The organism is Arsenicicoccus sp. UBA7492 (genome assembly GCF_002479615.1).
Taxonomy (GTDB): Bacteria; Actinomycetota; Actinomycetes; order Actinomycetales; family Dermatophilaceae; genus Arsenicicoccus; species Arsenicicoccus bolidensis.
In genome coordinates this window covers 1-51,577 of sequence record NZ_DLOE01000027.1, presented here as the reverse complement: position 1 = coordinate 51,577, position 51,577 = coordinate 1, and the positions used below count along the sequence as shown (strand labels likewise).

The window sequence follows — 51,577 nt, the reverse complement described above, 5'->3', positions numbered from 1 at the left end:
ACTCAACGGGGCTCTATCCACGCTTGCTCGGGTGGCCGCCACTACAGTCGGTGGCGATGAGGAGGCGACGTGCGTCTAGATGAGTTACGCCCCGGGATGCGGCTGAGAGGGGTGGTGTCGGGGGCGCCGGTGACGGTGCTGTCGGTGCTGCTGCATGGCTCGTCTGCGGCGACGATTGTCTACCGGACCGTGACTGGGTCGTTGGAGGAGTCGGTCGTGTACGCGGCCGATCAGGACCGGATCGTCGAGGAGCCCGCGGCCGGGCGGGCGTTCGACGCGGACACGAACGACTTCAAGCTCGCCGCGGAGGCTCAGCGGATCCAGATGGCGGGGCTGTTCGATCCGATGCTCGCAGTCGCGACCAGCGACGTGCAGCCGCTGCCGCACCAGATCCAGGCCGTGTACGGGGAGCTGTTGCCGCGTACGCCGTTGCGGTTCCTTCTGGCGGACGACCCTGGTGCGGGCAAGACGATCATGGCTGGGCTGTTCATCAAGGAGCTGATGCTGCGCGATGACATCAAGCACGCGCTGATCGTCGCGCCGGGCGGGCTGGTGGAGCAGTGGCAGGACGAGCTGGAGACAAAGTTCGGGGTCCGGTTCGAGCTGCTGACGAACCAGATGATCGACGCGAACTACTCGCGCAACGTGTTCGAGGCGAACCCGCTGCTGATCGCGCGCATGGACCAGCTGGCCCGCAACGAGGACCTGCAGGACAAGCTCGCCGAGACCGAGTGGGACCTGATCGTGGTCGACGAGGCCCACCGCATGGGCGCTGCCTACTTCGGCAACAACCTGAACAAGACGAAGAGGTTCCTGCTCGGCGAGCTCCTCGGGTCCCTCACCCGGCACCTGCTGCTGATGACCGCGACCCCCCACTCGGGAAAGGAGGAGAATTTCCAGCTGTTCCTGACCCTGCTGGACAAGGACCGGTTCGAGGGCAAGAGCACTGCCTCGGTGAACACGGCCGGGGTGATGCGCCGCATGGTCAAGGAGGACCTGCTCACCTTCGAGGGCCGGCCCTTGTTCCCCGAACGGATCGCGGTCACCGTCCCGTACGAGCTGAGCAGCGCCGAGCTCGCCCTGTACGACGAGGTCACCCGCTACGTGCGCGAGGGCATGAACCGCGCCGACCGGCTCGACGGCAAGCGCCGCAACACCGTCGGGTTCGCCCTGACGGTCCTGCAACGACGCCTCGCGTCCAGCCCGGAAGCCATCTTGCGTTCCCTCGAGCGGCGCGCTGACCGGCTCGAACGCAAGCGGGCCGCGATCGCCGCCGGCACCTGGCGTGACGACCTGCCCGACGTCGACCTGACTGACCCGGACGACGAGGACCTCAGCGCTGAGGAGACCGAGAAGCTCGAGGACACCCTGCTGGACGCGGCCACCGCCTCCCAGAGCGTTGAGGAGCTCCAGGTCGAGCTCGCGGACCTCGCCCGCTTGCTCGGGAAGGCACGCCAGGTCGCGGTCAGCGGCAGCGACCGCAAGTGGACCGAGCTGTCCACGATCCTGCAGGACCACGCGATTCCCCCAGACGCCCATGGCCGGCGCCGCAAGCTGATCGTGTTCACCGAGCATCGCGACACCCTCGAGTATCTGCAGCGCCGCACTGCCGGCCTGCTCGGGCGGCCCGAGTCGGTCGTCGCGATCCACGGTGGTGTGCGCCGCGCGGACCGGCGCCGCATCACCGAGGAGTTCACGCACAACCCCGAGGTGCAGGTACTGGTCGCCACGGATGCCGCCGGGGAGGGCCTGAACCTGCAGTCCGCGCATCTGATGGTCAACTACGACCTGCCGTGGAACCCGAACCGGATCGAGCAGCGGTTCGGGCGCGTGCACCGCATCGGGCAGGAAGAGGTCTGCCGGCTGTGGAACCTGGTCGCGGACAACACCCGCGAGGGAGAGGTGTTCACGACCCTGCTCGGCAAGCTCGAGCAGATGCGCACCACCTACGGGGGGAAGGTCTTCGACGTCCTCGGCCAGGCTTTCGACGAGGTCCCGCTGCGCCAGCTGCTGCTGGAAGCCATCCAGTACGGCGACGACCCCGCCACGAAGGCACGCATGCGCGCCGTCATCGACCGGTCCGTCGGCGACGGCCTCGTGGAGCTCATGAACGAGCAGGCCCTGGCCGCCGACCACCTCGCCGACGCCGACCTGCACCGGCTGCGCGCGGCGATGGACGAGGCCCGTGCCCGCCGCTTGCAGCCGCACTACATCGAGCTCGCCTTCCGGGAAGGCTTCGCGCGACTCGGGGGCCGCATGATCCTCCGCGAGGTGGGCCGGTTCGAGATCCGAAACGTCCCCGCGAACCTACGCACCCGCGCGAACGGCGCCGTAGCCACGCGCTACGAGCGCGTCACCTTCGACCTCGCGCACGTCCACCCCGACGGCAAGACCCGCGCCGAACTCCTCGCCCCCGGCCACCCCCTGCACGACGCCGTCATGGCCGACGCCGTCGCCCGTCACCGCGACGCGCTGCAGGCCGGGACCGTGCTGGTGTCCCGCGCTGTCACCGAACCCACCCTGATGGTCGGGGTCGCCGAAGAGATCACCGACGGAACCGGCGCCTACGTCGGCCGCCGCTTCGGCTACGCGTACGTCGACCAGCACGGCACCGTTACCGACGCCGGCCCAGCCCCTTACCTCGACTGCGTTGCGGCGCCCGCCAGCCCCGTCGTGGACGAGGCCAAGGCCTTGCCGTGGCTCGCCGACGCCGAGCAGTCCGCGGTCTCCTGGATGATCACGCACCGCCTGCCCGACTACCTCGCCGAGGTCCAGCCCCGCCGCACCGCCGAGCTGGAACGCACCCGCGACCTGGTCACCAAGCGCCTGCAGGCCGAGAACGAACGGCTCCTGCTCGAGGCAGCCGTCGCCCACGAGAAAGAAGACGCCGGCGACAAGCCCCGCGAGTCCAGCGAATCCCTCACCCGCAAGGCCGCCGAGCTAGACGCGCGCCAGCAGGCCCGCCTGGCCCGCATCACCCAGCAGCTCGCCATGACCGGCAAACCCCCCAGGCTCCTGACCGCCGCGCTCGTCCTGCCCATCGACTGGTTCGAGGATCCCGGCTACGACGACATGCCCACCCACGCCCGCGAGACCGAGACGGTCGAACGCCGCGCCGTCGACCTCGTCCTCACCCACGAACGCCGGCTCGGACGCACCCCCCGCGAGATGCCCCACAACAACCCCGGCTACGACCTCCTGTCCACCGCACCCGACGGGCACGTCTACACCATCGAGGTCAAGGGCCGCACCACCGGCGCCAAAGATTTCTGGATCACCCACCGCGAGATCCAGACCGGCAAGAACGCCCCACCCCTGTACCGGCTCGCGCTCGTCGCCGTCGACCCACGCGGCCCCGCCCACGACCAGATCCGCTACATCCCCGACCCCTTCGCCACCACCGACCTCGGCAGCTTCGCCACCGCAGGGATCCTCGGCAAGTGGGACCCCACCTGGGCCACCGGCCACGACCCCTTCTAGGACACGATCACGATGCCAACCAGCACCAGCCACGCACAGCCGATCCGGCGCAAGCTCATCGAGGTCGCGCTCCCCCTCGAGGCCATCAACCGCGAGTCCGCCAAGGAGAAGTCGGTCCGTCACGGCCACCCCTCCACCTTGCACCTGTGGTGGGCACGCCGCCCCGCCGCAGCGGCGCGTGCGTTCCTGTTCGCCCAGATCGTCGACGACCCAAGCAGCGACCCCACCCTCACCGAGGAAGAGCAGCGGGAGGAACGCGAGCGCCTGCACCGCATCGTCGAGCAGCTCGCGTCCTGGGACAACACCAAGGACGAGGCACTGCTGGCCCGGGCCCGCGCCGAGATCCAGCGGTCCGCGGGTGGGAACCTGCCCAAGGTCCTCGATCCTTTTGCTGGTGGCGGGACGATCCCGCTGGAAACTCAACGTCTCGGCCTGGAGGCCCACTCCTCAGACCTCAACCCCGTCGCCGTCTTGATCAACAAGGCCTTGATCGACATCCCACCGCGCTTTCGCGACAACCCGCCCGTGCATCCTGACCTAGCCGAGAGGCTGCTGACCGAGCATGGCGCCGAGGCACTGGTCGCAGACGTCCGCGCTTACGGGCAGTGGATGAGCGACCAGGCTCAGGCGAGGATCGGGCACCTCTACCCGAAGGCCACTCTCCCGGACGGCTCGACAGGTGACGTGATCGCCTACCTGTGGGCTCGGACCGTGGTCTGCCCCAACCCGGCCTGCGCGGTGGACATGCCCCTGCTGAGGTCACGCTGGCTGAGCAAGAAGCGGGGCCGCGAGACCTACCTCGTCTCCAAGGTCGTCAGCGACCCGCAGCACCCCAGCGGGAGACGGGTCACCTTCGACATCAGCCAGGACCTCACCAACGCCCCCACCACTGAGCACGACGGCACGGTGGGACGACGTGGGGCGACCTGCATCGCCTGCGGGACCGCAGTCTCCTTGGCCACGATCCGCGCCGAGGGCCGCGCAGGGCGGATCTCCAGCACGCTCATGGCCGTCGCCGCCAACCAGGGACGCACACGGCACTACCTGCCTGCGGACGACCACCACCTGCGCGCTGCACGCGATGTCCCTGCCGTGGACGCCCCGCACGAGGAGCTGGGCTACTACCCGCGCGACTTGAAGGCCCCCACCTACGGGCTGACCCGCTTCGCAGACCTGTTCACCCCGCGCCAGCTCGTTGCCCTAGACACCTTCACGAGCCTCGTCTCCGAGGCCCGTGAACACGTCCTGGCCGACGCGCTCGCGGCCGGCATGCCAGCCGGGGACCCCCTCGAGGCCGGTGGGTCCGAGGCTGTCGCGTACGCCGATGCTGTCGCGACCTACCTCGGCCTCGGTGTCAGTCGCATGACTGACATCTCCAACGCCTTGTGCCATTGGGAGAACACGAAGCAACAGGCCCGGCACCTGTTCGCCCGACAGGCGATCCCGATGCTGTGGGACTTCGCCGAGACCATCCCCTTCGGCAAGGCCGCCGGGTCGTTCATGGTCAGCCTCACCAGTCTGACCAAGGCCATCACCGACACCGGAGGCCCCCGGGCCGTAGTCACCCAGGCCGATGCCAGCACCCGCTCCTACAGCGGTCTCGTGCTGGCCTGCGACCCGCCCTACTACGACAACATCGGCTACTCGGACCTGTCGGACTTCTTCTACGTCTGGCTGCGCCGCGCGCTGCGCACCGTCCACCCACACCTGCTATCCACGCTGCTGGTGCCCAAAACCGAGGAGCTCGTGGCCAACGCCTACCGCCACGGCGGCGCCGAGCAGGCCCGCGATTTCTTCGAGCACGGCTTCCAGCGGGTCTTCGCACGTGCACGCGAGTCAGCGAACGCGGACTACCCCATCGCGGTCTACTACGCGTTCAAGCAGTCCAGCGAGGACGAGACCGGAACGACATCGACGGGCTGGGAGACGCTCCTGCAGGGAATGATCCGGGCCGGCTGGACGATCACAGCCACCTGGCCCGCGCGAAGCGAGCTGAGCAACCGGATGCTCGCCAGCGGCAAGAACGCACTCGCCTCCTCCATCGTCTTGTCTCTACGCCCCCGGGATGCGTCCGCACCCACCACTGACCGTCGGGGCTTCATCCGGGACCTGCAGGCCGAGCTCCCGGGAGCGCTGCGCAAGCTACAGCAGGGGGCCATCTCCCCGGTCGATCTACCGCAAGCCGCGATCGGTCCGGGCATGGCAGTCTTCTCCCGATACGCGGGCGTGCTCGAGCCTGACGGCACGCAGATGTCAGTGAAGTCCGCGCTGGCGCGGATCAACGAGATCCTGGACGAGGTGCTGAACGAGCAGGAGGGTGACTTCGACCCGACGAGCCGGTTCGCGCTCGCGTGGTATCGACAGCACGGTTACGAGGCTGGGTTGTTCGGGGATGCGGACAACCTGGCCCGTGCCCGGAACACGAGCGTGGCCACGATGGATCGCGATGAGATCCTGACGAGCCGGGCGGGCCGGGTGCAGCTCCTCGCGCCGGCGGCGTTGCCGGTTGGGTACGACGTGCTCGCGGACGACCACACCAGCAACTGGGAGGCCTTGCACTACGCGATCAAGGCCCTCGACGCCGGTGGCGTGGAGGGCGCCGGCCAGTTCATGGGGCGCGCGCTGTCGCGGGAGGACGAGGCCGTAGACGCTGACCGGGTCAAGGAGCTCGCGCACCTGCTGTTCCGGATCGCGGAGGACAACGGGTGGACGAAGGACGCGTTGAGCTTCAACGCGCTGGTCACGTCCTGGCCGGAAATCACGAGGGCCGCTCATGCCGCACCAGCGGCGTCCGCGGCGCAGGGTTCGTTCGCGTTCGACGAGGAAGAGGCCTGACATGGCACTGACCAACAGGGACCGCATCGAGCGGATGTTCACGGCCATGGCCCCTCCCTTGGACGACTTCATCGCCCGCGTCGTCGGGGCCGAGGACCCCGAGCTCGGCGCCCGGTGGACGGACCTGGTGCGCGCGAAAGACGAGGCCAGGGGCATCGAGGGCAAGCTGTACGACCCGCTCGACCCGCAGACCCAGTTCCGGATGCTCACCGAGGCAACCATCACCCGACACCACCGCGAGGGGTGGTTCCCGTTCAGCGACGCGCTCGGGCGAGCCGGGGAGACGTACGCCAGCGAGCTGCGCCGGGTCCGCAACGACTGGGCGCACAACGGGTCGTTCACCGACGACGACGCCTACCGCGCGCTCGACACCGGCGAGCGCCTGCTCAAGCTGGTGGGGGCGCCGGAGGAGATGGAGCGGGTGCGCCGGTTGCGGCTGGACCTGCGGCGCCTATCGTCGGAGCGGGATGACCGTCGTGTGCGTAAGGCTGTCGCGGACAACCCGCATTCCACGGGGCTGCGGCCGTGGCGGGAGGTGCTGCCCCCGCACGAGGACGTTGCGACCGGGAACTTCGCGGCGTCGGAGTTCGCGGCTGACCTGTACAAGGTCGCGTCCGGGGAGCAGACGGCCGGGGAGTACGCGGACCCGGGAGAGTTCTTCGGGCGCACCTACCTGACCGAGGGGTTGCGGGACTTGATCACGCGTGCGGTGCGGCGTCTGGGTGGGGACATGAACGCCTCCCCGGTCATCAACCTGCAGACCAACTTCGGTGGCGGCAAAACCCACTCAATGCTCGCGCTGTGGCACATCGCCGCGGGTCTGCCGATCAACGCGTTCCCGCAAGACACCCAAGAGGTCCTCGCTGGCGCCGGCTACACCCCGGCGCGGGTGCGCCGGGTCGCGCTCGTCGGGAACCACTTCTCCCCCGCCGGCGAGCTCAAGGCGGAAGGGACGCACGTCAACACGCTGTGGGGTGAGCTCGCGTGGCAGCTCGGCGGCCAGGAGGCGTACGCGATCGTCGCCGACGCTGACCGCAACCGCACCCACCCGGGCAAGACGCTGCACGACCTGCTCGCCCGCTACGCGCCCGCAGTCATCCTCATCGACGAGTGGGTCGCATACGCGCGCTCTCTGCTGGGGCGCAACGACCTGGCCGGCGGCACCTTCGACGACCAGTTCACGTTCGCGCAGTCCCTGACCGAGTCCGTCAAGGCCACGCCCGGGGTGCTCCTGGCGATCTCGATCCCCGCCTCGGAGTCCGGCACCGACGACGGGATCGTGACCGGCAGCGCCGAAGAGGTCGGCGGCGCGGACGGGCTCGAGGCGCTCAATCGCCTGCAGAACGTGGTGCGCCGCGTCGCCGACCAGTGGCGTCCGGCGTCCTCCACGGAGGCGTACCACATCGTGCGGCAGCGCCTGTTCACCCAACCCGACCCGGCCGCGCTGGCCGCGATCGCCGCGACCGCGCGCGCGTTCGTGGACATGTACCGCCAGCACACCGACGAGTTCCCCCGCGAGACCCGCGACCCCGCCTACGAAGACCGGATCAAGGCGACCTACCCGATCCACCCGCAACTGTTCGACACCCTCTACGAGGAATGGTCCACCCTCGAGCGGTTCCAGCGCACCCGAGGCGTGCTGCGCCTGATGTCGACGGTGATCCACGAGCTGTGGACCGGGCAGGACGCGTCCGCGCTGATCATGCCCGGGTCGATCCCGCTGGCGAGCGGGAACGTCAACGCCGAGCTGACCCAGTACCTTCAGGACTCCTGGAAGGCGATCATCGACGCCGACGTGGACGGCCCCGAGTCCGAGCCGGCGAAGATCGACACCGCCCGACCCTTGTTCGGCCAGAAAGCCCTCACCAAGCGCCTGGCCCGGACGGTGTTCTTCGGCGCCGCGCCGACGGTGACCGCCACCACCAAGGGCATCTTGACCCAGCGCGTGTTCCTCGGCACCGCAGTCCCCGGTGACCAGCCCGGCAACTTCCACTCCGCGCTCAACGCACTGGTGGACCGGGCCACGTACTTCTACGCTGGCGACGGCCGCTACTGGTACGACACGCTGCCGAACATCACCCGCACCGCCAAGGACCAGGCCGAACGGCTGCACCGCGAAGACGTGTGGCACGAGATCACCCGACGCCTGATGGGCCAGGCCCGCACCCGCGGCGACTTCACCGGCGTCCAAATTTGCCCGGACACCTCCAGCGACATCCCCGACGTGCCCGACACGCGCCTGGTGGTGCTGCACCCCCGCGCCACCCACAAGAAGAACCGCGACGACTCCGAGGCCATGGCCTTAGCCCGCGACACCGTCCAGCGCCGCGGCGCCAGCCCCCGCACCCACCGCAACTCCCTGGTCTTCCTCGCCGGCGACGAGACCCGCATGAGCGAACTCGACCACGCGGTCCGCGTCTACCTGGGCTGGAGCCACGTCATCACCCACTCCGCCGACCTCAACCTCACCCAGACCCAGCAAACCCAGGCCGACCAGCAACGCTCCCAAGCCGACCAGACCGTCGCCGCGCGATTGCTGCAAACGTTCACGTGGGCGCTCGTCCCAGCCCAGCCAGACCCGGCCGAACCATTCGTGATCGACGAGATCAAGGTCGAAGGCAAGTCCGCGTCCCTGGCCGAGCGCGTCGCCACCAAGCTGATCAGCGACGACTCCCTGCGCACCCGCCAAGCCGCCGCCGTCATCCGCATGGCCATCACCAAGGTCCCCGCCATCTGGGCCACCGGGCACGTCAGCCTCGGCACCCTGTGGAACTACTACAGTCAGTACCTCTACATGCCCCGCCTACGCGACCGCACCGTCCTCGAGCAAGGCATCCTCGAACAACCCCTGCTGTGGACCCAAGACGGGTTCGCGCTCGCGGCTGCCTATGACGAGCAGGCGGGCCGCTATATCGACCTGTGGGTCGGGGACAACCCCACCTATGACGCGCCCACACCCACCGACTCCCTGCTGATCGTGCAGCCCGAGATCGCCACCGCACAGATCAACCGCGAGCGCCTGCAGTCCGTCCCAGAGGGTGCGGGCCCGACCCCTAGTGTGGGGGGTGTCGCTGTCGGTGGGATCTCCCCGGAGGCGGTGGAGCCGGTGGAGCGGGTGCTGACGCGGTACTTCGGCGCGAAGGAGCTGGGGTCTGCTCGGGTCGCGGCGGACTTCCAGCAGATCGTGCAGGAGGTGTTGACGCACCTGCGTGGCTGTGACGGGGCGCGGGTGACAGTTCGACTGGAGGTGGAGGCCAAGCGCGCTCAGGGGTTCCCCGAGGACGTGGTCCGGGTGGTGGCGGAGAATGCGCGCACCTTGCGGTTTGACGAGTCCGGGTTCGAGGAGGCGTGAGGTCGTGAGCGTTGTTGCGCAGCACCCTCGCCGACGTGGAGCCCGCATGCGGCGCCGCTACCACGGCGGCCAAGCAATGGATCGCTGAAGTCATCGAGTACGCCTGGACCTGGAAGCACGACGAGGCCCGGAACGAAGCGCGCGGCCTTGCTGATCGCCGAGCACGCCGAACTGGGCATCGAACCGTGAGGGTCGGCTAGTGACTAGCGATCTACTGCCCACCAAGCGGCGCTCGCGCACAATCGGCTCATGACTGAGTCCCGTCTCCTGCTCCAATGCTGGCGGGCTTGTGACGGCTCTGCAGGTGGGCCGTGAGGGAGGCGCGATCGACCATCCAGCCGTAGCCGGCCCGCGGGGGGCGGCCCTTGATGTGTCCCTGGTCGAGCCAGGAGTAGATGCTCTGCCGCCGCACGCCGGCGAGTGCGGCGGCTTCGGAGACGGGCAGCATGTCGGGCAGCGCCTCGGCGGTGGGGTCCATCCTCTGGTCGCGCAGCTGCTCGGGGGTGACGGTGAAGCCGATGACGGGGGCGAAGGGGGTGACCTTGTCGACGGCGGTTTCGGCCGCCTGCAGGGGGGTGTCGATATCCAGGGTGAGGGTGATGACCAGGTGCGTGGGCTCCTGGGCGGTCGCCGCGACGGCGACATGGTCGGCGGCGAGCGTGTCCATGATGTCGTCGATGAGGTTCTCGTCGACGTCGTGGTCGGTCTCGAGCTCGACCACGTATCCGTTGCTCATAGGTGTCTCCTTGGGTGATAGCGGTGCGAGAGGCTGGGGTGGGGCAGGATTGGGGCGTGGTCCCGGGGCAGTTCGGATGCCCCGGGACCACTTGTCTAGCGGCCCTTGTGGATGAACCCGCTCCTCCTGGCTGCTGCGAGGAAGTTCTTCTCGGATCGGTGGTCCGAGGGGGTTCCGGCCAGGGTTCCTACGTATCTGCCGTCCTTGTGGACCATCCAGTGGCCCTTGGTGGTGCGGCGGGTGGTGAACCCTTGTGCCTCTAGGGCTTGGAGCAGTTCGCGTACGCTCTTCCGCATCCCTTCGCCTCTCTGTGTTGTTGTACCTCCATCCTAGTTTTGCAGATTGTCAATTGTAAAGCTGTTGGCCTGTCGATTGCCTTCCTGATTATCGGGAGCATCCCGTCATTGTTCTGCGACTATGCGCCCGAGCGGGTCTGGGTGCTGGGCGGCTCGTCGGGTGCCGCTGGTTGAACGAACGCCAGGTCGAGCCATTGGGTGACCACGACCGTGTCCTGGCCCTCGTCGACGACGTAGGTGACGCGTGGCTGCCACTGGCCTGCTGGGCCTCGCCGCCAGTCGATGACCAGTCCAGGGTGCGGCTCAGCAGATTCGTTGGTGGGCGCCACCCAGCAGTGACGCCGAGCTCTCAGGCGTGGGGGCGGCGGTGGCGCGGCGGTGCTGTCGTTCACGGGACGATCGCGCAGGGGTGTCCCTGGGCGGCCCGGAGGCGGGGAGGCGGTAGGCATGACGTGGGCATCATGCCGGGAGGGTGTGACAGTCCGCCCTCGTCCTCGACCGCGGGACGCTTCGGGCCCGCGGTCGGTGGCTGTCGGTCCGCCACCGCCCTCGGCCGCGGGGCGCCCGTCGGTGAGATCTCGTTGGGGTGGGCTGCCGGGACGGGGCGGTAGCACTGCCCACCCCGGCGGAGGTCAGGCGACTCGGCCGGGGGTGGCGGCGCGGTAGGCCTGGAGGATGGAGACCGGGACGCGGCCGGCGGCCGGGACCGCGATCCCCTGTCGCCGCGCCCAGGTGCGAGCGGCGGCGTCCTCGGTGGCAGGGCGGGCGCTGGCGCGGCGTCTGGAAGGGCCCCCCTGCAGCCTGCGCAGCTCAGACTCGAGCTCGGCGATCCGTCTGGTGCGGGCCTTGGCTTCCTTGCGGGCCTCCAGGTCGCGGGCCAGGTCCTGCAGCTGGTCGTGCAGCTGGGTGGCCTTGCGCATCAGCTTGGGGGCGCCGCTGGCCAGCGCCTCGGCCAGGATGGCAGATGCGTCCTGGCATACGTTGCGGGGGGTGGAGGTCACGGCTGGCTCCTTCTGGAGGGGGCGGGTGGGGGTGATCCGACGGGCATGGGTGCGGCGGGCCTGGTCACGGAGTGGTGCTCGAGCGCAGTTGCTGCAGGGTGCGGGTCGCTACCTGGAGCTGGCCGTGGGTCAGGCCTCCCGCCCCCAGTGCCTTGTGCGCTGCGGTGTTGAGCGTCTCGATGGCCTCGGCCAGGCGCTCTGGGTCGGCGTCGCGGTGCCCGCAGAGGTGGTTCAGGACGGTGGCGATGGCCGAGGCGTCGCGGATGGGGATGGGCATGAGTGCTCCTGTGTTGGTGGGCGGTTAGTGGTCGTAGGCGTGAGGGGTGGGGTCGTGGGAGCCGACATCGCCGTAGTCGCTGTCGTCCAGGTCCCAGACCTGCATCCCCTGTCGGGCGAGCTCGACGACGGTGTCATGACCGCACCCTCGGCATCGGTAGGCGAGCAGTCGGCGCGCAGGGTGAGCGCCTTCGGCTGCGGTCGTCCCCGTGCAGGTCAGCCGGGGCTGGTTGGTGCGGCACGTCGCGCACCGGATCTGGTCGTGGGTTCCGCGGCCGCAGATGAACGTCTGCGGCTCCTCTCGCCATGGCTCCCAGGCGACCTTGCGGCCGTCCCACCGTGGTGGGAGGTCGTGTGCCGTGCCGCGGCCGGGCAGAGGTACCAGCAGGGGCAGCATCGCGTCGCCGGGGCCGGCTCCCTGCGGGCCGGTCGGAGCGCTCGTGCGACGACCGGTCACGGCGCGACCTGCGGCTCGCGCAGGAGGGGTGCCTGCGCCGGCTCTTGGGCCGTGAAGCCATGCTGAGAGCAGGGCGGGAGGTGTGGACTCGTGGGCGTGCGGTCGGTGGCTGCGGCGCTGCTGGGGGTCGAGCGGAGGTCGGCGTGGGTGTTGGGGTGGTGGGCCATGGGGTCCTCGTGCGTCAGGTGGGGGTGGAGCCTGGTGGGTGGCGGTCAGGGGCCACGCCACCCACCAGGGGTCTTGGCAGACACGGGCGAAGGGTCCTGTCGCGTGCCGCCGGGGGCCGTCAGGCCGCGGTGAAGCAGGAGTGCTCGCGCAGGTGGTCGAGGTCGTGCACGTCGCCCAGGACGTCCAGGCCGCACGGCGTGACCTGGAAGAGGGGCTCGCCGCCGGTGGTGGCAGTGATCAGGTCGTGCTCGAGCAGTCGGTCCAGGGGGGCTGGGCGGTGCCAGGGTCAAGCAGGATGTGGCGCTCGAGCTGGAGGATGGGGGCGGGACCGGTCTGGGCCACCACGAGCAGGACGGTCCAGTCGTAGGGGGCGATGGTGCGGCGTCTGAGGGCACTGCTCCTGCCGGGTCGGGTGCTGGTGGTGTGGACGCTCATGAGCGCACTTGCTCCTCAAGGACGTCGCCGAGGCCGAGGTCAACGGTGAACAGCCCGCAGTGGCGGGCCACGGCCTCGGAGGCTGCGACGTCGCCGGCGGCGAACAGGTCGCCGACGAGCTCGGCGTGAGCGACCCGGCGGGATTGGTCCTGACGGTCCTCGTAGGCGGCCAGGACGGCGGGAGCAGGTGCGCTCGGATCGGTCACGGCGCCGCCCGTGATGCGGGAGTACACCTGCGCGACCGTGGCAGCCGCGCTCCTCTCGCCGCGCACCCACCCCAAACGCGCCCGAGGCCACCCGGGCGCTCGTGCTGCAGCTGCGCCGCACGCTGACGGCCGCCGGCCACGACGCCCGGGTCGACAACCATGCGGGCGGTGCACGATGACCTGGCTGGCGGCCCTGGTCCTGGGCATGGTGCAGGGGCTGACCGAGTTCTTGCCCATCTCCTCCACGGCGCACCTGCGGGTCGTGGCAGCCCCCGCCGGGTGGCCCAACCCCGGCGCCGCGTTCACCGTGGTCACCCAGCGCGGCACCGAGTCTGCGGTGCTGCTGTACTTCCGCCGCGACACCGCGAGCATACTGCGCACCTGGACGCGGTCCCGTGGACCCCGGGCCTGCGGGCGGACCCCCAAGGCCCGGCCCGGCTGGCCGTCTCCCCTCGCGGGCGCAGCCCGTTCCCCCGGGGGATGCGGACTGCCGCGGCCCGCGCGACCACCCGGACGACGATCCGGGGTATAGGTGAGCCATGAGCGACTCGCAGCCCTCCACACGGGACGAGACCGAGGCCGAACGGCTCGACCGCAACTTCGCCGATCAGCTCCAGGAGCTACGCATCGCCCAGGCGGGCGTCCAGATCCTCTTCGCGTTCCTGCTCACGATCCCCTTCCAGCAGCGGTTTACGACGCTGACCGACCTCCAGCGGTCGATCTACGTCGTCACCCTGCTCGCCGTCGCCGTCAGCACCCTCGTGTTCATGGCACCCGTCGCGATGCACCGGATGCTCTTCCGGGAGGGGCTCAAGGACTTCGTCGTGCGGCACACCGACACGCTCATCAGGACCGGCCTCTTCTTCCTCGGCGTCGGCATCATCGGAGGCGTCGTCCTGGTCCTCGACGTGCTGCTCTCGCAATCGACCGCGTTCTGGCTCGGTGGCGGCCTGACGGTCCTCGCCTTCACCCTGTGGGTGCTGCTCCCCGCGTCACAACGGCGTCGGCGGCGGCGTGAGGACGCCGAGGCCTGAGGAATGCCGAACGCCCCCGAGCTGGCTCGGGGGCGTTCGGCGCCCTTCGTCGCGACGGACGGCACGGCCTACCTCTACTGGAAGAACGACGGCAACGCCGTCGGCAAGGACACGTGGATCTCGGTGCAGCGCCTCTCGGCCGACGGCCTTCGCCTCGAAGGAGAGCCGAAACGCCTGCTGCGACAGGACCTCCTGTGGGAGGGGCGGCTCGTCGAGGCGGCCTTCGCCCGCGGGCGCGACGCAGCTTCCACCTCTTCTACTCGGCCAACGACTACGGCAGCGACGCGTACGCGGTGGGACACGCCACCGCGTCGTCGCCGACCGGACCGTTCACGAAGGACCCCGAACCGGTCCTGACGAGCACCGACGTCGCGGCCGGTCAGGGGCACTGCGCGATGCTCGAGACCCAAGGACGGCCGGGTGCTCATGGTCTACCACGCGCGGGCGCCCGACTCGGTCGGCTCGGAGGTCCTCGGCCGCACGATGTGGCTCAGCGAGGTCACCTTCGACGGACGCAAGGTCAGCGTCACGCCGCCACGGACGCAACTGCCCACCGGCCTCGGACCGGCCTCTGACCATGCGGCCGGACCGTCACGTCTTGGCCGAGGCGAGCACCTTCCCCGTGTCGGTGCGGACCTCCAGCGCCTGGATTTCGTTGGGCCGCAACGCCGTCGCGCCGGTCACCTTGGAGTAGCCCGTCGCCGTCGCGCGCCACGACGCGGCGGCCGTCGCGTGACCCTTGCCGTCGATGACCCAGAGGACCAGGGCGCCGGTCTTGGGCATGTCCTCGCAGTCGATGTCGAGCTGGGTGCCCCAGCCGCGGGTCACGAGCGCGATGTCGACGCGCACCGAGCTGCCCGGCACCGCGGCCGCGGCCACGTGCGTCGTCGGCGGGGTCGGGGTGGTCGCCTCGGTCAGCTTCGGCCCGAGCCACGCGCCGCCGGCGAAGAACACGGCGGCCGCCGCGGCCGCGAGGCCCGAGAGCCACGTCCGCCGGCGGCGTCGACGGCGGGCGACCTCGCCGAGCAGGCTCGTGACGCGCTCGTCGTCGGGCTCGGTCATGAGCGGGGTCGGCGCGGCGGCGGGGCCGTCGGACAGGTGGGGACCGCCCTCGGGTCCGGCCAGGTCGAGCAGTCGGGGCAGCCCGGACACCTGGCCGAGCTCCGTCTGGCACGGTCCGCACGTGCGCAGGTGCTCGCTGTAGGCGCGGTGGTCCTCGTCGGACAGGCCACCGAGCACGTACGCGCCGAGCAGCACGTGCAGGTCGTCCGATGCGGGGTTCATCGGGTCACTCCCATCTCGTCGAGGATGACGCGCAGGTTGCGCACGGCGTAGTAGGCGCGAGACTTCACGGTGCCCTCCGGCACCCCGACCCGCACGGAGGTCTCGGCGGCGTGAGCCGCTCGTAGTAGAGGCAGCGCTCGATCTCACGATGGTTGGCCTGCAGCCGGCCGAGGGCCTCTTCGACGAGCACCTGGTCCAGCGCCCGGTCGAGGGCGAAGTCCTGCTCGGCGACCTCGACGAGCTGCGCCTGCTGCGGACGGCGGCCGGCGGCGCGGTACTGGTCGACGATGAGGTGGCGGGCGGTGGTGATGAGGTAGGCGCGCAGGTTCTCGGCCTCCGGCGCCTGCTTCCAGACGCGCAGGATGACCTCCTGGACGATGTGTCGTCGACGCGGTTGGCGTCGCTCGTGGCACGCCAAGACGACCCGCCGCAGCATCGGCCCGTGCTCGCGGTAGATCTCCGCGGCCGCGTCGTCGTCGAGCGGCATGCCGCCGCCACCTCCTCACTGGTGCTCCCAGGGTCGGAGACGCCCGCGAGCCGACTCCGGTTCACCGGTCAGCTCCCTGCACCGTCTCACGAGATCACCGAGGACGTATGCCGTCCGCCGCGGTCCCGGCCTAGCGTGGGGCCAGGTGCCCTGCCACCTTCCCGAACCCGGCCCACCATCCAGTCACGGGTGGCCTCTTCCTGTCCCCGGTCCCGGCAGGCACCGGCCGGCCGGGCGACCCGGCGGCGATCGAGACGCCGGTGGCGGCCACCGCCGCGCAGGTGCGCAGCCTCGCGAAGGGGGCGGACGGCATACGCGAGTCTGCGTTCGGGGCTCTGGGTGCTGCGGCGGTTCCGGCCCGCTCCAGTCGGCGCCTCGGGTGTGACGCTCACGTCGTCGAGCTCTCAGCTCGACGACCACGACGACGAGCGCTGCGAGAACGAACCCGGCCAGGGCGAACCAGATGCTGTTGGACGGGCCATCACCGGCGTGCCTCCAGGAGTTGCTGCAGCTGCTTGATCTCGGCGGTCTGTGCCGTGTCGATCGCGCGGGCGAGCGTCAGGACCTCGGGCTCTGTCGCCAACCGGAGAGCGGCCTGTGCCATCTGCACGCCGCCTCTGTGGTGGGCGATCATCATGGTGAGGAACTGGCGTTCGGCCTCCACGCCCGTGGCCTGCTGCAGGGATTGCAGCTGCGCCGGTGTGGCCATGCCCATGGCTCCCGCAGCTGTCTCGTTCGGGGTGCTCGAGCTGGCGCTGTCGCGCATCCCCGGCATTCCGGCATGGGTGGCGGACGGTTCCGGCGTGCTCGTCGTGCCGCTAGGACGATCGCTGCCGCTGGTCGGGTCTTGCGAGGGGCCGTCCTCTGGCTGGTGGTGCTCAGCGGTCATCCACGCCATGGGGCGGTCCGGGGAGGTCGCCGGCAGCCCCCAGTGGGCCAGCCAGCCGTACATCTGCCCGGCCTGCTGGGACTGGCTCGTGGCGATGTCGTACGCGACCGCGCGCAGGGTCGGATCGGCGGTCTTGTCGCGGATGATGAGAGCCATCTGCACGGCCTGGTTGTGGTGGGCCTGCATGTCACGGGCGAAGCCGACATCGGCGCCGCCCTCCCGGGGGGCGTCGCCGGCGCGACCGAGCTGGTAGCCGGCGAACCCGGCCAAGGCTACGAACACGGTCACGAGCACGGCCCCCACGAGCGCGACCCGTCCCGTCAGGACGCGCAGGGTCGGCGCGCGAGAGCCGCTCGCATCCTCGGGAGTCCCGGTCGAGAGATAACCGGTGTCGGCGTCCTTGGTCACCGTCACATCCCCTGCGGGACGGGAGCGCCGGTTCCGTCGGTCCCGCCGGTGCATGTTGCGCCCGGCTCCGGGGTCTGGGGCCCTTGGCGGTAGACCTTGACGAACTCGGCCAGGCGCGGGTCGGCGGCGCTGTCGAGGGTCAGCTGCTTGCCCCACGCCGAGGCGACGACGGGAGCGGTCAGGCCCTTGTACGGCGACAGGACGATGTAGGTGTCGGGCAGCGCCGCTGTCAGCTTCTTGACCTGGTCGGCCGGCAGGCCCTCGCGGTAGGTCACCCAGACCGCGCCGTGCTCCATGGAGTGCACGGCGTTCTCATTGGGCACCGGCTTGGTGTACGTGCCGCAGTTGAGCCACACGGGGGCATGCTCGCCACCGGCCGGCGGGGTCTGCGCGTAGGCGACGGGAGTGCTGACGTGGCCCTGGCTGACGGTGTAGGAGCGGACCGCGTCGAGCGTCGGACGGTCGGCGCGCTCCTTGAGCACGACGATGCCGACGGCGGCCACCATGGCGACGATGACCGTGGCGACACCACCCCAGAGCAGGACCGAGCGGCGTCGTTCCTGAGCTTTCTGCGCGGCGGCCATCGTGGCGGCTCGGTGGCGGCGCTCCTCGCGGTCAGCGCCGCGGTTGTGCGGGGTAGCAGGCATGGGACCTCCAGGCAGGGGCCCGCGCGGCACCGTCGCGGCACCGGCAGGGCGGTCGTGTGAGTTGTCGTGCTGGCGCGTGCACCCGGTTCGGACGGGCGGTCCACAACGCATTGCGCGTACCGTAACATCTGAGCATGCGTTCAGATGAAGCGGTCCTCGTGATCGATGCCTGCACCGACCACTGCGTCCACCCGGAGACGGTGCGCCACGTCCGGGCCCGCGCCCTGCCCGAGAACGACCTGGTCCAGGTGTCGGCCGTGTTCAAGCTGCTCGGGGACCCGACCCGGGCCAAGCTGCTCTACGCCCTGCTGGAGGCCGGCGAGCTGTGCGTGTGTGACCTCGCCGCAGCCACCGTTGTCGCAGAGACGACGGTGTCGCAGTCGCTGCGCCTGCTGCGCGCGTCGCAGGTCGTCACCGCCCGCCGTGACGGACGCCTCATGTACTACCGCCTCGCGGACGCGCACGTGCGGATGCTCTTGGACCTGACGCGTGAGCACATGACCCACGAGCACACCGCGACCCAGCCTGCTCCGGTCGAGCACGTGGAGCCCACCACCGCTCAGTCGGTGACCTCTCGCGTCTCTACGCGGCGCGCCGCTTCCACGCGAACGGGAGCAAGCGCATGAGCCACGGACACGGGCATGGACACGGCGGGGGCGGCTCTGCCGCCGGCGCCCACCGCTGGCGCCTGCAGCTGGCCTTCGGGCTGGTCGCATCGTTCTTCGTCGTCGAGCTGGTCGTCGGGCTGACCTCCCAGTCGCTGGCCCTGATCAGCGACGCCGGCCACATGGCGGCCGACGTCGTCGCGCTGGGGGCGGCGCTGGTCGCGACCCGCATCGCCACCCGCGCAGACACCACCGGGCGACGCACGTTCGGCTCCTACCGGGCCGAGGTCTTCGCCTCGGGCCTGGCCGTGCTGCTCATGCTGGGTGTGGCCGTCTACATCTGCATCGAGGCCCTCGGACGCATCGGCGCCGAGCCCGAGGTCGCCTCCGGCCCGATGCTGGTCGTCGGAGCCCTCGGTCTGCTCATCAACCTCATCAGCATCGTGCTGCTGCGCGCCGGCGCCAGCGAGAGCCTCAACGTCAAGGGCGCCTACCTCGAGGTCCTGGCCGACACCCTCGGATCTGTTGGGGTCATCGCCGCCGCCATCCTCGTGGGCACCACCGGGCAGACGTGGTGGGACACCGTCGTGGCCCTGGCGATCGCCCTATTCGTGGCCGTCCGCGCCGTGATGCTCGGCCGCGAGGTGCTGGCCGTCCTCGGGCAGCACGCGCCGGCGGGCATGCACCCCGACGAGGCGGAGCAGGCCCTGTCGGAGATCTCCGGTGTGGTCGAGGTCCACGACCTGCACGTGTGGACGCTCACCTCCGGGATGAACGTCGCCACCGCCCACCTCGTCATGGCAGACCCGCACGCCGGCGCCCCCTCGGCGAACTCCGCCACGATCCTCACCCAGGCCGCAGCGGTCATGCGTGAGCGCTTCGGCATCGAGCACGCCACCTTGCAGGTCGAGCCCGCGGGCTCCAGCGCCTGCGCCCAGACCTCATGGTGAGCGACACCGTCCCGCTGACTCGACGCCGCGCGCTGCAGCTGGCCTCCAGCCTGGTGGCCGTCGGGGGCGCCGCGTTGCTGGCGGGCTGCGGCGCCCGGCACGACGCTGGAAGGGCGGCCCTGGTCCAACGCAGACCTGCACGGGACGGTGCTCGTCGTGAACGTGTGGGGGTCGTGGTGCCCGCCCTGCATCAGCGAGTCGGCCGATCTGCAGAAGGCTTGGGAATCCGTTCAGCGACGACGCCTTCCCGTCCGGTTCCTCGGGCTGGACAAGATGGAGACCCCGGCCACCGGACTGTCCTTCCAGCGCCAGCACCGCATCACCTACCCGTCCTTGGCCTACGACGGCGGCGTCCCGATCCTGGCCCTGCAGGGCAAGGCGGTTGCCACCCCGACGACACTCGTCCTGGACAGGTCCGCCCGCATCGCCGCCCGCGTGTCCGGGCCGGTGACCGCCAGCGTCCTGACCGGACTCATCGACGACGTTCTGGCCAAGGGCTGAGACTATGCACGCTCACCGTCGCAGACTTCGGTCGCGTTGCGGGGCTATCGCTGTTGCCGTCGCGCTGCCGCTGCTTGCTCTGGGTCCGGGGGCTGCGAAGGCCGACGAGCCGGCTCGTGCAGCATCTCAGACGCAGCTCGACAGAATGGTCCCCGCGGCGGCCGCGGCTCCTTCGCAAGTCCCCACACCGACGCCTAGCTGGACCATCCCAGGCCCCATCGACGAAGACCCGGCCCACACCGTCCCGCCACCCACTGAGCCCGGGAACCACTCCTGGGCCTGGGCCGGTATCGCGGCCCTGTTGCTGGGGATCATGCTCACGCTCTGGCTGCGTGACCGGTCCCGGGGAAAGGGCACCGGATGAGCGCCGTGACCCAGGCCCTGACCCTGGTCGCGTTCCCGGTGGCGGCAGCCGCTGCGGGCACGGCGATCTCCATCCTGAGGCCGCCCAGGCCTCGGCTGGTCAGCGCCATCCAGCACTTCGCCGCGGGCGTCGTGGTCGCCGCCCTGGCAGGTGAGGTCCTCCCTAGCCTGCGCGAGGAGGGCAACCTGCCCTACGCCGTCCTCGGGTTCACCGCCGGCGTCGCCGTCATGCTTGCGATGGCCGCCTACTCCCGCCGTCAGGAGGCCGCGGCCGCCCGAGAGCCGACGCCCACAACGGGGTCGGACTCGGCAGCAGCCTCAACCGTGAGCTCGCCACACGGACGCGGACTGGCTACCTCCGTCACCCGACAGGTCGCGCGCCGAGCGGCGGTCGCCCTGCCCCTTGGCCTGCTCGTCGCCGTCGGGATGGATCTCGTCATCGACGGACTCCTCGTCGGTCTCGGGGCAGTCCTCGGTGCGGCACAGGGCATCATCCTCACCATCGCGCTGACTCTCGAGATCCTGTTCCTGTCGCTGTCGCTCGGCAGCGAGCTCACCGAGGCCGGCCTGAACCGGGCCCAGTCCGCCGCGACCGTCGTCGGGCTGGGCCTGCTGACCGCCGTCGGTGCGGTCGGCGGAGCCGCGCTCCTCGCCGGTGCGGGACCAGCCGCCCTCGCCGCCGTTCTCGCCTTCGGCGCTGCCGCCCTGCTCTACCTGGCCGTGGAAGAGCTGCTCGTCGAGGCGCACGAGCAGACCGAGACCACGGCCCTGGCGGCGATGTTCTTCCTCGGCTTCCTCGCCGTCTACGTCCTCGGGGAGCTCACCGGGTAGGGCTACCCGCCCCAGCGCGCCATCACGCGCGGGTCGCCAAAGGCGTACCTGACTCGCAATCCGGCTTCAGCCTGCAGCCCCCAGCCCCCAGCCCGATGAGCAGGTGGGGTTTGCCGGGACCGCGACCGTAGTCCGCAGGCTCCCTTCTAGCCGCTATCATCGGGACATGACAATGACGACGATGGATGTGCCGGCTGCCGCCGACCTGATGCGCGGAGCGGCGCTGTTTCACGGACTGGGAGAGCGGACCCGGCTCGCGATCGTGGCGCAGCTGGCCGCCGGCGAGCGGCGGGTCGTCGACCTGACCACCGTCCTCGGGCTTGCCCAGGGCACCGTCTCGGGGCACCTGGCGTGCCTGCGTGACTGCGGGCTCATCGTCGGGCGCCCCGAGGGCCGGCAGATGTTCTACTCCTTGGCCCACCCTGAACTGATGGATCTGCTCGCCAGCGCCGAGCGTCTGCTCGCGCTGACCGGTGAGGCGGTGGCGCTGTGCCCGAACTACGGCTGCAGCGACGATCTGCCGTCCGCGGCCTCCACCGGGGTCCGGGCACGCGCAGCAGAGGAGGGGGCCACGAATGAGTGACGCATGTGGCTGCGGCGGCGATGAGCCGGTGAGCGCACCCGAGGGCGGCGAAGAGGCGCCGCAGCGGCTGGTCGAGGTCGACGAGCTGCGTGCGGGCGCGGTTGCCGGGGTGCTGCTGGTGGCGGGCTATGTCACCAGGTGGCGGGGCGGCCCGGACGTGCTCGAGCAGGTGCTGTTGTGGGCGGCGCTGCTCGCGGGCGCGTCCACCTTCGTGCCCGGCACGGTGAAACGGCTGGTCAAGGGCAAGATCGGTGTCGGCACGCTGATGACGATCGCCGCGGTCGGCGCGGTGCTGCTCGGCGAGGTGGGCGAGGCCGCGATGCTCGCGTTCCTCTACTCGATCAGTGAAGGGCTCGAGGAGTACTCACTGGCCCGGACCCGTCGCGGGCTGCGTGCCCTGCTGTCGCTGGTTCCCGAGCAGGCGACGATCCTTCGTGACGGAGCCCAGGTCGTCGTGGCCCCGGCCGAGCTGCGGGTCGGGGACCTGATGCTGGTTCGTTCCGGGGAGCGGGTCGCCACCGACGGCGTGATCCGCACCGGCCGAACCGCCCTGGACGTCTCGGCCATCACCGGCGAGTCCGTGCCCGTCGAGGCCGGCCCCGGCAGCGAGGTGTTCGCCGGGTCGATCAACGGCACCGGCGTCCTCGAGGTGCAGGTCACCACGACCGCCGCCGACAACTCCTTGGCCCGGATCGTACGGATCGTCGAGGCCGAGCAGTCCCGCAAGGGCGCCAGCCAGCGCCTGGCCGACCGAATCGCCAAGCCCCTCGTGCCGGGAGTTCTCATTGCCGCCACCCTCATCGCCCTTGTGGGCAGCGTGCTCGGTGAGCCGGCAACATGGATCGAACGAGCCCTCGTCGTACTGGTGGCGGCCTCGCCCTGCGCGCTGGCCATCTCCGTACCCGTCACCGTGGTCGCCGCGGTGGGTGCGGCCAGCCGCCTCGGGGTCCTCGTCAAGGGCGGCGCCGCCTTGGAGGCCCTCGGCGCGGTTCGCGGGATCGCGCTGGACAAGACCGGCACCCTGACCGCGAACCGGCCCCGTGTCGTCGAGGTCACCACTGTCGATGGCGTCAGCCGGGCAGAGGTGCTGGCGGTGGCCGCCGCGCTCGAGGCCCGCAGCGAACACCCCCTGGCCCGGGCCATCCTCGCGGCCGTCGACACGGTGACCGACGCCCAGGACGTCGAGACCGTCACCGGAGCCGGCCTGACCGGCACCATCGACGGACGCCAGGCTCGGCTGGGCCGACCCGGCTGGCTACCGAACGGGCCCCTGGCGGCCGACATCCAGCGGATGCAGCGCGGCGGCGCCACCGCGGTGCTCGTCGAGCTCGACGGGGCCGTGATCGGCGCCATCGCCGTGCGTGACGAGCTGCGTCCCGAGGCCGCCGAGGTCATCGCGGACCTGCGCGGATCCGGGTACACGGTGACGATGCTGACCGGTGACAACCGTGCCACCGCGACCGCGCTGGCCACCGAGGCCGGGATCACCGACGTGCACGCCGACCTCCTGCCGGAGCACAAGGCCGCGATCATCACTCGCCTTCGCGAGCAGCGTCCGACGGCGATGGTCGGCGACGGCGTCAACGACGCGCCGGCCCTGGCGACCGCTGATCTCGGGATAGCGATGGGTGCGATGGGCACCGACGTCGCGATCGAGACGGCCGACGTCGCGCTCATGGGTGAGGACCTGCGGCACCTGCCGCAGGCGCTCGAGCACGCCCGTCACGCCCGCCGGATCATGCTGCAGAACGTCGGCCTGTCCCTGGCGATCATCACGGCGCTGATGCCGCTGGCCCTGTTCGGGATCCTGGGGCTCGCGGCCGTCGTGCTCGTCCACGAGGTCGCCGAGGTCGTCATCATCGCCAACGGGGTCCGCGCCGGTCGTGCCCCGGCCCTGCCGGCCAGCCGCGTGTCCGGCTTGGCTGGGTCGCCCAGCCTCTCGGACGCTCGATGAGCACGCTGCCGCCCAGCCGCCAGGGGGCTCCGGCGGCCGGGCGACGGGCCACCGTGTTCGCCGCCGCGGCCGTGGTGGCGATGGTTGATCTCGGTGTCAAGGTGTGGGCACAGGCCGTGGTGCCACCCACCGGGATCGAGGCGGGCCCGGTGGACCTGCGCCTGGGATACAACCCGGGGGTGGCGTTCTCGTTCGCCGCGGAGGCGCCGCCGGGGGTGGTCCTCGCCGTGACTGCGGTCGTGACCGCGGGGGTGGCCGCCCTCGTGTACCGGGCTGCGCCGAGCGGGTCCCGGCTGCAGCTGCCCGCGTTCGCCGCGGTTCTGGGTGGCGCGGTCGCGAACCTCACCGACCGCGCCGGTGACGGGGTGGTGACCGACTACCTGCACTCCGGCTGGTGGCCCACGTTCAACCTTGCGGACGCGGCCATCGTGGCCGGCGTGATCCTGCTGGTCCTCAGCAACGTGGTCCGCAACGGCCCGGACCGGGCCGACGCGCCCGCCGGTGCACGAGGAGCGCGCAGGTGAGCTCCCGCTCGCCAGCAGGCGCGACAGCACGCCCGGTCACGATGCGGATCGCGGCCGGTCTGGCGCTGCCGTTGACGGCTGCCCTCCCAGGGGTGTGGTTGCGCGTCAGCGGCACGTCTGTTCCCCCGGCAGCCGCGGCCGCCGGGTATGCGGCCGCGGTGATCGGCGCCGCCTTTCTACTGACGTGGGGCACCGAGCTCGCGGAGATCGACCTGGGCGAGGGGCTGGCGCTGGCGTTGCTGGCGCTCATCGCGGTCCTACCCGAGTACGCAGTCGACGTCGTCTTCGCCTGGCTGGCCGGCCAGGACCCGGCCACCTATGCGCCACTTGCGCTGGCGAACATGACGGGGGCGAACCGGCTGCTCATCGGTGTCGGCTGGTCCGTGGTGGCATTGGTGGCGATCACGGCGGCCCGCCGTGCCCGCCGCTCCGGCCAGCCCGTGCCGGGCGCGCGCCAACCGGAGGTCGGCGGCACCACCGAAGCCCACGGGTCAGGTTCCGAGGCTGGAATGGGCCCTGACGGTGAGGACGGGGAGGCGCGTAGTGCGGTGCGGCTGCAGCGCACTCAGGTGGTCGAGCTCGCCTATCTCGCCGTCGCCACCGCTTACGCGTTGACGCTGCCGCTGCGCTCGAGCCTCACGATCATCGACACGGTCATCCTGTTCGCCATCTTCGGCGCGTACCTGTGGCGGGTCAGGGCCCTCGAGCCCCAGCGCGATCCCGAGCGCCAACGCGAACCGGAGCAGGACCCGGGTCCCGCCACAGACGACAGCGACGATGAGGCCGATGAGGCCGATGAGTTGTTCGGTCCCGCCGCGGCGGTCGCGCAGCTGCCCACACGGGTCCGCCGCATCATCACCGTCGGTATGCTCGCGGCCGCAGCGCTCATCATTCTCGCGGTCGCCGAACCGTTCGCCGAGAGCCTGGTCGCCACCGGCGAACAGCTGCACGTCAGCCAGTTCCTGCTCGTGCAGTGGGTCGCGCCGCTGGCCTCGGAGACGCCGGAGTTCATCGCGGTCCTGCTGCTGGCGCTCAAGCTGCAGTCGTCGGCCGCCCTCGGGGCGTTGATCTCCTCGAAGATCAACCAGTGGACGCTGCTGGTCGGGATTCTGCCGCTGGTGTTCGCGCTCTCGGCAGGCTCACTGACCGGGCTCCCCATCGACCCGGTGCAACGAGAAGAGCTGCTCCTGACCGCCGCGCAGTCGGTGTTCGCGGTCGCGCTGGTGGTCACCGGCACACTCACCCGGGCCGGAGCCTGGTCGTTGCTGGGATTGTTCACCGCCCAGTTCGTGGCCGCGTGGACGGCGCCGGCCGACTGGGCCGGCACCGTGCGGCTGACCATCGCCGGGGTGTACCTCGCGCTGGGTGCCGCCCTGCTGGCGGCACGCCGCCACCATCTGACGCGGGTCATGCGCACCGGTCTGTGGCCCGCTCGCGCGCGGGTCGGGCACTCGTCCGCGCCGCCCGATGGCTCGACCGGCGCGGGCGGCCACAGGTGAGCTGGGGGATCGCGCTCGTGCTGGGTTTCGTGCAGGGACTGACCGAGTTCCTGCCGATCTCCTCCTCGGCGCACATGCGCGTGGTGGCGGCGTTGGCCGGCTGGCCCGACCCGGGCGCCGCGTTCACCGCTGTCACGCAGCTCGGGACCGAGTCAGCGGTGCTGCTCTACTTCCGCCGCGACATCACCGCCATCGTGACGGCGTGGACCCGGTCCGTGCGCGGCAGGGTGCCGCGGTCGGACCCCCACGCTCGCCTGGGGTGGTACGTCATCATCGGCACCGTCCCGATCGGCATCCTCGGGCTGGCCTTCCAGGACACGATCGAGACGGCGCTACGCGACCTGCGCCTGGTCGCGGCCACCCTGATCGTCTTCGGGCTTGTCCTCGGCCTCGCCGACCGGGTCGCGGCCAACCGCCGACCACTGGAGGCGCTCACCACCCGGCAGGCCCTCGCCCTCGGCACGGCGCAGGCACTGGCGCTCATCCCAGGGGTCTCCCGCTCCGGAGGCACGATCAGCGCCGGCCTGCTGCTCGGTTACACCCGAACCGCCGCGGCCCGGTACGCGTTCCTGCTGGCCGTTCCCGCAGTGCTCGCCTCCGGCGGGCTGGAGCTGACGAAACTGGGCGAGGGCCCTGCACCGGAGTGGGGACCCACCGCCCTCGCAACGGTGGTGGCCTTCGGCACCGGCTACCTCGTCATCGCCTGGTTCCTGCGCTACATCAGCACCCACCGGTTCACGCCGTTCGTCTGGTACCGGGTCGGGCTCGGCGTCCTGTTGCTGGGGCTCCTCGGCGCCGGACTCATCACGCCCTGAAGGCCCGAAGCCTGACAAACCCGACGCCGCCCGCGGCCTAGCTGCGCCCAGTGCTGCGCGCAGTGCTGCGGGCAGCCAGACCGGTGCGGCCCCGCGCAATGCTCCTGCGTACCAGTCCCGGACCGCGACCGGCCAGCAACGCCGCGCAGCCCGGCTCGGCCCGCGCGAACGACAGCAACATGCCCAAGGCCAGCAACGTGGTGACCATCGAGGACCCGCCGGCGGACAGCAACGGCAGCGGCACGCCGACCACCGGGACCAACCCGATGACCGAGCCGATGTTGATGACGGCCTGGCCCATCAGCCACGCCATCACCCCGGCGGTGGCGATACGCACGAACGGGTCACGAGCCCTGACCACCAGCCGGTAGCAGCACCATGCGAGCAGCCCGAACAGGACCAGCACGACCAGGGTCCCGGGGAGTCCGAGCTCCTCGCCGATGATGGCGAAGATGAAGTCGTTCTGCGCCTCAGACAGCCACGCCCACTTCTCCTTCGAGGCACCCAGGCCGACGCCCCACCACCCCCCGTCCGCCAACGCATACAGCCCATGCACCGACTGTCCGCACGCGCCGTTCGGGTCGGCACGGCAGGCAGCATCGAGAAAGTTGCTGATTCTTCCCACGCGGTTACCGCTGCCGCCAACCAACAACAGAACACCTGCAGCCACCGCAAGACCACCGACGAGGAACACCCGAAGTGGCGCCCCCGCGACCGACAGCACCGCGGCGATCAGGATGCTCATCACCATGGCTGTGCCCAGATCATGACCGGCGAGCACGAGCGCCAGAACCATCCCCGAGATCGGCACCACATACGGGAGCAGGACGTGCCGCCAGTCCCCGACGCGGCTGCCCTTGTTCGCAAGAATGGTGGCCCCCGTCAGCACCAAGGCGATCTTCGCGAACTCGGACGGCTGAACCGTGACCGGGCCCAACGCCAGCCAGTTCTGGTTGCCGTTGACGTTCACCCCCAACCCGGGAACGAAGACGGCGGCCTGCAGGACCAGCGCGCCCAGCAGCACCGGCCCGGCCAGCCGCCGCCACCCACGCAGGGACACCCGGGCGGCCGCAACGGCCACAACGGCGCCGACAGCGGCGAAGATCAGCTGCCGGACGAAGATGGCGTACGAGGCCTGACCCTGCAGCAGCGCCTCCACACTCGAGGCCGAGTAGACCATGACCAGCCCCAAGACCACGAGCGTCACGGTGACACCCACCAGGAGGTAGTACGTCGTCAGCGGCGACTCCAACCGGCTGATGTGGACAACCGGGCGGCCCTCGAGAACATCCACACCCCCGGGGCCTGCCCCCGGCGGCCGGGACGCCGGAGTGGGCCCTCGCCCGGCCGGACTCACGCCGTCACCGGACCGAGACATCGGCTCGTCAGTGAACCCGCCACCCGCGCTACCGACACCGCGGCGGCCACATCCCGCGCTTGGGTCTGGTCTGGGCAGGCAGCCCCTCGGCCCCGCGAAAAACAACACATGAGTTGCAGTGTCTCCCGGGCCAGGAGATTTACAGCGGACCCACCTCTAGAGATCGTCCCCCGTGTCGTGTGAAGACGTTCCTCAAGGGCGCCGAGCAGCGCGATAGACGATCTCGGGCAGTCGTCGTGTCAGCCCGCGGGTCGCGCCTTGCCACCCATCACCCGACTCGAGTCCTGACAACCTCTCGGCTCGCGACGGCTAGGCCACTACTCGTTCACGAGGACGGGTACGCCGACGGCCGCTGCCTTGGCGCGGCCCTGCAGCTCCTTGGGGACGATGATCCTGACCTTCTCGAGCTCGGTGGGCGGGCCTGCGTGCTGGTGCGCTGGGGCGCTCTCGTCGTTGTGGTAGTCGAAACGGCCGGTACCGATGAGGGCGCCGTTGGCGTCGTAGAAGCCGGCCAGCGCCCCGAACTCGAGCACGTTACTCACGTCGCTGATGATGGTGGCGGACGCGGTGACGGACCTGCCGTCAAAGCGAAGACCCGTCATGGTGAAGCGGTCGTCGAAGGGGCCGGCCGCTTGGACCGCGCTGCCTGGACGGGGACGCAGCGTGGACAGCGACGGCAGGCCGGGCTCCCCCGTGGCCGGGATGTTTCCGGGCAGTGACACGCGGGCGGCTGCAGGCCCCTGAACCGAGGCCGGGCGGGCGGGCGGGCCCGTCACAGCGCGTGTGACGGCCCCGGCCGCCGCGAAGACGGTGACGGCGAGAGCGGCGGCGAGGACGGCCGCGGTGAGGGCCGAGCGCTTCATGGTGGGGTGTCCTTGGGATGAGCGTGGGCCGATGGCCAAGGTGTGCTGAGAGCCGCGCTGCCAGGGTCGTGACGAGCCGTGGTGGGCCACGCGGCATGCGACCGCGGGGCCCACCACGACTCAGCTGGGCACGTCTTCGCGTCCGCGACGCGCCTCGTAGGTGTCACTTGAGGCGCAGGGCGCCGGTGACGACGTCGAAGAGGTCGGTGTTGTCGATCTCGCCACCGAGCTGCTGCGACCCGGGACCGTAGGCAAAGACCGGCACGTCGGCGCCGGTGTGGTTGCCGGACAGGTAGGTGAGCCACAGGCTCGCCTCTAAGGAGCCGTCCTTGACGTCCGCCGGGTCATCCTTGGTGCGGAAGGTCGCGGGCGCGAAGTTCTTGGGGTCCCCGGCACCGGCGCCGTTGATGATGCCGGTGGAGCGGGTGCCGTCCTTCACGTTGCCGGACGCGCGGAGGGTCGCGGAGTTGTTGGCGGTGTTGCCGCTGTCGACGTTGGTCGGGGGCGCGGCGGCCTCGGCGTTGGTGAAGGTGCCCTTCTCGATGATGTTGAAGCCGGCGCACTCGTGGTCGGCCGTCACGATGACGAGGGTGTGGCCGTCGCGCTTGGCGAAGTCCATGGCGACCTTCACGGCGTCGTCGAAGGCCTTGGTCTCCTCGAGCGTCTGGGCGGCGTCGTTGGCGTGGGACCGCTTGTCGATGAGGGCGCCCTCGACCTGGAGGTAGAAGCCGTTGCCGGACTTTGCCTTGGCGTCGAGCAGGTCGATGGCCTTGGAGGTCATCTCGCGCAGCGAGGGCTCGGCGTCCTGCGGGGCGCTCGGGTTCTCGCGCTTGAACTTCTCGATGGTCAGGTTGCCCTTGTTGAACAGGCCGAAGACCTTGCTGCCGCTGGCGCCCTGAAGGTCTGAGCGGGTCGCGACGGTCTGGCTGGCTGGCGAGCCGAGCACGGAGTAGCCCTGTGCCTTGAGCGCGTTCTCATCGGAGGTGTCGAAGCGCGAGAGCCCGCCGCCGAGGATGACGTCGGCGGTGCCGTTGCGGGCGATCTGGTCAGCGATCGGTGTCACGCGGATGTCGCTCGTGGGAAGCGGCTGGCCGGTGATCGCGAGGTCCTGGCACGAGCTGGCGCTGTAGTTCGGGCCCTGGCAGCCGCGCGCGAGGGCATGGCTGGCCTGGCCGGCCGGGGTGGCGTCGGTGATCTCGGCGGTCGAGACGTTGCCGGTGGCGTAGCCCGCAGACTTCGCGAGCTCCATGGCCGTCGGGACGACCTTGCCCTTGGCGTCGACGCCCAGAGCAGCGTTGTACGTCTTGACCCCGGAGGCCCAGGCGGTCGCCGCCGACGCCGAGTCGGTGACGTAGTTGGGGTGGAAGTCGGCCTTGCCCGGCTGACCGGAGTTCTTCTCGACCGAGTAGGTCGCGTTCTGCCCGACGACCGGCAACTGCTCCATGTTGAGCTTGCCGTTGGCGCCGTAGTAGCGCAGTCGCGCGGCATCCACGTGGGTGCGGCCCATGCCGTCACCCAGCAGGTAGACCACGTTCTTGACCCGACCGTCGTCGGCCCCCTGTGCCCCTGCCGCGGGGGCGGCCATGGCACCCGCGGTTCCTGCGACCGCGGCGAGGGCCGCAAGGGCCGCGCTGGTCACCTTCATCCTGGTTCGCATCTGAGCATTCCTCACTCACGTTTCGATGGGCGCCGCAGCCGGCGCCCAGCCGGACGCTAGGGCCGCGAGGGTCGGCTGCGGCCGACGGTCACGTGACCAGACGATGAACGCTCGCCGACGAGCGGCCTGCCGCGCCGGGACCGCGCACGAAGTACTGGTCACAACGCCCGGTCATCAGCGTGAGGTGTTTAGCGTCAAGGGCTGGGCGGGTGCCATGTCTCGTCGTTGGTCTGCATAGCTAATCGAGGTCGTGCTCGGCAGAGTGTGATCGGTGGGTCGACGACGGGCCGGGGCGCCGCGCGAGGGCGGGCCGTTTGCGGGCCTGCATGACTGGCCGGTGCTTGGACCCCTGCTGTGACGTTGGACCGGCACCATGGCACGACCTGGACGAAGGCGCCGGGCGCGCCGCTGCTCACCATGCTCGCCTGGGCCGACAAGGCCACCGCAGCCGGGATCACCATCGACGGCACGGTCGCCGTCAGCACCGACGCGGGCCGGACCTGGAAGGCCGGCGCGGCACGACCAGACACTCCCGCCCAAGCGATCAGCGCGAGCCGCATCACCAACGGCAAGCTCGAAGTGCTCCTGGCCACCCAAGACACTGTCAACGCCATTATCGACGGCGGGGCCACGCTCGGAGCCGCCAACTGAGGAAAGCCCACCATCGGCACCCAGCGTCAAGGAACGCGGGCCGACGCAGGTGAGCCGCGCGCGACCCCAGCGGTGGGGTTGGCCGGGCGACCATCCCCCGCCCCCTCCGGGGCAATGGAATGAAGGCGCGGCCAGGAGCCGGTGGGTGCACCCCGCAGGGGCCGGAGCGAAGCGGAGGACGTCGGGCAGCCCCGGAAGCCGAAGAGTTTGGGGAGGAGATAAGCGACGAAGGAGCGCCGACCCAAAGTCTTCGGTTGGAGGGGCCGAGGCGGAGCCGAGCCGACGTTGCGCACGCCAGCGGGGCCGCGACCATGAAATGCCCCGGAGGTGGAGGGGAAAAGACAGCGGCGCCCGGAGCGAAGCGGAGGGTGTCCGTCAGCCGGCTGAGCAGGCCTGCTTGTGGCCTATTGGGCCCGTTGTTCGTCGCTGGGTCCGCCGGGGTCGGCCTGTCGGTGATGGGTGGCTAGTCGCGACCCGGAGGGGAGGTACCAGACGTGGCGGTGAGGCGCCTCTGGCGTTGATGGCCTCGGTTGTGTTTGGTGCGGTCGTGCAGGCCTGCACCTGGCCGGCCGCTGGCCAGGGTGTCGTCCAACGTCGTCGGCAGCCGCCTTGGGGCTCTCCGCGGTTCGTCGCCTTGTCGTGTCGGTGCCTAGTGGGACAATCCCGACATGCGTTCCTTACCCGCCTTCATCCGCGCGACCGATTCTTGGTCGCGCTACGGGTGCTTGGTCGGGTCTGAGGCCAGACGATGACACCTCCTCCCCCGGCGACGCCCGGTCAGCGATCGGTCGTCGAGACTCATTACGAGCGCGTCGGCCAACAGCCGGTGGCCTTCATTGACGAGACCTACTCCGCTCAGCAGGGGCAGCTGAACTTTTACGTCATGGGCGCGGTCGTCGTCTCGGCCAAGGACCGCGACGGGTTGCGTAGTGACCTCGACGAGCGCGTGGAGAGTGGGTACTGGCACACCACCGATGTCCTGCGCTCTGACGAGGGCCAGGATCAAGCGCTCGATCTGCTCCAGTGCCTGGACGAGGTCCACGAAGCGTGCGTCATCATCCACCGGACCGACGTGGATCCGGATGACACAGACGGCGAGGAGGCCAGGCAAGAGTGCCTCGGCCTCCTGCTGGAGTCCCTGTTCCATGCAACCGGGGGGACTCACGACCCGGTCGGCCTCATGATCATGGAGGAGCGCCGAACCGCCCGGCAGAACAACAACGATCGCCGGACCCGCGCGCAGTTGATCCAGGACAAGCGCATCGACCCGACTGCGCAGCTCCTGCACGTCTCTCCCGGCACCGACCACTTGCTGTGGCTGCCTGACCTGGTCTGCTCGGCCTATCGTCAGCGGCTGTTGGGCCGTGGGACCGCACTCTTCGACGAGGTCGAGCGGCTCGCAACGGTGACCACCTTCGCCGGAGATACAGCAAACCCCCGGCTGCCGTAGCTACACCGGGGGCCAACCTGACTCACACGCATCGCGGGGAGCCGAAGCCTTTGCTGAGAGACACATTACCAAGTTTTCTTGGTAGCGCCCAATCTCATGGAGATATATCTCGATGAGACCCGGTCTTAAATCCTGGTTAGCTCAGTGTCCAGAGGGGGTCGAGCGATCCCAGCCTTGAGCGCGAGGGCCAGTTGTCTCCGTGGCCCTTCCTCTTCTCATCGTCGCGTGGCCGCGACCTGGGGCGCTCGGGCAGGGGTGTCTCTTTATGCTCGTCGCCGGCGCTTGGGTTCATCGACGAGCGGTGCTCCTGCGCCGCGGGTCGACACTCCCCCTTGCTCTAGGGCGCGACGGATCGCTGTCTGGCTGCGGCCGGTGAGCTCGGCGAGCTCACCTGTTGACTGCACCCACAGCGGCGTTGCGAACGGGCGCTTGGCTGCTGCGATGGAAGGTTGGCTTCATGGCTGCGGCGCGAGCTGGGCGGGACGTTGCACGGTTGGTTCTGCCGCGTTCGGGGGCAGTGGTGGCGGCCCCTGGTGTGGGGTGGCAGGTGGTCGACGCGGCAGGTCGCCCGGTTAAGGAGATCACGGCCTTCTTGATCGACATCGCGGCGACGGGCGCGTCGGTGGCAACCCGCCGTTCGTACGCGTATGACCTGCTCCGGTGGTGGCGGTTCTGCCTGGCTGTGGAGGTCCCCTGGCGGGAGGCCTTCCGTGAGGAGGTGCGCGACTTCGTCCTGTGGCTGCAGGGCGCCCCGAACGGCCAGCGGCGCCGGGCCGCGGACCCGGCTGCGTCCGTGTCGGAGGAGAGTTCTTCTTCGGGCGAGCGGTCGACGTCGCGGCCGGCGGCGGGATCGATCAACGCGGTCACGGGCAAGGCGTATCTTCCGGCGGGGTACGCGCCCCGGACGATCAACCACGCGTTGACGGTGATCTCGTCGTTCTATGAGTTCGCGGTCGCTGCCGGGCTGGGCCCGCTGGCCAATCCTGTCCCGCGGTCCTCAGCGCGGGGTCGAACCGGGCCGTCTCGCCGGGTCGGGGCCAGGTCTGGGCTGCCTCGGCGCGGCACCTACCGGCAGCGGCAGCCGCGGATCCAACCGCGGTCCATTGGGGAGCCGCTGCTGCAGGAGCTGTTCTCGGTGTTGGGGAATGACCGTGATCGGGCGTTGGTGGCGGTGACGCTGTCCTCCGGGGTGCGGGCCTCGGAGCTGCTGTCGATGACACGCCATGGCGTCAACGCCGGCGAGGGCGTGTTGAGCGTGGTCGGTAAGGGGCAGGCCGGTCTGCGGGTGTGGGTGCCTGCCGCGCCGGAGTCGTTCGTGTGGATCGCCCGGTACCTCGCCGGTCACGTCCGCTCTGGGTTCGATGTAGGCATGGGCGACCAGCCGCTGTGGATGACGTTCGGCAACCCGCCTCGACCGTTGACGTACTTCACTCTGCGGCAGGTCCTGGAGCGGGCCAACGCGAAGCTCGGCGCGAACCTGACGTGGCACGACTTCCGTCACACCTTCGCTCACCGTCTGCTGGCCGACGAGCGGATGACGCTGACCGATGTCCAAATGCTGCTGCGGCATCGCAACATGGATACCTTGCAGGCGTACTCGGCGGCCCGGCTCGATGAGCTCGTCGCCTCCCTGCATCGGCATCTGAGCCGACCGGCGCCAGCCGCGGCCCGGCCCGCGCCGGGCTACGCCGCCAGCGACCTGCACACCCTTTTCCCGGGCGTGACGCTGTGACCACGCACTTGGCGAAGGGCGGCAGGCCAAACAACCCCCCGCTGCAGCCGATGACGTTCACTCAGGTCCAGTTGGCGGCCACCGGGCAGGACCTGGGGTCGGCTGCCCGGTCGGTGCTGGAGCCGTTGATGGTGAGCCTGATCTGCCACTGGCGCCCGGTGACACCGCAGTTGCCTCGCGCCACCCGTGATGGCTCGGCTACGCGTGCGACGAGCCGGCTGCTGGACTGGCTCGAAGGCCACCCGGGCACGACATGGCGCCAGCGGTGGGAGGCAAGTGAGTCCGCTGGGGTGCGCGGGACCGCCTGGTATGAAGCCGCCGGCTTCGGCCGACCGGCCCTGCGGTCAGAGATCAGGTACGCCCTCAACGCCGTCCTCGTGCTCAAGGCGGTCCGCCCCAGCCACGTGTGGATCATGGAAAGCCGGCGGGAACGACTCTGGACCGACTTCGTCGAGGTCCACGACACCGACCTGTTCGCCCACGTCGCGGCCATGACCGCGCAGGCCCCCCACCCCGACCAGACGACCTGGCGGGTACGGACCAACCTGGTCAACCTGTGCCTGGTCACCGGACGGTCCCTGACCGAGCTGACTGGCGCTGACTTCATCAGCGCCCGGCGCGAGCTGATGGACCGCCAGCGGGTGGGTCACCGCATGCACACCACCTGGGAGTACGCCCGCCGCGCGGGGCTGCTCCCCGGGGAACCGGACTACATGCTGCAGGTCACCAGCGCCCCTCCCCTGACGCCCGAGCAGCTGGTGGCCCGGTACAACATCGAGGACCCCGACATCCGTGCCGTGTTCGTGGAGTACCTCACCGAGCGGTGCACCGAAACCGACTACTCCACCCTCAACGGCATCGCCATCCACCTGCTCGGGAAGTTCTGGTGCGACATCCAGGCCCACCACCGCGGCATCGCCACCTTGCGGCTGACCTCGGAGCAGGCCACCGCCTGGCGCACCCGGGTCGCGACCCTCTCGAACGGGAAACCGCGAAAGGACTGGGCCCAGCTGCTCGCCCGGGTCCGGTGCTTCTATTCCGACATCTCCCACTGGGCCCACGAGGACCCCGCCCGCTGGGCGCGCTTGATCCGCGCGGTCAGCGCGATGATGTCCTCGAGCTCGTCCAGCGCCATCTCAGCGACGAGGCCACGCACCTCGTCCACGCCAGCCGCGCCCTGAGCCACGGTCAGCAGCCAGGCGTGCAGCGCCTGCTGGTGCTTGGCCAGGTCTAGCGACCGCGGCTTGGGAGCGTGGGCCGGGTCCAGCTCGTGCACCCGCCACAGCAGGCTGTTGATCGTGCGGGTCCGGGTGTTCACCAACGCTTCTCGCCGGTCGACCAGCAGCTTCGCCTCCCGGGAGGCCTTGTCGTGCGAGGCCACCGGCAGCTCCGGTTCGCGCAGGAACGCGCGCGCGACCGCCAGCGCGTCGATCGGGTCCGACTTGCCCCGGGTGCGCGCGACCCGGCGCTGCTCGGCCATCATCTTCGGCGGGACCCGCACCACCGCCTGCCCGGCGCCGAGCAGGTCTCGCTCCAGCCGCGCGGACAGGTGCCGGCAGTCCTCGATCGCCCAGGTCAGCTCCTCGCCGAACTGCTGCCGGGCCCACCCCAACGCCTTCAGATGCCCGGCCGTGGTGGCCGCGACCGTCAGCTGCCCGACCTGCTTGCCGACCGCGTCGACAGCGACGAACGTGTGCGTCCGCTTGTGTACGTCAGCGCCAACAACAACCATGGTGGTTGCCTCCTTCACCTGATCAGTGACTGGACGGTTGGGCCGGTCGGCGGACACATCTCAGTGGGGGCGATGCCACGCTCCTATCAAGTCACGCCGGCCGGTCCGTCACACCGGTCGCCGGCAAAACGCATGAACGCCAACCCGGGGGCGGCACCGAGGCTATGAGCCAGACGACCAATGATCAGGACCCAACCACCGCGTGAGCGGTGCTGTCACCCTGACACTGAGACCGAGGCTAGCGGCGACCTCCGACAAGGCAGCGAGGTTGTTTCGAAAGGGGACCCTCCAACGGGACCCCTCCTCCGCAGCCGGCGGCGCACCAAGCCTGTGACTCCCGGCGGAAGTTGGCGGGCTCCTGCCGGGACTAAGTGGCGGTGGGCTGGCCGGGCGTTCGATCCGCTGACCAGCTGGCCGTGGGTGCCGTCGTCGCGGTGAACGGACCTGACGGGCAGGAGTGGGGCGACGGAGCCACGACGGTGTCCGGCGCCACTGTTACCCAGCGCCTTGGCGATGGCCTCCCGGCCGGGGACTTCCAGGTCGCTTGCGCTCCGTGTCCGGTGACGGCCACCCTGTCGACGGGACCTTCCGCTTCACCGTTGAGGCGGCGCCTGAAAGCGCGAGCACATCTGAGCCGTCGCCCGAGCGTGCCGACGAAGGGGCGACACCGACCTGGCCGCCTACAACGCGATGCTCGCACGCCTGGCCCGGCGCGCCGATGCCACCGCCCCTGGGCGCACCCAGCAACCAGGGGCCCCCCAAGCGCTCGGCGGAGGTGTCGAGGGACTGAGCGGCTACCAGGTCAGGTCTGAGCACTCGTGCTGCTGCTGGGCCGTCTCCACCTGGAGCGTGGCGTGGGCGATGCCGAAGCGATCCCGCAGGATGTCCCGCGCGGCGGCCAGGACCGCGGCGTGATCCGATCCGCTGCTCGCGACGAGGTGAGCGGTGGCGACGTTCATCCCGGAGGTCAGCACCCACAGGTGCAGGTCGTGGATGGCGCTCACGCCGGGCACGGCGCTCAGCTCTCGGCTGACGGCCTCCGGGTCGATGCCGGCGGGTGCGTGCTGGCCGAGTACCGCGACGACCTGCCGCCCCAGGGTGACGGCACGCACGATGACGAAGATGGCGATCGCCAGGGCGACGACGAGGTCCCAGACCGGTCGCCCGGTGGCGATGATCAGAACACCGGCGACCATGACACCGACGGAGCCGGCAGCGTCGGCCACCACTTCGAAGTAGGCGCCCCGGACGTTGAGGCTGTCCTTGGACCCGCTGCGCAGCAGCAGCATGGAGACAAGGTTGATCACCAGGCCCACGAAACCGACCGCGAGCATCACGCCCGAGGGTAGGGACGGGTCCTCGCCGATCCGGCTGATCGCCTCGACCACCACGTACACCCCGACGCCGAGCATGATCAGCACGGTCAGGCCGGAAGCGAAGACTTCCGCGCGGTACGAGCCGTAGGTTCTTCTTCCGGTGGGGTCGGGGCGGGTGGCGATCCGGGTGGCGAGCAGGGACGCCCCCAGGGCCACGACGTCGGCGGCCATGTGCCCGGCGTCGGAGATCAGCGCGAGCGAGCCGGAGATCAGCCCCGCTGCCAGCTCGACGGCGAAGAACGTCGCGGTCAGGAAGAACGCTGCGGCGAGGCGGCGGCGGTAGCGCCCGCCGGCGTGCTCAGCGACGGGGGCGTGAGCGTGCCCGGCGCCCATCAGCGGATCCCTTCGTGTCCGGTGTGCTCGCGGCACACGTCCAGCAGCATCCGCACGTGGGTATCGGCCAACCGGTAGTACACCCGGCGGCCCTCTCGCCGGTTGCCCACCACCCCCGAGGCCCGCAGTAGACGCATCGTCTGGGACACCGACGCCTCTGGGACCTGCACCGCTGCGGAGATGTCGCACACGCACAGCTCACCGGCCTCCAGCAGCGCGTAGAGGATCTTGGTGCGCCGTACGTCACCGAGCAACCGGAACAGCTCGGCCAGCGTCCCTGCCTCGGCGTCGTCCGGGACGCTGGCGCGGACCAGCGCCACGCGCTGCGACAGGGGATCATCACCGACGCAGCCGTCCAACGGCAGGACCCGACCCATGGGCATCTCCTCATCTACGCGGATCTTCAGATAACGTCACCCTAGCGCTGCGATCGCCGTGGGGTCGCAACCGGTCGATCGGTCTTCAGACCCATGTCGCTGTCAGGGACGCAGGCGGGGAGGAACGTATGCAGGACGACCCGGGCGTTACGGGGCCGGTGTGGCTGCCGACCGCACCGGCGTCCCTGGAGACGATGCTGGCACCGACGCTGCAGCCCGTGCCGGTCCTTCCGGTGCTGGCGGTGGTGCTGCTGGTGCTGTACCTGGCGGGCGCGTGCCGGCTGTGGCTGCGGGGTCGGCGCTGGTCGATCGGTGCGACCATCTCGTTCACGGTGGGCTGTGTGGTGCTGGCGCTGGTGACCGGTGCGGGCATCGAGGGGTACGGGTTGCGGCTGTTCTCGGCGTTCATGTTCCAGCAGCTGACGTTGATGATGCTCGTCCCACCGCTGCTGGTGCTGGGGCGGCCCGGCACGTTGCTGCTGCGCGCGACCCCGCACCGGGGGGTGGGCACGGTGGTGCTGGTCACGGCGCGGCGGGCCCTGCGCAGCCGGGTCAGTCGGGTGGTGCTGCACCCGGCGGTGATGGTGCCGTTGTTCCTGCTGGCGTTCTACGGGCTGTACCTGGCCGAGCTCGCCGACCCGCTGCTGCGCACCTGGACCGGGCACCTCGCCCTGGAGGTGGGGTTCCTGGTGGCCGGTCTGCTGTTCACCGTGCCGGTGCTGTCCACCGACCCGTTGCCTATCCGGCAGACCCATCACGGCCGGGCACTGGACCTGCTGCTGGAGATGCCCCTGCACGCGTTCTTCGGGGTGATCGTGATGATGGCCACCGCGCCGATGGTCCCGCTGTTCGCCGCGCCGCCGGCCGGCTGGGGGATCGATCCCCTGCGCGACCAGCAGCTGGCCGGTGGGCTGGCCTGGTCCTACGGGGAGGCGCCGGGACTGCTGATGCTCCTGCTGATCGCCAGCAGGTGGCAGCGCAACGACACCGAGCGCTCCACCGCCCGAGACCGGCAGATCGACCGCGACGGCGGCGCCGACGCCGAGCTCGAGCAGTACAACGCCTACCTCGCGCGCTTGAACGGCTCGCGGCCCTCGGGGGCGCCACCTGCACAACCGTGATGGTCGAGCCTCACGGGACCGCAGCATCGGACGTTGTCGACACCGCGGTGGTGGTCTTCTCGACGATGTCCTGGCCGAGCCGTATCCCGGTGTAGGCCGCGACGGCCATCAGCACGAGGAACCCGACGATCAGGCGCCACTCCAGCCACGAGGGCCACACGCGGGTGACCCACACCCGGCCCGGCACCCGCAGGGCTCGCACCCGCTGGGCCCGCACCCGCAGCGTCGGGGCGTGGTCGTCGGCCGCGCGGAGCCGCCGCGGGAAGGGGCGGCGGCTGCGGTCGCGGCCGGGTCGTCGACTGCCTGCCAGCGCACCGCTGACGACAGCGGCCGCCGCCAGGACGTAGACGGCCGTCTGCGGCGTGGTGCCCAGTCGCGCCGCCGGGGTGAGCGTGGTGCGCAGCGGGAGCGAGGCGATGAGCTCCTCATCGGTGAACAGACCGGTCCGCGCCACGACCGTCCCGTCCGGCATGATCATCGCGCTGACGCCCACGGTGGAGACCTGGACGGTCGACCTGCCGTGCTCCACCGCCCGGAAGCGGGACATCGCCAGCTGCTGGGTCGACTCCGGGGTGCGCCCGAACGAGGCGTTGTTGGTCGGGATGACGATCAGCTCTGCCCCGTCGAGGACCCCTTCGCGGATGAGGTCTGCGTAGGCGACCTCGAAGCAGATCCCGGTGGCCAGGCGCACGTCACGTCCGAGCGCGTCGATCCACACGTCCATGACGGCGGGGTCGCCGCCGGCTGCCATGTCCGTGGCGACCCGGTCGACGAGCGGAGTGAGCTGGCGGAAGAATGCGCGGAAGGGGACGTACTCCCCGAAGGGGACCGGGTGCTGCTTGGCGTAGGCGTCGCCACTCCCCGCACCGGCGGTCCAGGAAATGATCTCGTTGTAGCGGATGTCCTGCCCGTCGGGGAACCGCTGGGTTCCCAGCAGCAGTGGGGCGCCGACCGCTGCGGCGGCGCGGTCCACGGTCGAAGCCTGCGCCAGGTCGGTGCGGGGGTCGATGTCGGCGGCACTCTCCGGCCACACCACCAGGTCCAGCTTGCGCCTTCCGGCGGTCGCCGCGAGCCGCTCGGTGCCTTGGGCGTGGTTGGCCGTGACGTCGCGGGCCTGCTCGGCCCAGTCGGCGCCCTGCTGCGGGACGTTGCCCTGGACGGCGCCGACCAGCAGTGAGCCGTTCTCCGGGCCGGCTGTCAGGGGAAGCCGGCCCGGGGCGCCGGCCAGGAGCACCGCGGCGAGCAGCGCCCGAGTCGCGGCGATAACCGCGGTGCGGCGCAGGTACTGCAGCGCCAGCGCGATCAGCGCCCCCGTCACGGCGACGAACGCGGAGACCAGGACCTCCCCTCCGTAGGGCGCGAGACGTAGCAGGGGCGCCTCGGTCTGGGAGAACGCCAGGAAGCCCCACGGGAAGCCCCCGAAAGGCCAGGAGCCGCGGACCTGCTCGATGGCGACCCACAGCACGGCTGCGGTGACCGCCTGGGCCAGCGGGCGACCGGTGAGCCAGACGGCCCTGCGCGCGTAGGTCCACAGCGCGCCGAAGCCGGCGACGTACAGCGCCTGGAACACGCTGAGCGCGACCCACGGGAGCGCCGATCCGGTGGCCTGCACTGCCCAGTGGACCAGCGGCAAGAAGAAGGCCAGCCCCCAGACCAGGCCGATGCCTGCGGCGCGGACCAGTGACGCGCCGCGCATCGCGAGCAGCAGGCACGCCATGCCGGCGTAGGCCAGCGGCCACCATCCCCGGTCAGGAAACGCGAGACTCGTCGCCCAGCCACCCACGCCTGCTCCGACCAGCACCAGCCCCGGCGGCATGAGGCCAGGCAATGAGGCGCCACCGTTGCGGCGTCGCGCATTCACGCGCTCGACCTCCTGCCGGGGCGACCCGGCGCGGACACGAAGCACCAGCAAAGCGACGCCGGTGACGATCGCGGTGTCGGCGATGTTGAAGGTCGGGAACCACCCGCTGTGCAGGTAGTCGGTGACCACCCCGTCCCCAGCCCGGTCCACGACGTTCGCGATCGCCCCACCCAGGACCAGGGCGAGGGCAGGCAACCGCCCGCGCGAAAGAGCGGCGCCGGTCCGCCAGGCGACCACACCGACCGCAGCCGCTCGGCCTCGTGCTCCTCGGCTTCCTCGCCGCCGGGGGTGGTCTCGTCGTCGCTGCAGCCGCAGGCGTCGCTCATCGTGCACTCTCCTTGGCGATCGGGTCAGAGGTGGTGGGACTTGCGTAGGTGGGGCACAAGGCCACAGCGTTGCCGGTCGCGGCCAGCAGGCCCTCGGCCACAGCGAGAAGGTCCATCAGCTCCGGGCGGGTCAGGTGGTAGACCGACGCGCGTCCCTGCGCGCGGTAGTCGACCAACCCGCAGTCCCGCAGGCAGGCCAGGTGTGAGGACACGGTGGACTGGCTCAGGCCCAGCTCGGTGCACAGGTCCACGACCCGCGCCTCGCCCCTCGCCAGGCGGCGCACCAGCGCCAGGCGCGTCGGGTCGCCCAGGCCTCGGAACAACGCCCCTGCGGGCGCGAGCTCGGCCCGGCCACTTACATCAGGACTTGCGGTGATCATCGGCATGGGTCGATGCTAGCGCCTATCGGGTGTGGGTTCGACCCGGTCGGGCTCTGGAGGCTGCTGTGTCCGATCTATCGGCCGCCCCGGCCACAGCCGCGAGTAGCGCGCGGGCCTCGCACCGCAACCAACCGAAAGGCCCCTCGATGGACTTGGCCGTAGCCGTCCTGCAGGCCGTCGGTCTGTTCCTCGTGACCAACATCGACGACATCATCGTGCTCTCACTGTTATTCGCCCGCGGCACCGGCGCCCCAGGCACCACCGCCGAGATCATCGCCGGGCAGTACCTCGGCTTCGGCGCCATCCTCATCGCCTCCGTCCTGGTCGCACTCGGCGCCAACGCCTTCCTGCCTGAAGACGCCATCGCCTACTTCGGACTCATACCCCTGCTCCTGGGCCTCTACGCCGCCTGGCGGGCCTGGCGTGGCCGCGACGACGACGGTGACGACCCGGGCAAGGCCGTCGCCGTCTGGACCGTCGCAGCGGTCACCTTCGCCAACGGCGGCGACAACATCGGCGTCTACGTCCCGGTCTTCCTCACCGTCGGCCCCGCCGCGACCGCCGCGAACGCCGTCGTGTTCCTCGCCCTGGTCGCCGTGCTCGTCCTGGCCGCCAGGTACGTCGCCACCCGACGACCCATCGCCGAAGTCCTCGAACGCTGGGAACACGTCCTGTTCCCCCTCGTCCTGATCGGACTGGGCATCGTCATCCTCCTCGAGGGCGGCGCCTTCGGGCTGTAGAGCCGTTGGCCGTTCCCGGTGGCGGCGGAGAAGGTCATCGTCGGCGGGCGATTGCCGGTCACGGTTCTCGGCCGCCCCCTGGCCTGCTGCCGATGCGCGGACGGCGGTCGCGGCTCAGAGGTACCGACAGACGTCGGTCGGGTCGCAGGCCCCGGGGTCAGGTGCGGCGGCGGCGTCTCGCAGCTCGGTGACGTTCTCGCGCAGCGCCTGAAGGTCCGCGATCTGGCGGTCGAGCTGGTGGACGCGGCTGTCGAGCAGCTGGCGGACGTGGTGGCAGGGCGCCGCACCGGCGTCTCGTACGTGCAGCACCTCTCGGATCTGCGCCAGGGTCAGGCCGGCGGCCTGACCACGGCGGATGAAGTTCAGTCGCTGGAGGGTCGCGGGCTCGTAGTCGCGGTAGCCGGTGGTGGTGCGCTCGGGCGCCGGGAGGAGCCCTGCCTGTTCGTAGTAGCGCAGCGTCTTGGTCGTGGTGCCGCTCGCCTGGGCCAGCTCTCCGATACGCACATCGCCTCCAGCTGCCGAGCCTACCGGCCTTGACCTTCCAGTGCGCTAGAAGGTCCAGGCTGGCGCCTGGAGCAGGACCGACGACGAAGGGATCTGGCATGAGCGCGGGCTATGACGTGGACCTGGCGGTGGTCGGCTCCGGTGGTGCGGCGATGGCGGCTGCGATCACCGCTCGGCAGACTGGGCACACCGTGGTCCTGATCGAGCGCGGCGTTCTCGGTGGGACCTGCGTGAACATCGGCTGCGTGCCGTCCAAGACGCTCCTGGCGGCCGCCGGCGCCCGACACTCCGCCCTGACCAATCCCTTCGACGGCGCTCCCACGTCCGCAGGTGGCGTAGACCTACGAGCGCTGGTTCACCAGAAGGACGAGCTCGTCGAGCGCATGCGCAGTACGAAGTACGCCCACGTCGCCGCCGCCTATGCGTTCGAGGTCGTGCCTGGGCACGCCAGGTTCCTCGATCGCGACACGCTCGCGGTCGACGGCGAGCCGCTGCGCGCCCAGGCGTACGTGGTGGCCACCGGGGCCGCGCCGGCGGTGCCCGAGCTGGCGGGTCTGGACAGCGTGGACTGGTTGACGTCGACGACGGCCATGGAACTCGAGCAGGTGCCGAGGTCCCTGGTGGTGATCGGTGGCGGCTACGTCGGGCTCGAGCAGGCGCAGCTCTTGGCCCGTCTCGGTGCGAGGGTGTCCCTGGTCGGGCGCGTGGCCCCCCGGGCCGAGCCGGAGCTGGCCGAACGCCTGCGTGCGGTCTTTGCCGAGGACGGCATCGGTGTCCTCGAGGAGCACGCCGTCGCCGTCTCGGTCGACGGAGGCGAGGTCGTCGTACGGGCCGCCTCGGGTGCTGCCGTCCGCGCAGAACGGCTGCTGATCGCCACCGGTCGCACGGCCCGCACCGACGGGCTGGGGCTCGCCGCAGCCGGCGTCGACGTCGACGAGCGGGGTTTCGTCGTCACGGATGAGTTCCAGCGCACGACCAACCCGCGCGTCTACGCCGCAGGCGACGTGTCCGGTGCCCCGCAGTACGTCTACGTCGCCGCCGCCGCAGGCCGCGCCGCCGCCACCAACGCACTGACCGGCCCGGACGGTCCTGGGGCGCGGGTCGACTACACCGGCCTGCCCACCGTGGTCTTCACCAACCCCCAGCTCGCCTCGGCCGGGCTGAGCGAGAAGGAGACCCTCGAGCGCGGCCACGACTGCAGGTCCCGAGTACTGAACCTCTCAGAGGTCCCGCGCGCCCTGGTCAACCGCGACACCCGAGGGGCCGTGAAGATCGTCGCCGACGCCACAACAGGCAAGGTCCTGGGGGTGCACGCCCTCGCCGACGGTGCCGGCGAGATCATGCTCGCCGCGACCTACGCCATCAGAACCGGCATGACGGTCGACGACCTCGCAGACACCTGGGCGCCCTACCTGACCATGGCCGAGAGCCTGCGGATCGCCGCAGGGCTGTTCCGCAACCATTTGCCGACGTCCTGCTGCGCCTGACCGGTCCAGCGCCCTCGACGCCCCCGCTGTCATTCCGGCCGCGCTATGTGCTGACCGCACCAAACCCGGCACTGTCGCTCGCGACCCGGATGCTGTGGCCAGCTTCGGCCCCATGCCGCCGAGCTCAGCCACACGCCCGGTTCTACACCTGGCGGCGGCTGGGCGCTCTGGGCCGCCCGCCGTTCCGCGCTGAGCCGAACCAGGCGCTGCCGCCGACCGTCTCACGCCATCGCCGGAAACGAACGTTTCCGCTACACCGGAGTCGAGATTCCGGTGAGGTCTGACATCGACCCGGATCGTGTAGCGGAACTCAGTGCCGAAATCTACGGTTCGGAACTTCCCGGTGGGGATGAGTTTCGCTACGCTCGACCGGTGGGGCATCTGCTGGGGTACGCGCGCGTGTCCACCGCTGATCAGGACGCGGCGTTGCAGATCGACGCCCTGAATCGGGCGGGGTGCTACCGGGTGTTCGTCGACACGATCTCCGGATCGCTGCAGCAGCGCCCCGAGCTGGACAAGCTGCTCGACCAGCTGCGTCCAGGGGACACCCTGGTGGTGTGGCGCCTGGATCGGCTGGGCCGGTCGATCCGGCACCTGATCGACCAGCTGCAGGTCCTATCCGACCGCGGCGTGGGGTTCCGGTCCCTGCAGGAGACGATCGACACGACCTCCCCAGGAGGACGGTTGGTCTTCCACGTCTTCGCCGCCCTGGCCGAGTTCGAGCGCGACCTGATCCGGGAGCGGACCAACGCCGGCCTGGAGGCCGCCCGCGCACGGGGCCGCACCGGTGGGCGCCCCTCGGCGCTGTCCGGCGACCAGGTCCGGGCGGCCCGGCGGATGTATGAGCAGAAGGACATGACGGTCGCCCAGATCGGTGAGGTGCTCGGGGTTTCCCGCACCACGATCTACCGGGCACTGAACCGCCCACCCGCTGCGCCGGCCTCGCCGCGACGAGCCACGAGCGCCGTGTAGCAACGTGGATGCGGGCGGGCGGTGGCAGATCCTGCGGCTGCATGTCGAGGACCAGGTCCCGCTCGCCGCGCTGGCCCGGCATCACGGCCTGGGTGTGCGCACGCTGGAACGCTGGCACGCCCGCTACCGCGCAGGCGGCCTGGCCGCCCTGGACCGGACACCGCGGGCGGACGTCGGCGGGCACCGTCTGCCGGCGGAACTCGTCACGCTGATCGAAGGGCTGGGCCTGACCCGGCCCCGCCCACCAATCGCCGCGATCCACCGGACGGTGGTGAAGGTCTGCGCCGGCGCCGACTGGCCGGTCCCGTCCTACGGCGTCGTCCGCTCGATCATCACCGCCCTGGACCCCGGCATGGTCACCCTCGCCCTTGAGGGACCAGGCTCCTACCGGGACAAGTACGAGCTCGCGGTGCGCCGGGCGGCGGACCGGCCCAACGCGATGTGGCAGGCCGACCACACCCTGCTGGACATCGTGCTCGTCGGCACGGATGGCAAGCCGGCCCGGCCGTGGCTGACCGTCGTCATGGACGACTGCTCGCGCGCGATCTGCGGGTACATGGTCTTCTTCGGCGCGCCGGCCACGATGAACACCGCCTTGGCGTTACGGCAGGCGATCTGGCACAAGAGCGACCCACGGTGGCCGATGTGCGGGATCCCCGAGGTGCTCTACGTCGACCATGGGTCGGACTTCACCAGCGACCACCTGGCCCGCACCACCGTCGACCTGCACATCCGCCTAATCCACTCCGCCGTCGCCCGACCACAGGGGCGGGGCAAGGTCGAGCGGTTCTTTGGAACCGTCAACACCGAGTTGCTCACCACCCTGCCCGGACACCTCCACCACGGTGCCGGGCGCTGGCCGGCGCCGGCCCTGTCCTTGGCCGACCTGGACGGCGTGGTCGGGGCGTTCGTCCTGGACTACAACGACCGCACCCACAGCGAGCTCGGCATCTCGCCGCGGGCGGCGTGGATCGCCGACGGGTGGCTGCCACGCACCCCCGACAGCCTCCAGGCTCTGGACGGGCTGCTGCTCAGCGTGGCCCGATCCAGAACGGTGCGCCGCGACGGCGTCCACTTCCAGGGCCTGCGCTACGTCTCCCCGACCCTCGCCGGCTTCGTCGGGCGCCCCGTGGTCATCCGCTACGACCCCAGAGACATCACCGAGATCCGCGTCTTCGACCACGACCAGTTCCTGTGCGCCGCCGTCGACCAGGACCACCACGGGCGCCAGATCAGCCTCAAGGAAGTCCAGGCCGCCCGCAACGCCCGCCGCCGCGCGCTGCGCCGAGGCATCAACGAGCGGATCGCCATGGTCGGCGCCCACACAACCGACCCCCGTGCCAGGCCACTGCCGCCACGGACCCCAGCCTCGGGCCCGGTGAAGCTCAAGGTCTACAAGGAGGACCTACGGTGAGCGAACGCTTCATCGTGACCAAGGAGCACCGCCGCTTCACCGAGTTCGCCGACTCCGTCCGGCGAGGGCGCACCATCGGGCTGTGCTTCGGACCGGCCGGGGTCGGCAAGACGGTCTCCGCCCGCCGCTACGCCCACTGGGACCAAGCCCACGAGTTGGTCACCGCCTGGGGCCCACGCAGCGACGACGACGCCAAGGTCTACGCCGCCCTGGCCAAGAACCGCACCGCCCTCTACACCCCCGGGGTCCTGACCACCCCGCGGCTGCTACGCGAGGACCTGGACCGGATCATCACGCGCACCAGCATCTGCATCCAGCAGCACCTTGAAGCCCCGGGCCGCGCCCCTGTGGACCGGGGCGGCGCCCGGCGCACCACCAACTACGTCCAGCTCGTCATCGTCGACGAGTCCGAACGTCTCAGCCCCACCGCGCTCGAGCTCCTACGGGACCGCTACGACCGCGACCAGATCGCCCTGATCCTCATCGGCATGCCGGGCCTGGAGAAGCAGTTCAGCCACTACCCCCAGTTCTACAGCCGCGTCGGGTTCGCCCACCAGTACCGCCCCCTGAGCAACGACGAGCTCCTCTTCGTCCTGCAACGCCACTGGCGCACCCTCAGCAAGACTCTCAACCCCGACGACTTCACCGACGCCCAGGCCATCGCCGCGATCAGCCGCATCACCCGCGGCAACTTCCGCCTCCTGGAACGACTCTTCCCCCAGATCGAACGCGTACTGAGAATCAACGAGCTGCAGACCATCACCAACGACGTCGTCGAAGCCGCCGCGAGCACCCTCGTCATCGGGGTCGAGTGAGCCCGCCAGGAATCGGCTGCCGCAGGCCGCCACCTACCGGCGAAGGTCACACACCAAGCCGTGCTCGCGGGCGCGTCCCGTACAACCCGCCCGCGAAAATGCCCGGTCATCGGGGGCTAACCGGTGACACTGGGCGAATGGCTGCCTTAAGCATCGGATACGCCCGGGTCTCGACTGCCGACCAAGACCTCACCGCGCAGCGTCAGGCTCTCACCGCTCTGGGGGTGGACCCGAACCGCATCTACGTCGACCACGGGCTCACTGGCACCAACCGCGCCCGACCCGGGCTGCGCGAGGCGCTAGCTGCCTGCCGCGCCGGCGACACCTTCGTGGTCACCAAGCTTGACCGGCTCGCCCGTTCCGTCCCCGACGCCCGCGACATCGTCGACGAGCTCACCTCGCGCAGCGTCAAGCTCAACCTCGGCGGCTCCCTGCACGACCCCACCGACCCCGTCGGACGGCTCCTGTTCAACGTGCTGGCCATGGTCGCCGAATTCGAAGCCGACCTCGCCCGCGCCCGGACCCGAGAAGGCATGGCCGTCGCCAAGGCCAAAGGCCGCCTGCGCGGCAAGCAGCCCAAACTCACCCCCAACCAGGAGAAGCACCTGGTCACGCTGTGGCGCGACGGCACCCACACCAGCACCGACCTCGCTGAGCTCTTCAGCGTCGGCCGCTCCACCGTCTACCGCGCCATCCAACGCGCAGGAACCGCCTGAGCCAGCAGGGCGGCGAGTAGGCGAGGATCAAAGCGCCAGACCGCAACACCACGGACCGAGACGACGTCCTCCAAAGGAGTGCTTGATAACTCACACCCTGACGCTAAAGGCAGGGGCGAGGCGTAAACCAAAGCATACGAATGCTACAAAGATGCTGAGTGCGGCTACTGTGCCAGCGGAGGTGTCCAAAACGTTCGAGATGATGGAGTCCGGGGTGGCCAGATCGTAGAAGCATGCGAGAGAGACGATCAAGGTCAGAAACCATGCGCCTTCGCCGACGAAGAATCGGCTCACTAAACCAATCGCCGCGAAGGCCCACCACAGAGCTATGACGTGCTCACTGGGCCAAGATGCTACGAAAATCCGATAGAGGCCGAGGGAGGCGAGGGCGGCGGTAGCAGCACAGAGAGATTGCAGCCCACCGACCCTGACTGGGTTGAACCAGTTCCATCCCTCAAGATGTGACTCCACGCACAGGCCTACGGTGAGGGCCGCCGGCAGGCACCAGGCCACTACGGTGGGCAACGGAACCTTGCTCAACGGCAGGTCAATCTCTGGGCCTGCAAGTCCCAATACGACGATCTGTAGTGCGATCGAAGCCAACACTAATGACAGCTTTTGCGCCTTGAGCGCGATCATGGGTTCGGCATGTCCAGCTTGAATGGGAGCGACGGCATAGCGGAGCAGGACTGTAGTTGGGCCTGCGTGCGTCGTGCCCACGATGCCTGCTGTTCCTTGGTCGTCATGTTCATCCAAGCCTGCAGGCTGGGGTCGCCAGTGCGGTAGCCAGGTTCGACCTGCGACATCAGCCACTCGGCCAAGATACTTCTGACGATCTGCCAAGCGCCGTTGCCGAGCATCCCGCAGTCTGATGGCCCAGCAATGGACGACACCACGTCAGTGGGGTCGGGGGGATCGAAGTTGACGTTGAGCGTGCTGACTTGAAGCACGCCGACACTGTGGCTCCCGCCATTTGGAGGAAACTGCTGGTACCGAGAAGGAACCGATAGTCCTAGTCCGTCGAGGCGTCGCGCGGCGCGGTTGATAGCGACAGCCCACTGCCCGGTTTGGCGGGTATTTCCGAGCACGAAACAGACTTGGATGGGGTCACCCTCACAGGAGTATTGCAGAGGCTCACGCGGGACCCAGATGGTGCGCTGCGCGGCTTCGGTGAGCGACAAACCACCGACCACAAGAAGTGCGACGGATCCCGTCGCGACGAGAAGCAGGCGGCTCCTCTGCTTTGTACCGCTGACGATCCAGAGCAAGCCCAAGTTCACCAGGATGAGCATCCCGAAGTGCATGGAGAGGACGCGCGTATCGGGTTCCCACTGGGCTACAGAGCCAGTGACGGCGTACGGGCCGAGGAAGGAAAGGTGTGTGTCCCGGGTGACGGCTATAAGCAAACCGTATGACACGGCAGCCGCGCCCAGACTGGCTGGAACAGGGCGCAAGAAGGTGCCGAGCGCTACTCCTAGGACCGCGTTGAAGCAGTACAGCGGCAGAGCGCGACAGACGGCGACGACATTGACGGTGTCGGTTGGAGAGTAGGAGGCGGTAACAACCAGCATCGTTGTCGAAACGATGAGCCACACAAACAGCCCGACCGCAGCAGGCGCCAGGGCTGGTGCTAGCACGGCTTGTGTTCGTCGCGTTGCCGTCGGCAGTACCAAAGCCTCGTTCAGCCCTCGGAACTGAGCACATGCGAATGCGCATCCAGCAGCGACGGCCGGTCCGAGGAGGACCAGAATCGACTCGGTCATCCCGAGGGTGCGGCCCCACTCCCCACGCCACTGAGCGGATCGATTCAAGGCAACCGTTGCGCAGGTGATGACAGCGGCTAGGGCAGTGACCCACGCAACGCGGGAACGAAGCGCGGCCCTCACGTCGCTACCCTTCGCTGCTGCATGATGGCTTCGAGAAACAAGCGCTCTAGCGAAGCCGCATCCCGGCCGCGTTGTGAGGGCTCTTCGTGACAGACCCGGCCGTCGTGCAGGAAGACGACATGATCTGCCAACACTGCTACATCCTCGATGATGTGACTGCTTACCAGGATGTTGCAGTTCACGCTCAGGCCGCTGAGCAGGCTTCTGATCGAGGCTCGCTGCTCGGGATCAAGCCCTGTGGTCGGTTCGTCTAGTAGCACCCAATTCGGCTCGCCCATTAGCGCTTGGGCGATCAAGAGCCGTCTGCGCATCCCACCAGACAAATGCGCGATCCGGTCGTTTGCGCGGCTCTCCAGGTCGACGGACCGGAGCGCCTCTTTGGCTTGAGTCGCTCGAGACCTCTTGGGGACCTTCCGCAGCCATCCGAGGTATGTCAAGAACTCGGAGCAGGTGAAGTGCGCCGGAAGGTCGGCCTCTTGGGGGCAGTAGCCCAGACGCCCCAGCCTGCTGAAGGGGTCAGTGCCATCGATCGCCACCGAGCCCTTGGTCGGGGCGATTTGGCCCACGGCTAGTTTCATGAGCGTGGACTTGCCGGCTCCGTTCACGCCGACGAGGCCGACCACCGCGGCCTCGAGACGCAGAGAGACGTCACTCAGCGCCTCGGTTGACCCGAAGCGCTGAGTGACGTGATCGAAAACGAGCAAGGTCCGACCTAGTACGTGAAGGACGGAACGGCCTGCGAGCTACAGGAGTCCGGGCGGTAGGAGATGTCCAGGCAGGTCTGGATCGTTGCTCGGACCTTGCTGGCAGTCGACACCAGCGGGAAGCGCAGCACCTGCCACTGGAACGCTGTGGACGAAGTACGGCCCGTCTCCTTGGCCGGATCGATGTCCGTTCCACCGCCGTCCAGGTACCACGTGGGCCAGGCCTCGTCGTAGTTGTAGGTTCCGGTGGTCACCGCCCGGTGCCAGTTCCCCACGTAGAGCGTCGTCTGGTTCTCATTCTGGATGTTGCCGTAGGCCTGGCCAGTGTACTGGTCTCCGATCTTGCCCCAGTCGACCTTGCTTGTGTGGCCCTTCCGACCTGGGGGTGGGTTTATGGGGTGAGCCCGCCGGCGCTGAGCAGGCAGCGCAGGCGGCAGTTGGGGCGGTTGCGGAAGCCTCGGGCGATGCGGAGGTGGAGGTTCGGAA

The 51,577-nt window shown here is 70.0% G+C and carries 47 protein-coding genes and 1 pseudogene; 26 read left to right on the top strand and 22 right to left on the bottom strand.

What is annotated here, in order from left to right; translation table 11 throughout:
• Positions 1-216: 216 nt before the first annotated feature.
• The 3 genes from B4E97_RS07750 to B4E97_RS07740 are packed head-to-tail and all read left to right on the top strand — an operon-like array spanning position 217 to position 9,667.
• The gene (locus B4E97_RS07750; protein ID WP_286959342.1) at positions 217-3,480 is read left to right on the top strand and encodes a helicase-related protein; all 3,264 of its coding nucleotides are present in this window, start codon (positions 217-219) and stop codon (positions 3,478-3,480) included.
• A 12-nt stretch (positions 3,481-3,492) separates the two neighbouring features.
• Positions 3,493-6,315 (top strand): DUF1156 domain-containing protein, encoded by a 2,823-nt coding sequence (locus B4E97_RS07745; protein WP_286959340.1) that lies wholly within the window; start codon positions 3,493-3,495, stop codon positions 6,313-6,315.
• A gap of 1 nt (position 6,316) precedes the next feature.
• Positions 6,317-9,667: a DUF499 domain-containing protein gene (locus B4E97_RS07740; protein WP_286959336.1), complete on the top strand. Its 3,351-nt coding sequence runs from the start codon at positions 6,317-6,319 to the stop codon at positions 9,665-9,667.
• 247 nt (positions 9,668-9,914) lie between these two features.
• On the opposite strand, the gene B4E97_RS07735 is transcribed toward B4E97_RS07740, so the two are convergent.
• The 5 genes from B4E97_RS07735 to B4E97_RS07715 all read right to left on the bottom strand — a co-directional run bounded on the left by B4E97_RS07735 (position 9,915) and on the right by B4E97_RS07715 (position 13,269).
• Complete coding sequence (locus B4E97_RS07735) at positions 9,915-10,403, bottom strand: helix-turn-helix domain-containing protein (RefSeq protein ID WP_286959333.1); 489 nt, start codon at positions 10,401-10,403, stop codon at positions 9,915-9,917.
• Between the two features lie 928 nt (positions 10,404-11,331).
• Complete coding sequence (locus B4E97_RS07730; protein ID WP_019285917.1) at positions 11,332-11,700, bottom strand: Lsr2 family DNA-binding protein; 369 nt, start codon at positions 11,698-11,700, stop codon at positions 11,332-11,334.
• A 64-nt stretch (positions 11,701-11,764) separates the two neighbouring features.
• Positions 11,765-11,977 carry a hypothetical protein gene (locus B4E97_RS07725; protein ID WP_019285916.1) on the bottom strand — a complete coding sequence of 71 codons (213 nt, stop codon included), beginning with the start codon at positions 11,975-11,977 and terminating at the stop codon, positions 11,765-11,767.
• An 861-nt stretch (positions 11,978-12,838) separates the two neighbouring features.
• The gene (locus tag B4E97_RS07720; RefSeq protein ID WP_286959331.1) at positions 12,839-13,036 is read right to left on the bottom strand and encodes a hypothetical protein; all 198 of its coding nucleotides are present in this window, start codon (positions 13,034-13,036) and stop codon (positions 12,839-12,841) included.
• Positions 13,033-13,269, bottom strand: a complete 237-nt coding sequence (locus B4E97_RS07715; RefSeq protein ID WP_156188124.1) for a hypothetical protein — start codon at positions 13,267-13,269, stop codon at positions 13,033-13,035. The genes B4E97_RS07720 and B4E97_RS07715 overlap by 4 nt, the downstream gene beginning before the upstream one ends.
• Positions 13,270-13,417: 148 nt before the next feature.
• Between B4E97_RS07715 and B4E97_RS18975 the strand changes: the two genes are divergently transcribed.
• From B4E97_RS18975 to B4E97_RS07700, 3 genes are read left to right on the top strand one after another with little or no spacing between them, the layout of a single operon-like run.
• A complete protein-coding gene (locus B4E97_RS18975) occupies positions 13,418-13,774 on the top strand; it encodes an undecaprenyl-diphosphate phosphatase (protein WP_019285911.1) in 357 nt (118 codons plus the stop codon).
• Positions 13,775-13,781: 7 nt separating this feature from the next.
• Positions 13,782-14,276 carry a DUF6328 family protein gene (locus B4E97_RS07705; protein ID WP_019285910.1) on the top strand — a complete coding sequence of 165 codons (495 nt, stop codon included), beginning with the start codon at positions 13,782-13,784 and terminating at the stop codon, positions 14,274-14,276.
• 3 nt (positions 14,277-14,279) lie between these two features.
• Positions 14,280-14,633 carry a hypothetical protein gene (locus tag B4E97_RS07700; protein ID WP_239266250.1) on the top strand — a complete coding sequence of 118 codons (354 nt, stop codon included), beginning with the start codon at positions 14,280-14,282 and terminating at the stop codon, positions 14,631-14,633.
• Positions 14,634-14,867: 234 nt separating this feature from the next.
• On the opposite strand, the gene B4E97_RS07695 is transcribed toward B4E97_RS07700, so the two are convergent.
• From B4E97_RS07695 to B4E97_RS07675, 4 genes are all read right to left on the bottom strand, one after another.
• The gene (locus B4E97_RS07695; protein ID WP_050347339.1) at positions 14,868-15,560 is read right to left on the bottom strand and encodes a zf-HC2 domain-containing protein; all 693 of its coding nucleotides are present in this window, start codon (positions 15,558-15,560) and stop codon (positions 14,868-14,870) included.
• A 64-nt stretch (positions 15,561-15,624) separates the two neighbouring features.
• Positions 15,625-16,047 (bottom strand): sigma factor, encoded by a 423-nt coding sequence (locus tag B4E97_RS07690; RefSeq protein ID WP_239266252.1) that lies wholly within the window; start codon positions 16,045-16,047, stop codon positions 15,625-15,627.
• A 481-nt stretch (positions 16,048-16,528) separates the two neighbouring features.
• Positions 16,529-17,344 (bottom strand): DUF305 domain-containing protein, encoded by an 816-nt coding sequence (locus tag B4E97_RS07680; protein ID WP_050347338.1) that lies wholly within the window; start codon positions 17,342-17,344, stop codon positions 16,529-16,531.
• 2 nt (positions 17,345-17,346) lie between these two features.
• A complete protein-coding gene (locus B4E97_RS07675) occupies positions 17,347-17,991 on the bottom strand; it encodes a DUF3105 domain-containing protein (RefSeq protein WP_037214245.1) in 645 nt (214 codons plus the stop codon).
• A gap of 134 nt (positions 17,992-18,125) precedes the next feature.
• Here B4E97_RS07675 and B4E97_RS07670 point away from each other — a divergent pair, with 134 nt between their 5' ends.
• The 9 genes from B4E97_RS07670 (at position 18,126) to B4E97_RS07630 (ending at position 26,616) form a co-directional block, all read left to right on the top strand.
• Positions 18,126-18,617, top strand: coding sequence for an ArsR/SmtB family transcription factor (locus B4E97_RS07670; protein ID WP_082176745.1), 492 nt, complete (start codon positions 18,126-18,128; stop codon positions 18,615-18,617).
• Positions 18,614-19,546: a cation diffusion facilitator family transporter gene (locus B4E97_RS07665; RefSeq protein ID WP_050347337.1), complete on the top strand. Its 933-nt coding sequence runs from the start codon at positions 18,614-18,616 to the stop codon at positions 19,544-19,546. The genes B4E97_RS07670 and B4E97_RS07665 overlap by 4 nt, the downstream gene beginning before the upstream one ends.
• A 105-nt stretch (positions 19,547-19,651) precedes the next feature.
• The gene (locus B4E97_RS07660; RefSeq protein ID WP_172669750.1) at positions 19,652-20,047 is read left to right on the top strand and encodes a TlpA family protein disulfide reductase; all 396 of its coding nucleotides are present in this window, start codon (positions 19,652-19,654) and stop codon (positions 20,045-20,047) included.
• Between the two features lie 360 nt (positions 20,048-20,407).
• Entirely contained in the window at positions 20,408-21,241 is an 834-nt protein-coding gene (locus B4E97_RS07655; protein WP_037214236.1) for a ZIP family metal transporter, read from the top strand.
• A 166-nt stretch (positions 21,242-21,407) separates the two neighbouring features.
• A complete protein-coding gene (locus B4E97_RS07650) occupies positions 21,408-21,824 on the top strand; it encodes an ArsR/SmtB family transcription factor (RefSeq protein ID WP_050349261.1) in 417 nt (138 codons plus the stop codon).
• A complete protein-coding gene (locus tag B4E97_RS07645) occupies positions 21,817-23,778 on the top strand; it encodes a heavy metal translocating P-type ATPase (protein WP_037214234.1) in 1,962 nt (653 codons plus the stop codon). Before B4E97_RS07650 ends, B4E97_RS07645 begins: the two co-directional genes overlap by 8 nt.
• Positions 23,775-24,302, top strand: a complete 528-nt coding sequence (locus tag B4E97_RS07640) for a signal peptidase II (protein WP_019285899.1) — start codon at positions 23,775-23,777, stop codon at positions 24,300-24,302. Before B4E97_RS07645 ends, B4E97_RS07640 begins: the two co-directional genes overlap by 4 nt.
• Positions 24,299-25,801 carry a sodium/calcium exchanger protein gene (locus B4E97_RS07635; RefSeq protein WP_286959314.1) on the top strand — a complete coding sequence of 501 codons (1,503 nt, stop codon included), beginning with the start codon at positions 24,299-24,301 and terminating at the stop codon, positions 25,799-25,801. Before B4E97_RS07640 ends, B4E97_RS07635 begins: the two co-directional genes overlap by 4 nt.
• On the top strand, positions 25,798-26,616 hold the full coding sequence (locus tag B4E97_RS07630; RefSeq protein ID WP_037214229.1) for an undecaprenyl-diphosphate phosphatase: 819 nt from the start codon (positions 25,798-25,800) through the stop codon (positions 26,614-26,616). Before B4E97_RS07635 ends, B4E97_RS07630 begins: the two co-directional genes overlap by 4 nt.
• Before the next feature lie 37 nt (positions 26,617-26,653).
• On the opposite strand, the gene ftsW is transcribed toward B4E97_RS07630, so the two are convergent.
• The 3 genes from ftsW to B4E97_RS07615 all read right to left on the bottom strand — a co-directional run bounded on the left by ftsW (position 26,654) and on the right by B4E97_RS07615 (position 30,502).
• Positions 26,654-27,910, bottom strand: a complete 1,257-nt coding sequence (gene ftsW, locus B4E97_RS07625; RefSeq protein WP_050347335.1) for a putative lipid II flippase FtsW — start codon at positions 27,908-27,910, stop codon at positions 26,654-26,656.
• A gap of 401 nt (positions 27,911-28,311) precedes the next feature.
• On the bottom strand, positions 28,312-28,857 hold the full coding sequence (locus B4E97_RS07620) for a hypothetical protein (protein WP_019285895.1): 546 nt from the start codon (positions 28,855-28,857) through the stop codon (positions 28,312-28,314).
• Between the two features lie 163 nt (positions 28,858-29,020).
• Positions 29,021-30,502 (bottom strand): alkaline phosphatase, encoded by a 1,482-nt coding sequence (locus B4E97_RS07615; RefSeq protein WP_019285894.1) that lies wholly within the window; start codon positions 30,500-30,502, stop codon positions 29,021-29,023.
• Positions 30,503-30,868: 366 nt separating this feature from the next.
• Here B4E97_RS07615 and B4E97_RS07610 point away from each other — a divergent pair, with 366 nt between their 5' ends.
• The 4 genes from B4E97_RS07610 to B4E97_RS07595 all read left to right on the top strand — a co-directional run bounded on the left by B4E97_RS07610 (position 30,869) and on the right by B4E97_RS07595 (position 35,528).
• Complete coding sequence (locus B4E97_RS07610; protein WP_019285893.1) at positions 30,869-31,165, top strand: hypothetical protein; 297 nt, start codon at positions 30,869-30,871, stop codon at positions 31,163-31,165.
• 748 nt (positions 31,166-31,913) lie between these two features.
• Positions 31,914-32,615 carry a hypothetical protein gene (locus B4E97_RS07605; RefSeq protein WP_156188123.1) on the top strand — a complete coding sequence of 234 codons (702 nt, stop codon included), beginning with the start codon at positions 31,914-31,916 and terminating at the stop codon, positions 32,613-32,615.
• 592 nt (positions 32,616-33,207) lie between these two features.
• Positions 33,208-34,347 carry a tyrosine-type recombinase/integrase gene (locus tag B4E97_RS07600; protein WP_286959307.1) on the top strand — a complete coding sequence of 380 codons (1,140 nt, stop codon included), beginning with the start codon at positions 33,208-33,210 and terminating at the stop codon, positions 34,345-34,347.
• Positions 34,348-34,397: 50 nt separating this feature from the next.
• The gene (locus B4E97_RS07595) at positions 34,398-35,528 is read left to right on the top strand and encodes a hypothetical protein (RefSeq protein ID WP_156188121.1); all 1,131 of its coding nucleotides are present in this window, start codon (positions 34,398-34,400) and stop codon (positions 35,526-35,528) included.
• On the opposite strand, the pseudogene B4E97_RS07590 reads toward B4E97_RS07595, so the two are convergent.
• From B4E97_RS07590 to B4E97_RS07580, 3 genes and pseudogenes are all read right to left on the bottom strand, one after another.
• A pseudogene (locus tag B4E97_RS07590) lies at positions 35,420-36,097 on the bottom strand (IS110 family transposase); the annotation flags it as partial. The gene B4E97_RS07595 and the pseudogene B4E97_RS07590 overlap by 109 nt on opposite strands.
• 776 nt (positions 36,098-36,873) lie before the next feature.
• Positions 36,874-37,788 (bottom strand): cation diffusion facilitator family transporter, encoded by a 915-nt coding sequence (locus tag B4E97_RS07585; protein ID WP_013882289.1) that lies wholly within the window; start codon positions 37,786-37,788, stop codon positions 36,874-36,876.
• Positions 37,788-38,165: an ArsR/SmtB family transcription factor gene (locus B4E97_RS07580; RefSeq protein WP_013882290.1), complete on the bottom strand. Its 378-nt coding sequence runs from the start codon at positions 38,163-38,165 to the stop codon at positions 37,788-37,790. Before B4E97_RS07580 ends, B4E97_RS07585 begins: the two co-directional genes overlap by 1 nt.
• A gap of 128 nt (positions 38,166-38,293) precedes the next feature.
• On the opposite strand from B4E97_RS07580, the gene B4E97_RS07575 reads away from it, so the two are divergent.
• Entirely contained in the window at positions 38,294-39,286 is a 993-nt protein-coding gene (locus B4E97_RS07575; protein WP_019285889.1) for a cytochrome c oxidase assembly protein, read from the top strand.
• Positions 39,287-39,296: 10 nt separating this feature from the next.
• Here B4E97_RS07575 and lnt read toward each other — a convergent pair whose 3' ends face one another.
• The gene (lnt, locus tag B4E97_RS07570) at positions 39,297-41,384 is read right to left on the bottom strand and encodes an apolipoprotein N-acyltransferase (protein WP_019285888.1); all 2,088 of its coding nucleotides are present in this window, start codon (positions 41,382-41,384) and stop codon (positions 39,297-39,299) included.
• An 85-nt stretch (positions 41,385-41,469) separates the two neighbouring features.
• Positions 41,470-41,859 carry an ArsR/SmtB family transcription factor gene (locus B4E97_RS07565; protein WP_013882302.1) on the bottom strand — a complete coding sequence of 130 codons (390 nt, stop codon included), beginning with the start codon at positions 41,857-41,859 and terminating at the stop codon, positions 41,470-41,472.
• 140 nt (positions 41,860-41,999) lie between these two features.
• Between B4E97_RS07565 and B4E97_RS07560 the strand changes: the two genes are divergently transcribed.
• Complete coding sequence (locus tag B4E97_RS07560; protein WP_048700088.1) at positions 42,000-42,593, top strand: cadmium resistance transporter; 594 nt, start codon at positions 42,000-42,002, stop codon at positions 42,591-42,593.
• A gap of 114 nt (positions 42,594-42,707) precedes the next feature.
• On the opposite strand, the gene B4E97_RS07555 is transcribed toward B4E97_RS07560, so the two are convergent.
• The gene (locus tag B4E97_RS07555) at positions 42,708-43,097 is read right to left on the bottom strand and encodes a heavy metal-responsive transcriptional regulator (RefSeq protein WP_019285885.1); all 390 of its coding nucleotides are present in this window, start codon (positions 43,095-43,097) and stop codon (positions 42,708-42,710) included.
• Positions 43,098-43,195: 98 nt separating this feature from the next.
• On the opposite strand from B4E97_RS07555, the gene merA reads away from it, so the two are divergent.
• From merA to B4E97_RS07530, 5 genes are all read left to right on the top strand, one after another.
• Positions 43,196-44,584 (top strand): mercury(II) reductase, encoded by a 1,389-nt coding sequence (gene merA, locus B4E97_RS07550; protein ID WP_048700091.1) that lies wholly within the window; start codon positions 43,196-43,198, stop codon positions 44,582-44,584.
• 372 nt (positions 44,585-44,956) lie between these two features.
• A complete protein-coding gene (locus tag B4E97_RS07545; RefSeq protein ID WP_048699889.1) occupies positions 44,957-45,556 on the top strand; it encodes a recombinase family protein in 600 nt (199 codons plus the stop codon).
• A gap of 4 nt (positions 45,557-45,560) precedes the next feature.
• Positions 45,561-46,970, top strand: coding sequence for a Mu transposase C-terminal domain-containing protein (locus tag B4E97_RS07540; protein ID WP_013882286.1), 1,410 nt, complete (start codon positions 45,561-45,563; stop codon positions 46,968-46,970).
• Positions 46,967-47,785 carry an AAA family ATPase gene (locus B4E97_RS07535; protein ID WP_013882285.1) on the top strand — a complete coding sequence of 273 codons (819 nt, stop codon included), beginning with the start codon at positions 46,967-46,969 and terminating at the stop codon, positions 47,783-47,785. Before B4E97_RS07540 ends, B4E97_RS07535 begins: the two co-directional genes overlap by 4 nt.
• A gap of 137 nt (positions 47,786-47,922) precedes the next feature.
• On the top strand, positions 47,923-48,501 hold the full coding sequence (locus tag B4E97_RS07530; protein WP_050347330.1) for a recombinase family protein: 579 nt from the start codon (positions 47,923-47,925) through the stop codon (positions 48,499-48,501).
• 90 nt (positions 48,502-48,591) lie between these two features.
• On the opposite strand, the gene B4E97_RS07525 is transcribed toward B4E97_RS07530, so the two are convergent.
• The 4 genes from B4E97_RS07525 to B4E97_RS07510 form a co-directional block, all read right to left on the bottom strand.
• Positions 48,592-49,140 (bottom strand): hypothetical protein, encoded by a 549-nt coding sequence (locus tag B4E97_RS07525; protein ID WP_156188119.1) that lies wholly within the window; start codon positions 49,138-49,140, stop codon positions 48,592-48,594.
• On the bottom strand, positions 49,137-50,264 hold the full coding sequence (locus tag B4E97_RS07520; RefSeq protein ID WP_156188118.1) for a hypothetical protein: 1,128 nt from the start codon (positions 50,262-50,264) through the stop codon (positions 49,137-49,139). Before B4E97_RS07520 ends, B4E97_RS07525 begins: the two co-directional genes overlap by 4 nt.
• A 119-nt stretch (positions 50,265-50,383) precedes the next feature.
• Positions 50,384-51,091, bottom strand: a complete 708-nt coding sequence (locus tag B4E97_RS07515; RefSeq protein ID WP_286959289.1) for an ABC transporter ATP-binding protein — start codon at positions 51,089-51,091, stop codon at positions 50,384-50,386.
• Between the two features lie 8 nt (positions 51,092-51,099).
• Positions 51,100-51,345 carry a hypothetical protein gene (locus B4E97_RS07510; protein WP_286959287.1) on the bottom strand — a complete coding sequence of 82 codons (246 nt, stop codon included), beginning with the start codon at positions 51,343-51,345 and terminating at the stop codon, positions 51,100-51,102.
• Positions 51,346-51,577 lie beyond the last annotated feature (232 nt).

Coding starts and splice junctions, on each gene's coding strand:
- B4E97_RS07520 (WP_156188118.1), bottom strand. CDS start 50,264: ATGACCGAGTCGATTCTGGTCCTCCTCGGACCGGCCGTCGCTGCTGGA.
- B4E97_RS07655 (WP_037214236.1), top strand. CDS start 20,408: ATGAGCGCCGTGACCCAGGCCCTGACCCTGGTCGCGTTCCCGGTGGCG.
- B4E97_RS07565 (WP_013882302.1), bottom strand. CDS start 41,859: ATGCCGATGATCACCGCAAGTCCTGATGTAAGTGGCCGGGCCGAGCTC.
- B4E97_RS07720 (WP_286959331.1), bottom strand. CDS start 13,036: ATGAGCGTCCACACCACCAGCACCCGACCCGGCAGGAGCAGTGCCCTC.
- B4E97_RS07585 (WP_013882289.1), bottom strand. CDS start 37,788: ATGGGCGCCGGGCACGCTCACGCCCCCGTCGCTGAGCACGCCGGCGGG.
- B4E97_RS07690 (WP_239266252.1), bottom strand. CDS start 16,047: ATGCCGCTCGACGACGACGCGGCCGCGGAGATCTACCGCGAGCACGGG.
- B4E97_RS07735 (WP_286959333.1), bottom strand. CDS start 10,403: ATGAGCAACGGATACGTGGTCGAGCTCGAGACCGACCACGACGTCGAC.
- B4E97_RS07595 (WP_156188121.1), top strand. CDS start 34,398: ATGACGTTCACTCAGGTCCAGTTGGCGGCCACCGGGCAGGACCTGGGG.
- B4E97_RS07640 (WP_019285899.1), top strand. CDS start 23,775: ATGAGCACGCTGCCGCCCAGCCGCCAGGGGGCTCCGGCGGCCGGGCGA.
- B4E97_RS07705 (WP_019285910.1), top strand. CDS start 13,782: ATGAGCGACTCGCAGCCCTCCACACGGGACGAGACCGAGGCCGAACGG.
- B4E97_RS07645 (WP_037214234.1), top strand. CDS start 21,817: ATGAGTGACGCATGTGGCTGCGGCGGCGATGAGCCGGTGAGCGCACCC.
- B4E97_RS07650 (WP_050349261.1), top strand. CDS start 21,408: ATGACAATGACGACGATGGATGTGCCGGCTGCCGCCGACCTGATGCGC.
- B4E97_RS07725 (WP_019285916.1), bottom strand. CDS start 11,977: ATGCCCATCCCCATCCGCGACGCCTCGGCCATCGCCACCGTCCTGAAC.
- B4E97_RS07560 (WP_048700088.1), top strand. CDS start 42,000: ATGGACTTGGCCGTAGCCGTCCTGCAGGCCGTCGGTCTGTTCCTCGTG.
- B4E97_RS07615 (WP_019285894.1), bottom strand. CDS start 30,502: ATGAAGGTGACCAGCGCGGCCCTTGCGGCCCTCGCCGCGGTCGCAGGA.
- B4E97_RS07575 (WP_019285889.1), top strand. CDS start 38,294: ATGCAGGACGACCCGGGCGTTACGGGGCCGGTGTGGCTGCCGACCGCA.
- B4E97_RS18975 (WP_019285911.1), top strand. CDS start 13,418: ATGACCTGGCTGGCGGCCCTGGTCCTGGGCATGGTGCAGGGGCTGACC.
- B4E97_RS07620 (WP_019285895.1), bottom strand. CDS start 28,857: ATGAAGCGCTCGGCCCTCACCGCGGCCGTCCTCGCCGCCGCTCTCGCC.
- B4E97_RS07670 (WP_082176745.1), top strand. CDS start 18,126: ATGCGTTCAGATGAAGCGGTCCTCGTGATCGATGCCTGCACCGACCAC.
- B4E97_RS07605 (WP_156188123.1), top strand. CDS start 31,914: ATGACACCTCCTCCCCCGGCGACGCCCGGTCAGCGATCGGTCGTCGAG.
- B4E97_RS07675 (WP_037214245.1), bottom strand. CDS start 17,991: ATGCCTGCTACCCCGCACAACCGCGGCGCTGACCGCGAGGAGCGCCGC.
- B4E97_RS07525 (WP_156188119.1), bottom strand. CDS start 49,140: ATGATCGCGCTCAAGGCGCAAAAGCTGTCATTAGTGTTGGCTTCGATC.
- B4E97_RS07580 (WP_013882290.1), bottom strand. CDS start 38,165: ATGGGTCGGGTCCTGCCGTTGGACGGCTGCGTCGGTGATGATCCCCTG.
- B4E97_RS07530 (WP_050347330.1), top strand. CDS start 47,923: ATGGCTGCCTTAAGCATCGGATACGCCCGGGTCTCGACTGCCGACCAA.
- B4E97_RS07745 (WP_286959340.1), top strand. CDS start 3,493: ATGCCAACCAGCACCAGCCACGCACAGCCGATCCGGCGCAAGCTCATC.
- B4E97_RS07665 (WP_050347337.1), top strand. CDS start 18,614: ATGAGCCACGGACACGGGCATGGACACGGCGGGGGCGGCTCTGCCGCC.
- merA (WP_048700091.1), top strand. CDS start 43,196: ATGAGCGCGGGCTATGACGTGGACCTGGCGGTGGTCGGCTCCGGTGGT.
- B4E97_RS07695 (WP_050347339.1), bottom strand. CDS start 15,560: ATGAACCCCGCATCGGACGACCTGCACGTGCTGCTCGGCGCGTACGTG.
- B4E97_RS07700 (WP_239266250.1), top strand. CDS start 14,280: ATGCCGAACGCCCCCGAGCTGGCTCGGGGGCGTTCGGCGCCCTTCGTC.
- B4E97_RS07740 (WP_286959336.1), top strand. CDS start 6,317: ATGGCACTGACCAACAGGGACCGCATCGAGCGGATGTTCACGGCCATG.